This is a genomic window from Paenibacillus sp. FSL K6-2859, assembly GCF_038008265.1.
GTDB classification, from domain to species: Bacteria; Bacillota; Bacilli; order Paenibacillales; family Paenibacillaceae; genus Paenibacillus_AQ; species Paenibacillus_AQ nitricinens.
The window spans coordinates 5,589,252-5,646,922 of the sequence record NZ_JBBOYU010000001.1 but is presented as its reverse complement, the minus strand read 5'-3'; the positions used below and the strand labels follow the sequence as shown (position 1 = coordinate 5,646,922).

At 44.6% G+C, this 57,671-nt stretch carries 49 protein-coding genes (2 of these 49 cut by a window edge); 39 read left to right on the top strand and 10 right to left on the bottom strand.

From position 1 onward, the window contains the following. The 7 genes from MHB64_RS25185 to MHB64_RS25155 form a co-directional block, all read left to right on the top strand. Positions 1–27: the final stretch of a phosphotransferase gene (locus tag MHB64_RS25185; RefSeq protein ID WP_341136123.1), read on the top strand. Its footprint begins 903 nt before the window's first position; the window shows 27 of its 930 coding nt (coding positions 904–930); the start codon falls outside the window, past its left edge; it ends in the stop codon at positions 25–27. Positions 28–295: 268 nt separating this feature from the next. Continuing rightward, positions 296–1,957, top strand: coding sequence for an extracellular solute-binding protein (locus tag MHB64_RS25180; protein ID WP_341135611.1), 1,662 nt, complete (start codon positions 296–298; stop codon positions 1,955–1,957). A 90-nt stretch (positions 1,958–2,047) separates the two neighbouring features. Then, the gene (locus MHB64_RS25175; protein ID WP_179281692.1) at positions 2,048–2,953 is read left to right on the top strand and encodes an ABC transporter permease; all 906 of its coding nucleotides are present in this window, start codon (positions 2,048–2,050) and stop codon (positions 2,951–2,953) included. Positions 2,954–2,987: 34 nt separating this feature from the next. Next, entirely contained in the window at positions 2,988–3,872 is an 885-nt protein-coding gene (locus tag MHB64_RS25170; protein WP_094872759.1) for a carbohydrate ABC transporter permease, read from the top strand. 45 nt (positions 3,873–3,917) lie between these two features. Then, on the top strand, positions 3,918–5,651 hold the full coding sequence (locus MHB64_RS25165) for a sensor histidine kinase (RefSeq protein ID WP_341135610.1): 1,734 nt from the start codon (positions 3,918–3,920) through the stop codon (positions 5,649–5,651). Positions 5,652–5,664: 13 nt separating this feature from the next. Beyond that, a complete protein-coding gene (locus MHB64_RS25160) occupies positions 5,665–7,347 on the top strand; it encodes a response regulator (RefSeq protein ID WP_341135609.1) in 1,683 nt (560 codons plus the stop codon). Between the two features lie 92 nt (positions 7,348–7,439). After that, positions 7,440–8,717, top strand: a complete 1,278-nt coding sequence (locus MHB64_RS25155; protein ID WP_280787822.1) for a Gfo/Idh/MocA family protein — start codon at positions 7,440–7,442, stop codon at positions 8,715–8,717. 199 nt (positions 8,718–8,916) lie between these two features. On the opposite strand, the gene MHB64_RS25150 is transcribed toward MHB64_RS25155, so the two are convergent. Beyond that, positions 8,917–9,102 (bottom strand): hypothetical protein, encoded by a 186-nt coding sequence (locus tag MHB64_RS25150; protein ID WP_042130754.1) that lies wholly within the window; start codon positions 9,100–9,102, stop codon positions 8,917–8,919. A 524-nt stretch (positions 9,103–9,626) separates the two neighbouring features. On the opposite strand from MHB64_RS25150, the gene MHB64_RS25145 reads away from it, so the two are divergent. From MHB64_RS25145 to MHB64_RS25060, 18 genes are all read left to right on the top strand, one after another. After that, a complete protein-coding gene (locus tag MHB64_RS25145; RefSeq protein ID WP_341135608.1) occupies positions 9,627–10,538 on the top strand; it encodes a dihydrodipicolinate synthase family protein in 912 nt (303 codons plus the stop codon). Further along, positions 10,507–11,184, top strand: a complete 678-nt coding sequence (locus MHB64_RS25140) for an SGNH/GDSL hydrolase family protein (protein WP_341135607.1) — start codon at positions 10,507–10,509, stop codon at positions 11,182–11,184. The genes MHB64_RS25145 and MHB64_RS25140 overlap by 32 nt, the downstream gene beginning before the upstream one ends. Positions 11,185–11,197: 13 nt before the next feature. Then, positions 11,198–12,604, top strand: a complete 1,407-nt coding sequence (locus MHB64_RS25135) for an ABC transporter substrate-binding protein (RefSeq protein ID WP_094872747.1) — start codon at positions 11,198–11,200, stop codon at positions 12,602–12,604. Positions 12,605–12,689: 85 nt separating this feature from the next. Next, positions 12,690–13,565 carry a carbohydrate ABC transporter permease gene (locus MHB64_RS25130; protein WP_094872745.1) on the top strand — a complete coding sequence of 292 codons (876 nt, stop codon included), beginning with the start codon at positions 12,690–12,692 and terminating at the stop codon, positions 13,563–13,565. Positions 13,566–13,578: 13 nt separating this feature from the next. Then, on the top strand, positions 13,579–14,421 hold the full coding sequence (locus tag MHB64_RS25125) for a carbohydrate ABC transporter permease (RefSeq protein WP_081390001.1): 843 nt from the start codon (positions 13,579–13,581) through the stop codon (positions 14,419–14,421). A gap of 24 nt (positions 14,422–14,445) precedes the next feature. Further along, the gene (locus tag MHB64_RS25120; protein ID WP_341135606.1) at positions 14,446–15,135 is read left to right on the top strand and encodes an N-acetylmannosamine-6-phosphate 2-epimerase; all 690 of its coding nucleotides are present in this window, start codon (positions 14,446–14,448) and stop codon (positions 15,133–15,135) included. Positions 15,136–15,158: 23 nt separating this feature from the next. Continuing rightward, the gene (locus MHB64_RS25115) at positions 15,159–16,031 is read left to right on the top strand and encodes an ROK family protein (protein ID WP_094872741.1); all 873 of its coding nucleotides are present in this window, start codon (positions 15,159–15,161) and stop codon (positions 16,029–16,031) included. 23 nt (positions 16,032–16,054) lie between these two features. Then, positions 16,055–16,909 (top strand): MurR/RpiR family transcriptional regulator, encoded by an 855-nt coding sequence (locus tag MHB64_RS25110; RefSeq protein ID WP_094872738.1) that lies wholly within the window; start codon positions 16,055–16,057, stop codon positions 16,907–16,909. 215 nt (positions 16,910–17,124) lie between these two features. After that, entirely contained in the window at positions 17,125–17,598 is a 474-nt protein-coding gene (locus tag MHB64_RS25105; RefSeq protein WP_341135605.1) for a YhcH/YjgK/YiaL family protein, read from the top strand. A 574-nt stretch (positions 17,599–18,172) separates the two neighbouring features. Next, positions 18,173–19,285 carry an amidohydrolase/deacetylase family metallohydrolase gene (locus tag MHB64_RS25100; RefSeq protein WP_341135604.1) on the top strand — a complete coding sequence of 371 codons (1,113 nt, stop codon included), beginning with the start codon at positions 18,173–18,175 and terminating at the stop codon, positions 19,283–19,285. Beyond that, a complete protein-coding gene (locus MHB64_RS25095) occupies positions 19,251–20,354 on the top strand; it encodes a DgaE family pyridoxal phosphate-dependent ammonia lyase (protein WP_341135603.1) in 1,104 nt (367 codons plus the stop codon). The genes MHB64_RS25100 and MHB64_RS25095 overlap by 35 nt, the downstream gene beginning before the upstream one ends. Before the next feature lies 1 nt (position 20,355). After that, entirely contained in the window at positions 20,356–21,111 is a 756-nt protein-coding gene (gene dagF / locus MHB64_RS25090) for a 2-dehydro-3-deoxy-phosphogluconate aldolase (protein ID WP_341135602.1), read from the top strand. Then, entirely contained in the window at positions 21,104–22,120 is a 1,017-nt protein-coding gene (locus MHB64_RS25085) for a sugar kinase (protein ID WP_094878576.1), read from the top strand. The genes dagF and MHB64_RS25085 overlap by 8 nt, the downstream gene beginning before the upstream one ends. Before the next feature lie 8 nt (positions 22,121–22,128). Then, positions 22,129–22,842, top strand: a complete 714-nt coding sequence (locus tag MHB64_RS25080) for a GntR family transcriptional regulator (RefSeq protein WP_094878584.1) — start codon at positions 22,129–22,131, stop codon at positions 22,840–22,842. 247 nt (positions 22,843–23,089) lie between these two features. Further along, positions 23,090–24,082 carry an ABC transporter substrate-binding protein gene (locus MHB64_RS25075; protein WP_341135601.1) on the top strand — a complete coding sequence of 331 codons (993 nt, stop codon included), beginning with the start codon at positions 23,090–23,092 and terminating at the stop codon, positions 24,080–24,082. Beyond that, positions 24,063–24,839 carry an ABC transporter ATP-binding protein gene (locus MHB64_RS25070; RefSeq protein WP_094878578.1) on the top strand — a complete coding sequence of 259 codons (777 nt, stop codon included), beginning with the start codon at positions 24,063–24,065 and terminating at the stop codon, positions 24,837–24,839. Before MHB64_RS25075 ends, MHB64_RS25070 begins: the two co-directional genes overlap by 20 nt. Then, complete coding sequence (locus MHB64_RS25065; RefSeq protein WP_094874428.1) at positions 24,833–25,585, top strand: ABC transporter permease; 753 nt, start codon at positions 24,833–24,835, stop codon at positions 25,583–25,585. The genes MHB64_RS25070 and MHB64_RS25065 overlap by 7 nt, the downstream gene beginning before the upstream one ends. A gap of 178 nt (positions 25,586–25,763) precedes the next feature. Next, complete coding sequence (locus tag MHB64_RS25060; RefSeq protein ID WP_341135600.1) at positions 25,764–26,894, top strand: low temperature requirement protein A; 1,131 nt, start codon at positions 25,764–25,766, stop codon at positions 26,892–26,894. Between the two features lie 99 nt (positions 26,895–26,993). Here the strand turns inward: MHB64_RS25060 and MHB64_RS25055 are convergent, their stop codons facing one another. Beyond that, on the bottom strand, positions 26,994–27,941 hold the full coding sequence (locus tag MHB64_RS25055) for a serine hydrolase domain-containing protein (protein WP_341136122.1): 948 nt from the start codon (positions 27,939–27,941) through the stop codon (positions 26,994–26,996). Positions 27,942–28,112: 171 nt separating this feature from the next. Here MHB64_RS25055 and MHB64_RS25050 point away from each other — a divergent pair, with 171 nt between their 5' ends. Next, positions 28,113–30,479, top strand: a complete 2,367-nt coding sequence (locus MHB64_RS25050) for a YcdB/YcdC domain-containing protein (protein ID WP_341135599.1) — start codon at positions 28,113–28,115, stop codon at positions 30,477–30,479. 484 nt (positions 30,480–30,963) lie between these two features. Here the strand turns inward: MHB64_RS25050 and MHB64_RS25045 are convergent, their stop codons facing one another. From MHB64_RS25045 to MHB64_RS25030, 4 genes are all read right to left on the bottom strand, one after another. Next, a complete protein-coding gene (locus MHB64_RS25045; RefSeq protein WP_094874432.1) occupies positions 30,964–31,785 on the bottom strand; it encodes a TerC family protein in 822 nt (273 codons plus the stop codon). Between the two features lie 351 nt (positions 31,786–32,136). Further along, the gene (locus tag MHB64_RS25040; RefSeq protein ID WP_094878583.1) at positions 32,137–33,027 is read right to left on the bottom strand and encodes a carbohydrate ABC transporter permease; all 891 of its coding nucleotides are present in this window, start codon (positions 33,025–33,027) and stop codon (positions 32,137–32,139) included. 25 nt (positions 33,028–33,052) lie between these two features. After that, positions 33,053–33,937, bottom strand: coding sequence for a carbohydrate ABC transporter permease (locus MHB64_RS25035; protein ID WP_042130723.1), 885 nt, complete (start codon positions 33,935–33,937; stop codon positions 33,053–33,055). Positions 33,938–34,144: 207 nt separating this feature from the next. Next, positions 34,145–35,509 carry an ABC transporter substrate-binding protein gene (locus MHB64_RS25030; RefSeq protein WP_094874434.1) on the bottom strand — a complete coding sequence of 455 codons (1,365 nt, stop codon included), beginning with the start codon at positions 35,507–35,509 and terminating at the stop codon, positions 34,145–34,147. Positions 35,510–35,859: 350 nt separating this feature from the next. Between MHB64_RS25030 and MHB64_RS25025 the strand changes: the two genes are divergently transcribed. The 5 genes from MHB64_RS25025 to MHB64_RS25005 all read left to right on the top strand — a co-directional run bounded on the left by MHB64_RS25025 (position 35,860) and on the right by MHB64_RS25005 (position 43,075). Continuing rightward, the gene (locus MHB64_RS25025; protein WP_341135598.1) at positions 35,860–37,674 is read left to right on the top strand and encodes a sensor histidine kinase; all 1,815 of its coding nucleotides are present in this window, start codon (positions 35,860–35,862) and stop codon (positions 37,672–37,674) included. Further along, complete coding sequence (locus MHB64_RS25020) at positions 37,675–39,324, top strand: response regulator (protein ID WP_341135597.1); 1,650 nt, start codon at positions 37,675–37,677, stop codon at positions 39,322–39,324. 71 nt (positions 39,325–39,395) lie between these two features. Then, complete coding sequence (locus MHB64_RS25015) at positions 39,396–41,087, top strand: glycoside hydrolase family 13 protein (RefSeq protein WP_094874327.1); 1,692 nt, start codon at positions 39,396–39,398, stop codon at positions 41,085–41,087. Between the two features lie 149 nt (positions 41,088–41,236). Further along, positions 41,237–41,971 (top strand): class I SAM-dependent methyltransferase, encoded by a 735-nt coding sequence (locus MHB64_RS25010; RefSeq protein ID WP_341135596.1) that lies wholly within the window; start codon positions 41,237–41,239, stop codon positions 41,969–41,971. Then, complete coding sequence (locus MHB64_RS25005) at positions 41,972–43,075, top strand: MBL fold metallo-hydrolase (RefSeq protein ID WP_341135595.1); 1,104 nt, start codon at positions 41,972–41,974, stop codon at positions 43,073–43,075. A 739-nt stretch (positions 43,076–43,814) separates the two neighbouring features. Here the strand turns inward: MHB64_RS25005 and MHB64_RS25000 are convergent. Beyond that, on the bottom strand, positions 43,815–44,423 hold the full coding sequence (locus MHB64_RS25000) for a phosphatidylglycerophosphatase A family protein (protein WP_341135594.1): 609 nt from the start codon (positions 44,421–44,423) through the stop codon (positions 43,815–43,817). Between the two features lie 272 nt (positions 44,424–44,695). Here MHB64_RS25000 and MHB64_RS24995 point away from each other — a divergent pair, with 272 nt between their 5' ends. From MHB64_RS24995 to MHB64_RS24985, 3 genes are all read left to right on the top strand, one after another. Further along, complete coding sequence (locus tag MHB64_RS24995) at positions 44,696–45,817, top strand: GerMN domain-containing protein (protein ID WP_179281759.1); 1,122 nt, start codon at positions 44,696–44,698, stop codon at positions 45,815–45,817. Between the two features lie 164 nt (positions 45,818–45,981). Beyond that, on the top strand, positions 45,982–46,740 hold the full coding sequence (gene rph / locus MHB64_RS24990; RefSeq protein ID WP_341135593.1) for a ribonuclease PH: 759 nt from the start codon (positions 45,982–45,984) through the stop codon (positions 46,738–46,740). A gap of 1 nt (position 46,741) precedes the next feature. After that, complete coding sequence (locus tag MHB64_RS24985; RefSeq protein WP_341135592.1) at positions 46,742–47,398, top strand: XTP/dITP diphosphatase; 657 nt, start codon at positions 46,742–46,744, stop codon at positions 47,396–47,398. A 245-nt stretch (positions 47,399–47,643) separates the two neighbouring features. Here the strand turns inward: MHB64_RS24985 and MHB64_RS24980 are convergent, their stop codons facing one another. Both MHB64_RS24980 and MHB64_RS24975 read right to left on the bottom strand, forming a co-directional pair. Beyond that, positions 47,644–50,034: a glycosyl hydrolase family 18 protein gene (locus tag MHB64_RS24980; protein WP_280788261.1), complete on the bottom strand. Its 2,391-nt coding sequence runs from the start codon at positions 50,032–50,034 to the stop codon at positions 47,644–47,646. A gap of 77 nt (positions 50,035–50,111) precedes the next feature. Further along, on the bottom strand, positions 50,112–52,010 hold the full coding sequence (locus MHB64_RS24975; RefSeq protein WP_445671621.1) for a glycosyl hydrolase family 18 protein: 1,899 nt from the start codon (positions 52,008–52,010) through the stop codon (positions 50,112–50,114). 494 nt (positions 52,011–52,504) lie between these two features. Here MHB64_RS24975 and MHB64_RS24970 point away from each other — a divergent pair, with 494 nt between their 5' ends. From MHB64_RS24970 to MHB64_RS24955, 4 genes are all read left to right on the top strand, one after another. Continuing rightward, on the top strand, positions 52,505–53,047 hold the full coding sequence (locus MHB64_RS24970; protein WP_341135590.1) for an NfeD family protein: 543 nt from the start codon (positions 52,505–52,507) through the stop codon (positions 53,045–53,047). Continuing rightward, positions 53,047–53,982 (top strand): SPFH domain-containing protein, encoded by a 936-nt coding sequence (locus MHB64_RS24965; RefSeq protein WP_094874320.1) that lies wholly within the window; start codon positions 53,047–53,049, stop codon positions 53,980–53,982. Before MHB64_RS24970 ends, MHB64_RS24965 begins: the two co-directional genes overlap by 1 nt. A gap of 102 nt (positions 53,983–54,084) precedes the next feature. Continuing rightward, positions 54,085–54,537, top strand: a complete 453-nt coding sequence (locus MHB64_RS24960) for a cupin domain-containing protein (RefSeq protein ID WP_094874319.1) — start codon at positions 54,085–54,087, stop codon at positions 54,535–54,537. A gap of 157 nt (positions 54,538–54,694) precedes the next feature. Next, complete coding sequence (locus MHB64_RS24955) at positions 54,695–55,531, top strand: aldo/keto reductase (RefSeq protein WP_094874318.1); 837 nt, start codon at positions 54,695–54,697, stop codon at positions 55,529–55,531. 64 nt (positions 55,532–55,595) lie between these two features. Here MHB64_RS24955 and asnB read toward each other — a convergent pair whose 3' ends face one another. After that, entirely contained in the window at positions 55,596–57,440 is a 1,845-nt protein-coding gene (gene asnB, locus MHB64_RS24950; protein ID WP_094874317.1) for an asparagine synthase (glutamine-hydrolyzing), read from the bottom strand. 145 nt (positions 57,441–57,585) lie between these two features. Between asnB and MHB64_RS24945 the strand changes: the two genes are divergently transcribed. Further along, positions 57,586–57,671, top strand: the start of a protein-coding gene (locus tag MHB64_RS24945) for a hypothetical protein (RefSeq protein ID WP_076286059.1). It continues 271 nt past the right edge of the window; 86 of the gene's 357 nt are visible here — the first part of the coding sequence; its start codon is at positions 57,586–57,588; its stop codon lies beyond the right edge, outside the window.

Genomic DNA, 57,671 nt, shown 5'->3' with positions numbered 1-57,671 from the left:
CGCGCGCTTAGGTTTATTGAAAGCTGAGGGAATAACCATTAGCCTTTGGGAGCTGAATATTCGAGTTATTACACGATAATGTTTCAACAAAGCGAAGGGGGAGTCCACCTAACCTAGGGGAGACTCCCTCTCTCTTGTGCGTTCTTCGGACAAGCCTGACGGTAGTCAAGAGTTGTATACGAAAGTAAAGACTAGTATATAGATGGGGGTCCTTCCCTTTCCTATACTAGAACTAGGAAGAGAAGCTGCATGAAGCAGATGCACGACCTATTTTGAGACCATGTGGAGGGGTAATATGAAGAAAAAAAGTAGAATACTTCTGATCGTCGCATTGATCCTAAGTTTAACTATCACGGCATGCGGCAAAACCACAAATGAAGGGGAGAAGCAGCCAGAGAAGCAGTCAGATACACCTGTGGAACAAAAAAATGAAGTGATTGAAGTTTCAACAGTTTCGGCAAGCGATCAGTATCTCAAATTCGATGAGGGCGAGAGCTTTGAGAAGAACTCGGTCTATGATGCGTATGAGAAAGATATCGGCGTGAAGCTCACGAATAAATGGGTGTCCGCCGATGACGTTCAATTCAAGGAGAAAGTGAAGATGTCCATCGCCTCCAATGATCTTCCGGACTTCATGAAGGTTAATGCTACACAGCTGAAAGAGCTGACCGAAGCGGATATGATTATGGATATCACGGACGTATATGACAAGAATGCGACGGATGAGACGAAGAAATTCTTATCGATGGATGGCGGAATGCAACTGAAGACCGCCACTTTCGACGGTAAACTCATGGGGATTCCAAGTTCTTATAATCCGTACCAGTATCAGTTCCTCTATGTACGCACGGACTGGCTGAAGAAATTGAACCTGCCGGAACCAAAGACGATGGCGGATCTCATGACGATCGCCGAAGCGTTCAAAACAAAAGATCCAGGCGGCACTGGGAAACCGTATGGAATTGCAATTAGCAAAGATCCATTTAACCATTCCACAGGTGTTACAGGACTAATAGCATTCTTGAATAGTTACCATGCTTATGAAAATCTTTGGATGGAAGACGGAAATGGCAATTTGGTCAACAGTGACATTCAGCCTCAAGTGAAAGACGCACTTAAGGCGATGCAGGAAATGTTTAAGAAAGGATTGATTGATCCTGAGTTCTCTGTTAAAGATGTGGAGAAAGCGGCAGAGCTCCTCTACAACAACAACGCAGGTATCGTATACGGCCAGTCTTGGGTGCCGGCTCAGCTCGCTAAAGGCGCAGTAAAGGATGGTAAAGTCGTACAAGAGTGGGGCGTATTCCCGATTCCATCGGTGGATAGCGAACCTGCACTATCACAGATCGGTTTGGGTGTTGACGAATATTATGTTATCTCCAAGCAAGCGAAGCATCCGGAAGGCGTTATTAAATTGCTGAACCATTGGATTGTCGTGGATAATCATCCGACGCCAGAACAGAAAGTGTATGAGTATGGTAAAGACCTGAAGGAGAAAGGCAACAACTACTGGCTTCTAAGCCCGCTTCGTGTTGGTAAACAAAAGGATAATAATGGTGAAATATTGCCAAAAGCGATCGAGAACAAAGACGAGAGCATTTTGGAGACGAAAGATCAAAAAACTCGTTACGAGCGTGCCATGAAGTATGTTGACGGTACGGATATCAACATGTGGTGGGAATATCTGATTTCAGGTCCAAAAGGCGCATATTCACTTGTTCCTGAAATTCAGAACAATAAACAGTACCTACAGAACAAATTCTACGGCGCACCGACTCCAACCATGGCAGATCGACAAGAAATCCTGAAGAAGAAGCGGGATGAAGTATACTTCAAGATTATGATGAATCAAGTATCCGTGGATGAATTCGATAAATTCGTGGAAGAGTGGAAAAAGCTTGGCGGCGACGAAATGACCAAAGAAGTCAATGAATGGTACGCGACTAACAAACAATGATAGCAGGAGAATCGAGGGGTTGGACACAAACGACCTCTCTTTTCTTTAACCTAGTTTTTAATTTTTTAGTCCTATAGCGAGGTGGATGGCATGAATGTATTAACGCGTATGTGGAAAAGGGAGTGGCCGCTTCACTTGATGTTGGTTCCTGGGATCGTATTGGTCCTCATCTTCAGTTATATCCCGATGGCCGGCATTATGATGGCCTTTCAAAAATACGTACCGAATAAAGGGTTGTTCGGCTCCCCATTTATTGGTCTTAAAAACTTTCAGTTACTGATGGATTACCCCGATATCGGCCGGATATTCTTCAATACAGTATACATTGCGGTGATGAAAATTGTAGCAGGCATGGTCGTTCCGGTCACCATAGCGATACTGCTGAATGAGCTGCGGAAAGAATGGGTCAAACGGACCTTCCAGACGCTCGTGTACTTGCCGCATTTTCTATCATGGGTCTTGTTAAGCGGTATTCTAATCGATGTATTGTCTCCATCTTCCGGTATTCTCAATCAAGTGCTTGGCTTGTTTGGTATCGACCCTGTTTTTTTCCTGGGAGACAATAAATGGTTCCCTTATGTCATGGTCATATCGGATGTATGGAAAGAGTTCGGATTTGGTACGATTGTCTATCTGGCTGCGCTTACCAGTATTAATCCGTCACTATACGAGGCAGCGGAGATCGACGGCGCAGGACGCTTTAAGCAGACGTTACATGTGACGCTGCCGGGGATGCTTCCTATTATCGTCCTCATGTTCACGCTTAGTATCGGGAATGTACTGAATGCCGGATTTGATCAAATCTTCAATCTATACAGTCCTCCGGTCTATGAGAGCGCGGATATTATCGATACCTTCGTATATCGTATGGGGATTGAGCAAGCACAGTTCGGTTTCGCTACGGCCGTAGGACTACTGAAATCAGTCATCTCTTTCGTATTCGTATCTATGTCCTATATCTTAGCCTATCGTGTAGCGAATTACCGCATTTTCTAATGCAATCGTCGGTAATTCAGAAGGGAGACACATCGTGCGTACTAACAGATCATTCGGAAGGAAATTGTTTTTGATATGTAATTTCATTTTTCTGGGATCCGTATCTTTCTTATGCCTCATGCCTATTATTCATATTTTGGCGCTCTCGTTCAGCTCCGGGCAGGCAGCATCCGCCGGTAAAGTCATCCTGTGGCCAGTTGAATTCACAACGGCTGCTTATGCTAACGTATTTGGAAAACCTGAATATTTACGCGCATTCTGGGTATCGATTCAGCGGGTCCTTATGGGAACGACAATCAGCATGTTCCTGACGATTATCACGGCCTATCCATTATCCAAAGATTCTCGCCAATTTCGGCTGCGGACCTTCTATTCATGGTTCTTCGTATTCACGATTTTATTCAGTGGCGGGCTTATTCCAAACTATTTAACCGTGAAGAACCTTGGGATGCTCGATACAATCTGGGCTTTGGTGCTGCCAGGAGCGATTATGGTGTTCAACGTTATTCTGCTGCTGAATTTCTATCGCAGTCTGCCCAAAGAACTTGAGGAATCTTCGCTGCTCGATGGGGCGGGTCAATTTACTACCTTATGGAAAATATATGTGCCGCTATCGTTGCCGGCATTGGCAACGACAGGTCTTTTCACCATGGTGGGGCATTGGAATAGCTGGTTTGACGGTATGATTTATATGAATCATCCCGAGAATTATCCGCTGCAGACCTTCCTGCAGACGATCATTATCAAAATGGATTTCCGCTTTATTAAACCTGAGAGGGCAGAATTAATGCTCAAATTGTCCGATCGTACGAGCAGAGCCGCTCAAATTTTCGTAGCAGCATTTCCGATTCTAATCGTGTATCCGTTCTTGCAGCGGTTCTTCATTAAAGGAATTGTGATGGGGAGTGTCAAAGAATAAAATAGGGCACTCAAACTAAGACATTGCATTGCAGGAGAACAAACGATGAAAATCCGATTCTTGATTAAAGATTCCTCTATATTCCAGAAAATAATGGCTGCCTTTCTGGCAGCCTTGTTTCCGCTCATGGCGATTACCTGGTTGATTAATGAGAAGGGTTCGGACAATATTCGGAGTGAGATTTCCGAGTCTATTCTAAATACGACTCGCTTCTATCTGGATTCACTCGACAAGGAAGCAGACCGGATCAGCCGTTATTTGCCGAACTATGTGATGGACAAAGACTTGATGGAAATTGCAACTACAGGCAATTACATGAGTTATTACGATCGTGCGCAAAAAATATTAGATATCCAAAGACGGCTTGAATTGATGAAGAACTCAAGTCCATTTATACAAGAAGCAAGGGCGTATATCCCTCTTATCGACCGAACGATACTTAGCAATAAATTTGAAACTTCGACGAATATGCAGGAATATGCTTCTATGCAGCAAAACAAGAGATTATACGAAGAACCTTTCATTTACTGGAATGATCGATTATTTATTTCCATGCAATACCCCATTAATACCGTTAAAAATCCGATTTATATCGTAGCGGTTGAATTATCGACTACCAAAATCAGAGAAACGTTATCTCAAATCGGCAGCTCGCGTGGTGGACAGAGCGTATTACTCAATCTGGAACGTGGTTGGGAGATCGAGAGTGACATGGATCCTGAACTGTTGGAACAAATGAAATCCTTCGCTGCGGATAAGCGGGAATTGCAAAAAGACGAAGGATACGAAACGATTATGTATAATAGTAAGCGGTTTCTTACGGTATATAAATACTCCAGTCTCTGGAATTCCTATTCGATTATGTGCATTCCCGAGGAGAAGATCTTGGGTTCCCTTGAGATCTATCGAGCATTGTTCTGGTGGGCTTGCGTGCTAGCTGTAGGTATTGTCGTTTTCTTCTCCTACTTTCTATTACGATTTATCTATCGGCCATTAATGAAACTTGTGCATTCCTTTCGGCGCGTTCAGCAGAATAGGCTGGAACCGATCGTGATCGATCGCGGAGCTGATGAGTTCGGGTATTTGTACCACGCTTTTAATAATACGATCCGATCCTTGAAAACACTAATCGAGGAAAATTACGAGCAGCAAATCAGGAACCAGCGTTCCGAACTGAAACGATTGCAATCGCAAATTAATCCTCATTTTTTATATAATTGTTTTTTTGTATTGTGCCGGTTAATTAAATCCGAGAATCAGAAGGAAAAGGCTTATCAATTCTGCCTGTACATCGGACAATATTTTCAGTTCATTACTCGCGATGACGAGGATGATATTCCGCTGGAGCTGGAGGTCAATCATTCTCGCACGTATGTAGACATGCAAACCATATGTTACGGAGACCGTATTCAAGTCAAGTTCGAAGGTGATGTTCCCGATTTCTTCGTGCCGAGGCTGATTCTGCAGCCGATCATCGAAAATGCTTATAAGCATGCCTTGGGCAATATGATTCAGCAGGGTGAGCTATGGGTTCACTGTGAGCGGGTGGGTGATGTATTCTCCATCTATGTCGAAGATAACGGCCGAAGCATCTCCGATGCGGAGATCGAACAGCTTCAGAAGCGGCTGCGTCAATCCACCACTCGGATGGAGGAAACAACCGGAATCATAAATGTACATCGCAGAATACAGCTGCGGTACGGTGAGGAATATGGCATTACAGTGTCACGTTCTGCTCTTGGTGGACTTCAAGTAAGAATCAATCTGAGCGCGAACTAGAGGAGGAATCAGCATGTACCGACTGCTAATCGTCGATGACCTTCCCATTATTGTCGATGGTCTTCTGGAGCTATTCAATGAGACCGATCATTTACAACTCGAGGTTATGAAGGCATATTCAGGTGAAGAAGCACTGGAGGTACTGTCTCATCATCGTATTGATATCGTGATTTCCGACATTAAGATGCCTGGACTGGAAGGGATTGAGCTGCTTCGGGAAATCAAATCCCAGTGGCCGGCCTGCAAAGTTATTTTCTTAACAGGATACAATGATTTTCATTATGCTAAGAGCGCAATTACGTACGGTGGGTTCGATTATATTCTGAAGGTCGAAAGTGATGAGAAAATTATTCAGTCCGTAGAACGGGCGATTGAGAAAATTGAAGAAGAAAATAACCAAGAACAGATGATTGCTAGAGCGCAATCCAAAATGAGACTGGCATTGCCCTCTCTGCAAAAAGAGTATGTGTGGGAGCTCTTTCAAGGCAAGCATGTATCGGATAGCCAATTAAAGCAGGCGTTCAAAGAAATCGATATCCCGCTTGATGCGACATTGCCGGTTTACTTGCTCATAGGCAGGGTAGACGCATGGAAAGAAATGTTCACGACGCCGGATAAAGCGTTATTGACTTACGCCGTACAGAACATTTGCGATGAGTATTTGTCCACGCAGGTCAGATGCTATTCCGTTGTATTCGAGTTATCCAAAATCATCTGGATGATTCAACCGAAAATCCCGGATAGATCGTCTATCGAATACGGGGATCAGGATTGGATCAGAGCTCATCGGTATACGAGCGGTATTCTGGAGACTGTGCAGGGAAATTGCAAGAGATTGCTGAGTTTGTCGGTTTCTTTCCTTCTTGGAAGTGAAGCAACGACATGGGATAACATATCTGATCGGTTTCACTCGATCAAATACGGTCTGGTACAAGGACATGGATTATTTGATGAGGTCATATTGACCGATAAAGACATTCAAAGAGAAGTGAACGGTGATCTGATCGGGAACTACCGCGATGCCTTCTATCACGCCCGTGTTCAATTGCTGATGTCTTGTCTCGAGAATAATCATCGGGAACAATTCAACAAGCTGTATGCCGAACTAACGTCCATTTGGAATGATGAGGAGTCGCCGAATGAGCGGAAGATCGAACTGTATCATTCACTTTCAGCTATTTTTCTGTTCTATATCCATAAGAATCGGGAAATTCGGGATTATATCAATACGCTGATGGATCTGGATAAGTTATATCGCTATGGAGATTCCGCATCATGGTCGGAGCTGATTCAATACTTCTCGCAAATGGCGGATTGCTTCTTCGAATGGAATGCGCTGCGGGGTACGCAATTGCCGACAGAGGTCGTGAATAAAGTACATCGATATATTGAAGAACATATTTCCACGGATATCTCCTTAAATGCGCTGGCCGATTACGTTAGCTTGAATCCATCGTATTTATCCCGGCTTTATAAGCAAATCACTGGAATGGGGTTATCTAAATATGTGAACGACTATCGTAACCTGATCGCCAAAGATATGCTGCTCAACACATCGATGAAAGTGAATGAAATTGCTGCTGCCCTGGGGTACAACTCCGCGCTTGCGTTTATTCGCTTCTTCAAGAAGCAGAACGAAACGACGCCGCAAGATTTCCGTATGGCAAGGATCCATATACAGAATCAAGGTCAATAAATGTATATGAAATGTCAGTAACGATCTCTTTTGCCTCCGTTCCTACCGCCTTACAATGGAAGTACACTAGGTGCGCAAGAGGAGGAGTAGTCTTGAGAACATTAACAGCTGTATTACTTGGCGCTGGCAGTCGAGGAAGATATATTTATGGGCCCTACGCGGAGAAGTTCCCGAATGAATTAAAGATTGTTGCCGTAGCTGAGCCGGATGATGAACGTAGAAATCGATTTGCAGAGATTCATAGAATTGCCCCAGAGCATGTTTACGATTCTTGGGAGAAAGTATTCGATCAGGGTCAAATTGCGGACGTGATGATAATTGCTACGCTCGATCGGATGCATTATATACCAGCGATGAAAGCGATGGAGCTAGGCTATCATGTCATGCTAGAGAAGCCGATGTCTCCTTCCATGGAAGAATGCATCGAATTGGAGCAAGCTTCGCTTCGGTATAAGCGATTGCTCGTCGTAACCCATGTCCTGCGATATTCCCCGTTCTGGTCTGGGATCAAAAAATGCATTGAAGACGGTGAACTTGGAACGATAGGTACGATTCAATTAACCGAAAATGTGGGCTACCTGCATATGACACACAGCTATGTCCGCGGGAATTGGCGCAATTCGGAGGAGACGAGTCCCATGATCCTGGCCAAATCATGCCATGATCTGGATCTCATCTCCTGGCTTATGAATCAACCGTGTACAAGCGTGAGCTCGTACGGATCATTACTGCATTTCAGGGCGGAGAACGCTCCGGAAGGCTCCACGGATCGCTGTATCAACGGCTGTGAGGTTGAGAAGGAATGCGCCTTCTCGGCGATGAAAATATATATTCAGCCCCCGGGACATCCTTGGGCACGCTATATGACGAATGATTTGTCGCAAGAGGGGATCTTGAAGGCGCTGAAGGAAGGACCGTGGGGTCGCTGCGTGTATCACTGCGATAATAATGTTGTGGATCACCAGGTGGTCAACATGGAGTTCGAGAACGGAGCGAACGCATCGTTTATCATGTCAGGGCTGACACAGAGCGGCACGCGTCGGGTTCAAATTATGGGAACGCAAGGCGAGATCATTGGGGATATGGACAAAGGATCCTTCACGCTATACCGCTATGTATCGGGCGAGAAGGTTGAGATTGGCTGCAATGTGGAAGGTGATGGTCATGGAGGCGGCGATGACCGTATGGTAAGCTCATTCCTGCGGAATGTGCGTCAATTTGACAGCAATCCATCGCAAGGCTTGACCTCGGCGACGGCATCCCTGCAGAGTCATTTGATCGCATTCGCGTCGGAACATTCGAGATTGAATGCAGGTCAGGCTGTCAAGCTTTCGGACTTGCAGAAGAAAGAAGAATATAAGATAAAATGATACTAGGAAGATAAGCCTTAGATTTATCGGAAAATGAAGAAATAACCCCTTAGCCTTCCTCACCCTTAGGGTGGGGAAGGTTTTTCTTTACATAATCTCAAGGCATAATAAAAGACCGCTCTACTGGAATAACTTCCGGATGTGCGGCCTTAGGACAAGATTCTATTATAGGGTCAATCTGTATCTAAAGGTGGTGAGATTAATGGAATTTAACAGTCTTGATACGAGCTTCTTCTTCATAGGTGAGTGGTTTTGGGGATCTTGGAGTGTGCAAGTGGCGTTGCACAGAATATTCCATTTTTTGATAATCTTCATTACCTGAATTCATCGTTGGATTCCAATTTTCCGTTACCCAATTTTTAAGTTCCTTAAGACCTGCTAGCATTTCCTCCAGCCTCCTTTGGCGAAGAAACAATGTATTTTATATTGTTCTGGTTACGCTTTCATTATATCATGGAAATTAGTTTTTTAAAGCTGTGTCCACGTGAAAAACACAGTTTTTAAGTGAACATTGTGTGTTGATTAGGGTTTGTGCTTCCTATGGAGAAAATCGTCTCCTGGTAGGAGACATTTTCATTAGATTTAAAAGGATAATCAATTGCCCCTAAGCGTTGCGAACAATTTCTAGTAATTACTATTCCGGCGAATGATTTTAAGCTCGTAGATAGTGTTACTCTGATAATAAGAACAGCAGCTTATAGCGTACGATATTCTATTTTTAAATGGGAAATAAGGTCTTCTTTTATGGGCATTCACTTAAATGAAATTATTTTTCTAGTAATGATTGTTCTTATGGTGGAAATAAATTTTATTTTATAAAAAATAGAGAAAATAATTTACAGAATCAAATTTAAGTGATATCTTGAATATGTAGAAAAGAAACCGTTCACATCTTAAGGGGGATTAACAATGATTTTGGAAAAGTTTCACGGAATTATACCTGCCTTCTATGCTTGCTACGATGATCAAGGAAATATTTCGGAATCCCGGACGCATACCTTATGTGATTACTTATTTGAAAAAGGAGTTCAAGGTGTTTATGTGGGAGGAAGTTCTGGAGAATGTATCTACCAGAGTCTGGACGAACGCAAAGCGGCACTTAGCTATGTAGCTAGTAACCTGAAAGGTAAAATGACACTGATTGCTCATGTTGGAGCCCCTTCCACTAGAGATAGTATCGAATTAGCAAAACATGCGGCGAGCTTAGGATATGATGCACTATCCGCAATCCCACCTATCTATTTCAAATTACCTGATAGCGCAGTCTCTAAATATTGGAGCGATATTATGGACGCAACTCCGCTACCGTTCATTATCTACAACATTCCTCAGACTACAGGGTATACACTGACCCCGGCTTTATTCCAGAAGCTTCTTGCTAATGATAAGGTTATCGGTGTTAAGAATTCTTCTATGCCAACTATGGATATTGAAAGATTTAAAAGAGTGGGTGGAAAAGATGTAGTGGTCTTTAATGGACCGGATGAACAGTATGTAGCGGGAAGAATCATGGGAGCCGATGCAGGCATTGGTGGTACTTATGCGGTGATGCCGGAGTTGTTCTTGCAGGCTAATAAATTTGTACTCGCTGGGAAGTTTGAAGAAGCAGGACAACTTCAAAGTGATATTAACGATATCATCATCGCGCTTTGTTCCCTCAAGGGTTCTATGTATGCGGGAATTAAAGAGGTTCTGAGATTGAGAGGTGTAAACATTGGTAGTGTAAGAGCACCGCTTGAAGGGGTAGCCGCTGAAGATGCGGGTCCAATCGCAGACATTATGAAATTGATTGATCAAGCAATCGAAAAATATTGTGGTTAATGAAATGAAGAGAACGATCGTATGCTTTGGTGATTCCAATACTTGGGGCTACGACGCAGAGACGGACCAAAGGTTTAATGATGAAATACGTTGGACCGGACTTCTTCAATCAGAATTGTACAACACTTATCGTGTCATAGAAGAAGGGCTTCCCGGTAGAACCAGTGTTAGTGAGGATCCGTTATTTGAAGGGTTAGCCGGAATATCTTATCTCTATCCATGCCTCATGTCACATGCACCACTTCATTTGGTAGTAATCATGCTTGGGACGAATGATACGAAAGAAAGATTTGCATTAACTTCGTATAACATCGCACAAGGTATTGTTAGACTCGCTCATAAAGCTAGAGGGAGCGGGACAGGACCAGGAGGAAAAGCACCGGAAGTACTTGTGATCGCACCGCCCCCCATTGGGGCAGCGTATATCCATACTCCCATTGGTAAGCCAATGGGGAGTAATTGTAGCGAGAAATCCATAGAGATCTCTCAGCATCTAGGGAATTTTCTTAGAGGGACAGATATCCACTTTATGGATGCCAGCGAAGATGTATCGATGAATGAAATAGACTACATGCATCTTGATCGACAAGGGCATCGGAACATGGCTGATTTAGTGAAATATCATGTCAAACGGATATTAGAATAGGGGAGGATTTAAAATGAAGAAGAAACGTGTACTCTCAACAATGGTTGCATTAATGGTAATTATTTCATTGATTTCAGGATGCTCTGGTAACAATGCAGCAAGTTCTAATACATCCGATAATACTGCTAAATCTGGCAAGGAAAAAGTCGCGATTAAAGTATGGCTGACCCCTCAGTGGAAAGGTGTTGTGGATGCAACGGAACAAGGAGCTGACTATGATAGCTTCCTTAAGGCTGCAGCTGAGAAATTCAAGGCACAATATGATAAATATGATGCTGACATTCAGGTTGAAGTTATTGCCGGAGATCAGCGCGACCAACTCCTCAACGTTAACTTGAGCGGAGGAACTCCACCAAATGTCTTCTTTGAAAGCGTATTCCCAATGGGCGATTATGTTCATCGTGGAGCTTTGGAGCCTTTGACTGACATCATCGATGAGGGCGCAAAAAGTGATATCGCACAAAATTACTGGGATGCAGTAACGTTCGGAAAAGATGTGTACTTCTACCCATTCCAACACAATCCAGGCACTTTGGTCTACAACGCAGACATGTTTAAAGCGGCTGGTTTAGACAAGTTCGTAGGTGGAGAGTCCGAAATTAAGACTTGGAACTTGGATGAGTATCAACAAATCTTGGACGGTCTGAAAAATAATCTTCCGAAAGACAAATATTCTAATGCCTATCCAATGGCACTGTACGCTGTGAATAACCAAGGAGATACATGGAACCTTGCATACTTAAGAATGTTCGGCAACAAGTTCTTCGATGATCAAGGGAACATTGTTCTGAATGATGCGAATGGAGTTAAAGCTGCAACATGGCTGAAAAAATTATATGACGGCGGATATACAAATCCAGGCGCTGAATCTGTATCCTCCAATGATGCCAATGCCATGTTCCAGAATCAGCAGCTGGCGATCAGTTTCACCAATCCAATCTTGTTCAATGGAACAAAAGCAAATATGGAATCCGGCACGTCTGCTAAGTTTGATATGCGTCTTGCTAATATTCCGTCCGAAAGCGGAGATCCTCTATCCTTTACTTATGTAGTTGGTGCTAGTGTATTTAAGTCCAAAGATGCGAAGAAGACTGAAGTGGCTAAAGATTTCGTGAAGTTCTTTTCAAGTGATCCTGAACTAGTTAAATCCTCTAAGAATGGTATTCCTGTGAGAAGCTCGGTGGCTGAAGAACTTAAGTCGGAGAATCCTCTCTTTGCTGCTTATGATGCTAACTCAAAATATTTGTTTAACTTCACGGGCAACGTTCCAGGATATAGCCAATTAAGAGAAGTTTTGTACCCTGATCTACAGGCGCTTTACATGGGAGCAAAGACACCAGAACAGTTTGTGCAAGATTATCAGACCAATGGTAATAAAGTGATTGATACGAATAAAGCTAGCTCTGTCATTTTCCAATAATCTAAGAACAGGTAAACAATAAACGATTAACAGCCTTTAGAGTCTGAAGAGGCTCCAAGGGCTGTTAATTAGAAAGGTAAACGATATGAAACTACGTAGTAATTACCTAAAAGAGAATATTACAGGTTATCTGTTTATTTTACCTCAGATGATCGTATTCTTAGCCTTTCTTGTCTATCCGATCTTAGAAGGGATGCGCCTGAGCTTATACCAAATTAATTATGATAGTGAGAAGTTTGTGGGTTTGGCTAATTACACCACATTGTTTAATGATCCGGTATTCTTCAAGGCGATCTTCAATACGATTATATTCGTAGTCTTTATCGTCCTGCTTACAGTGGGCTTTGCCTTATTTGTAGCCTCGGCTGTATTTGATAAGAACGCTAAGTACGTTTCCTTTATAAGAGGGAGCTATTATATCCCGGTCATGGTATCCATGGTTGTTATGAGTATGGTATGGAGCTTCCTGCTGAATCCTGCTAACGGACTTATTTCTTTTATATATAAAGATATGGGACTTGGGACGATTAATCTTCTAGGAAATCCAAAGACAGTTTTGCCAGTGGTGATCTTTGTGACCTTCGCGACTAACGTGGGCCAAGCCATTATTCTGTATATTGCTTCGATGATTGGTGTATCTAAAGAACTTTTTGAAGCAGCAGAAATCGACGGTGCAAGCAGATGGCAAGTGATTACGAAGATCCTCATTCCTTCTGTAGGACCAACAACGACCTATATTACGATTATCAATATTATTGCTGTTCTAAAAATATTTGTAGTCATCCAGTTATTAACCGGCGGCGGACCGAACAATTCATCGGTAACCTTGATGTACTACCTCTATAATAATGCCTTTAAGTACAACCAACTCGGCGTAGCTTCTGCGGTAGGCGTTATCATGTTCGTGATTACATTGTTATTATCTGTGCCTCAGCTACGAAGCATGATTAAGGTGAAGTGAGGGGGAATACAACATGTCGAAAATAAGAAATAAGAAGAAGAGAGAGAAGTTTGATGTGATATCGAATGTGATCATTGTCCTCTTCGCGCTCCTTAATCTTTTTCCATTATATTGGTTATTCACAAGTTCTCTCAAGAACAGTTCAGATGTTGTGAAGATGCCTCCAGACTGGTGGCCTAAATCGATTACTTTCTCCAACTATGTGGATGTGTTTCAGAACCAACCGGCTTTGAGATGGACGTTTAATAGTATTTATGTTTCAGGCGTATCTACGATTATCGTTATTATTGTAGGCGCTATGGCTGCCTATGCGTTCTCAAAGATCAATTTTAAAGGTAAAGATATCATCTTCATTATTTTCATATCGAGCTTGATGATTCCTAAAGAAATTATGATCGTGCCTTTATTCCGGATTACACAGCAATTTGGAATGGTGAATTCGTATAACGGTATGATTTGGCCGAACGTTGCGGGTGCATTTGGAGTGTTCTTATTAAAAGGATTCTTCGATTTAACCCCTAACGCTTTAAGAGAAGCCGGGAGAATAGATGGTGCAAATGAATGGAGGATCTTCACTCGCATCATGGTGCCTATTATTAAACCTGGTATCGGAGCCTTATTTATTCTGAATTTTGTGCAAGTCTGGAATGATTATTTGTGGCAGCTGGTTATAGGCCAAGAGAACAAAATGAAAACATTAATGGTTGGTACTGCAACCTTAATGCAGGATCTGAATCCTAATTTCGCATATAAAATGGCCGGAGCCACCATTGCTGCAATTCCGATGTTGCTAGTGTTCATGTTATTTCAGCGGTTCTTCACCAATGGAATTACAGCAGGAGCAGTGAAAGAATAAATAAAAATGTGGAGTGGGTTACTGATGAATACTGAAAATAATGTACTTAAAAAGATAAGACATAAACTAGTCGTCTCCAGTCAAGCCTTACCCGAAGAACCGCTGCATAGTCCGTTTATAATGGGAAGAATGGCTTATGCAGCATACTTGGGCGGTGCTTCAGGCATTCGGGCAAATAGTGTAGCAGATATTCAAGAAATTAAGAAAACAGTGGATCTACCTATCATTGGAATCATCAAAAGGGTATATGAAGGTTCTGAAGTGTTTATTACACCAACCCTGAAGGAAGTAGATGAGCTTTACCGCGAAGGGGTAGATATTATTGCTATGGACGCGACAGACCGGACTCGGCCGGATGGATCAACTATCTCAGAACTATTTCCTCACATAAGAGAGACCTATAAAGATCAACTGTTTATGGCAGATTGCTCTACATTTGAAGAAGCTGCTAAAGCTGTTGAGCTGGGATTTGATCTTATAGGAACCACCTTAAGTGGATACACAGATTATACGAAAGACCGTTCACTCCCGGATTTTGAGCTAGTCAAACAAATCGTGACCAACTTCTCTGTGCCTGTGATAGCTGAAGGCGGTGTTTCCACTCCTGAAGAACTGAAGACAATGTTCGATCTGGGTGTTTATTCAGCAGTAGTCGGCTCAGCGATTACAAGACCAATGGAGATTACCAAAAGGTTTGTAGACGCTATTCAGTAGATTGCCGGAGAGGGTAGATAAGGATGAGAATTCTCGCTGTAGATATTGGCGGTACCAATACCAAGATGTGTATATGTGATCAACTTGGGAATGTTCATAACTTTAAGGAGTATGCAACAGAGAGCCTCTTGGGAGGGCCGCATGTAATCTCAAGATTACTTGATAAAATTGCAGAAAATGATGATTTTGATGCCATTGCTATAAGTACGGCCGGTCAAGTCAATGCTGAAGAAGGAATTATAGTCTATGCTAACGAAAATATACCTAGATATACAGGGATGAAGATTAAGGAAATTGTAACTAATCATTTTCATAAACCTGTTATGGTAGAGAACGATGTGAATTCAGCAGCATTAGGCGAGGCTCATTATGGTGCTGCCCACAACTTTAACAATTTCTTATGTTTGACGTTTGGCACGGGCATTGGTGGTGCCATAGTAATGAACCGCCAAATCTATAAAGGAGCAGATGGAGTGGCGGCCGAATTTGGTCATATCCTGACACATCCATTGTCAGATGCGGTGGAGGGACTGCCTTTTTATGAGAAGTATGCTTCAACCACTGCCTTGGTAAAGGCGGCTCAGCAGGCAGATCCTGAATGTATAGACGGAAAAGTCCTTTTTGATAAAATCAACAAAGGGGACGAAGCTCTAAAACAGATTTTGGATTCATGGGTAACTGAGGTGTCCGTGGGCTTAGCTTCAATTATTCATATTTTCAATCCATCCGCTATAATTATTGGAGGCGGCGTTATGGAGCAAGAAGATTTAGTTCAAAGGGTTGAGGAACGGACGAAATCTTTAATTATGGAGAGTTTCGCGGGTGTAAGAATTGTTAAGGCCTCACTTGGGAATAAGGCAGGCTTGCTAGGCGCTTCCTCTTTATTCGCACATTAAATCATTATAAAGGAGGGGCTTATTTGCGAACAATCAGTATTTTTTCTTCGATTCATTCCAAGTACAATAATTTGACGAATACGGAGAAGAAGGTAGCGGACTACGTCCTTGAGAACACGAGAAGTGTTGTCTATATGTCGATTACTGATCTTGCAGACGCGTGCGATGTAGGTGAATCAAGTATTTTTCGATTTTGTAAATCTTTAAGTTATAAAGGGTATCAAGAGTTCAAGATTGCACTTGCTCATAGTATCACTGTGGAGAATGAGATCCCGCAGCTTACGGATCAAATTCTAATGGATGACACTACGGAAGCCGTGGCTTCTAAAGTGCTGACCACAAATGTAAGTGCACTGAACGAGACCTATAATTTAATTGATATACAGAAGATCAATGAAGCTATTGATTATATGATAAATGCGGAACGAGTATCTTTTTTCGGTGTAGGCTCTTCATTAATCACGGCGATGGAAGCTAAAATTAAATTTATGCGCATCACAAACAAAACGGAGTGTTTGATGGATTCACATCTGCAGATGATGTCTGCGGCGCTAATGTCTAACCGAGATGTAGCTGTAATCATTTCTTACTCCGGTTCAACTAAAGATAGTATCGAGGTTGCAAGAAAAGCAAAGGAACGAGGCGCTAAGGTGGTATCCATTACGAGATTTGAGAAGTCACCTTTAACGTCGTATTCGGATCTTACCTTACTTTGTGGTGCTAATGAGGGTCCTCTGCAGGGCGGTTCATTATCTGCAAAGATCTCACAGCTCTATCTGCTGGATATTCTATATGTAGAATATTTCAAAAGAACAAGTGAGCAGTCCATTATCAATAAAGAAACAACAGCTGCGGCAGTTAGTGAGAAGCTACTGTAAGTGCGAGTTCAAAAAGTATGGTTTTCAGCACCGAGAAGATTGGATGAAGGTAGAAACTGAGGAGCGGAGCGTAGTGGAAGCTACGTGAGCACCGGAAGTTTCGCCTGAATTCAATATTCGATGTCGAGTAAGCTTCTTGGGCTACTTCGTGATCAAAAGCGGACTTTTTGAACAACCTCTGTAAGCGAATTGAGTGGTGAGGAGAATGAGACAATATGATCTTAGGTTCATTATCATCTTGGGAAGAGCATAGCAGATACGAGAATTCAGTCATTGTAGAGGCTATTGAGGAATTGAAAGTCATCTTACAACACGAACCGGATCTCGGGCGAATCGAGATCCGCGGTAACGAGATATACGTTTCGATTATGGCGCTTGAGGCGAAGTCGCTAGAGGAACAGGTTGCTGAGAAGCATGAGACCTATATTGATGTGCATTATTTGATCGAAGGGGAAGAAACGATCGGCTGGTCACCCTTGCAAGAAGAGACCGAGACTATTAAGCCTTACGATGCCGAAGCAGACTATGCACTTTATCCTCCGTCATCCGATGAAATTGTGTTAACTTTGAAGCCGGGGATGTTCGCTGTCTTTTTCCCGCATGATGTACACAGACCTGGGATGGGTCAACCGGGTAAGCAGATTAAGAAGGCTGTTATTAAGATACATGTAGGTTTATTAAATTCATAGGATCTGAGCAGATGACTTCTAAAATCATAAGGAGTCATCTTTTTTATTGCATGGGAAATTATACAATGAAAAAATTATAGATAACTTCGATGGAAAAACTAAGGGGGATTAAAGTTATTTCTCTACTTCAGGGTCAAAACGCTAGAACTATAGGGAATTACTCCCTGTAATTCTATAATATAAGGTCATGTCGATAGAATAGAGGGAATTGTTCCTCTTAATTCAGCTGAACTGGCTGTTTTTAATTGAAATTGGCAAGTATACAGGGAGAAATTCCGTATAACTTGTTCATACAACAGCTGTGACCTAATTTATAGGGAGGTTTTCCCTATAACACGTTCTACCTAAGCAAAATCCTTCACCAATACTAGAGTTCTTACTCGCCAAACCACTGGAAATTCCTGCGGAGAGTGCAATAAGTGCTCCGCAAGCTATAAATTCAAACTAACAAATGCCTATTAACCCGACAAGGTGAATTAGTTTTTATACATAAACATTATAACGTTATATTTACTTAATGCGCTTTTCGTGGTATTTTAAACATTATAATGTTATATGGAAAAAGGTGAGAACAATGGATGAAAGATACGTACTCCGTCATGTGAAACGAGTAAGCGGAGAAGAGATCGACATTGTAATCGAGAATGGCAAGATCGCGGAGATTACCCCGGCAGGTGAGGGGCGCGGGGGGCAGGAGTGGGAAGGTTCAGGCGCGTACGTATCCAGTGGCTGGATCGATATGCATGTGCATGCCTTTCGTGAATTTGATCCGTATGGTGACGAGATTGATGAGATCGGCGTCCGGCAAGGGGTGACCACTATAGTCGATGCGGGTAGCTGCGGGGCGGATCGGATAGGTGATCTGGCTCTGGATGCGTCTCAGGCTAAGACGAATGTGCTGGCTTTCTTGAATATCTCGCGGATCGGACTGCTAAGAATTGATGAATTGTCCAACTTGGAATGGATTGATAAGGAGAAGATCCTGCAAGCTGTCCGAACTTATGGGGAAATAATCGTGGGATTAAAGGCCAGAATCAGCAAGAGTGTTGTCGGCGCCAGCGGGATTGAACCACTGCATATTGCACGAAGCCTTTCAATGGAGACAGGGTTGCCGTTAATGGTACATATCGGCTCAGCACCGCCAGATATCAGAGAGGTTATGCCCCTTTTGCAGCGTAAGGATATCGTGACTCATTATCTCAACGGAAAAGAGAATAATTTGTTTGCAGCGGATGGTCAGCCGCTTCAGGTACTGACTGAAGCTATTGAACGGGGAGTTCATCTAGATGTAGGACATGGAACAGCTAGCTTCTCTTTTAAGGTAGCTGAGGCTGCAAAACGTAATGGTATTGGACTGAATACGATTAGCACGGACATCTATCGAGTGAATCGAAAGAAGGGACCTGTCTTTAGCATGTCTAATGTACTTTCCAAGTTTCTATGTTTGGGCTATGCTCTGGATGAGATTGTGGCAGCGGTTACTTCCAATGCGGCGGAGTGGCTGGGCAGGCCGGAGCTGGGCCGAATTCAGGTGGGAGATCCTGCAAACCTGACCCTCTTCATCCTGCAGCATAAGTCTGCAGTGCTTGTTGATTCTGAAGGAAAAGAAAGAATCACGGATAAAGTAATCCATGCAAAAGGAGTGGTTATAGGTGGGGAATTCATTAAATGCGAAATACGGGCTTAAACGTGTAATCAATGCAAGCGGCAGAATGAGCATCCTGGGGGTGTCCGCTCCGTCCGACACAGTGATGGAGGCGATGAAGCAAGGCGGACAGAGTTATGTGGAAATAGCGGATCTGGTGGATAAAGCCGGAGATTTCACGGCACGAATTCTCGGCGCTGAAGCAGCGCTTATCGTTAACTCAGCCTCCAGCGGGATTGCATTGTCCGTTGCGGCGCTAGTGACCCAAGGCAATCGGCGCCGCAGTGAACGTTTGCACCAAGAAGCCATTCCACGCAATGAAATCATCATTCTGAAGGGGCATAATGTACAGTACGGGGCTCCTGTGGAAACGATGGTCTATCTAGGCGGAGGTAAACTAATTGAGGTCGGTTATGCGAATGAAGGCCGGGCCGAGCATATAGAGGATGCCATTTCTGAGCAGACGGCTGCCATTCTGTACGTGAAGTCCCACCATGCAGTGCAGAAAAATATGTTATCCGTCGAAGAGGCATGGGAGATCGCCAAGCGTAAAGGGGTGCCGCTAATCGTTGATGCCGCAGCGGAAGAAGACCTCTGTAAATATGTAAAATACTCTGATCTGGCAATTTATAGTGGTTCTAAAGCCATTGAAGGGCCAACATCCGGTATTATCGCCGGCAAACGTAAATATGTAGAATGGGTTAAGGTCCAATTGTATGGAATAGGTCGCAGTATGAAGGTCGGTAAAGAAACTTCCTTTGGTCTGCTGCAAGCTTTACAGGAATACATGGTCAAGGAAGACAAGAGTGACAACGAGCAAGCATCATTACAGGGATTGATGGTGTTGAATGATCTTCCGGGAATTCGAGTAACCATTGTGCAGGATGAGGCGGGCCGTGCCATCTATCGCGGCCGAGTTCAGGTTGATCCGCAGCTGGCCGGTATTACGGCTAAGGAATTGGTAGGGGGGTTGCAGCGGGGCGAGATTGCGATCTATACCCGCGATTATGGAGTGAAGCAGGGATATTTCGATATTGACCCACGGCCGCTTCTTGGCGATGACCTGCTCGTGATTGTAGACAGCATTCATAAATTGATAGGGGGACAATAAGATGACATCGATTTCACAACGTTTTTATAAGGGCCGCGCCGCATTAAATGTACTCGCTAAAGATATCACTAATGCTAAAGAGATTTATGAAGCGGCGGAAGGGTATGTGCTGGTTGGTGTGCTCTCTAAGGATTATAAGTCGGTAGAAGAAGCCGTAACAGCGATGAAGCAATATGGTCAAGAAATTGAAGATGCGGTATCGATTGGCTTAGGTGCAGGGGATAATCGCCAAGCGGCAATTGTGGCCGAGATTGCTAAGCATTATCCGGGTAGTCATATTAACCAGGCGTTCCCTGTTGTCGGAGCTACACGCGCTAATCTGGGCGGGAAGGACAGCTGGATCAACAGCATGGTCGCTCCTTCTGGTCGTGCGGGTTATGTGAATATTTCAACAGGACTCTTCAGTGCTGCGGAGAGTGAAGCGGCAATTGTACCTGTAGCATCTGCAATTGCGCTTGTTCGGGATATGGGTGGTAATGCACTGAAGTACTTTCCAATGCAGGGATTAAGCCGTGAAGAGGAATACCGCTCTGTCGCGAAGGCTTGTGCTGAGGCAGGATTTGCACTCGAACCAACCGGCGGAATTGATATGGATAATTTCGAGGCTATTCTGGAGATTGCTCTTGAAGCAGGGGTACCACAAGTGATTCCGCATGTCTATTCATCCATTATTGATAAAGAATCGGGAAAAACCCGGATCCAGGATGTACGTGATTTGCTTGGAATTATGAAGAGGCTGACAGATAAATATGCCTAAACGAATCGGGGCATTCGGAGAAGTGATGATGCGTCTGCAGGTGCCGGGAGTTCAGCTGCTATCACAGGGAAACGCCTTAAACTATTCATTCTCCGGCACCGGGGTTAATGTCAGCTCGGCACTGGCACGCTTCGGGCATGAAGGTTATTTGATTTCCCGTTTGCCGACTACCTCCTTGGGAGAGGCCGCCGCCGCGTATTTGCGGAAGCTGGGTATTTCATCTAACCTCGTTATACGAGGAGGAGAATATCTGGGCTTGTATTTCTTGGAGAATGGATTTGGTGCACGTCCAAGCAAGGTGACTTATAGTAATCGTCTGGAGAGTAGCTTCAATACGGCTCCTGAGGAAACTTATAATTATGAAGAAATTGCGCGAAGTCTGGATGTGATTCATTTCTGCGGCATTACGCTGGCTATGAACGATAGTGTACGTCATCATATGAAATCCTTGGCTAGAGCTGTCAAGCAGCAGGGTGGGACTGTGATCTTTGATTGCAACTATCGTCCGTCATTATGGGGACCGGAAGGGTATTCGCTAGCGAAGCCGCATTACGGGGAGATGCTGCAGCTGGCTGATATCGTAATGATGAATGAGAAGGATGCGATATTTATCCTGGGGATGAGCACTGCCCAAGCTGAACGTGAAGAGCAATTGCTCGAACTTATTCCGGCAGTTGCGAAGCAGTACGATATCTCGGTGATCGCAGGCACCCATCGCAGTATTCATGGCGACAACTCACATTCACTGCGTGGGTATCTTTATAAGAACCAGAGCTTCTTCTTTTCGGATACGCTGAGATTTCTCGTCTATGATAGAATAGGGGCTGGAGATGCCTATACGAGCGGAATTGTGCATGGAGAGCTAACTGGCTTTACCTCAGAGCAGACGGTGCGATTTGCCGCTGCCGCTAGTATGCTAGCCCATACTGTCGAGGGAGACACTCCCATGGCTTCAGAAGCGGATATACTTCGAGCTATGACTCTATCCGTAGGCGATGTAGAAAGGTAGTGAACTTCTTGAGTTTGTCCCGAAAAGATAAGCCCTTATATATACAAATTGCAAATATTATAAAGGATCGGATTCTACACGGAGTCTATCCTATTGGATTGAATATTCCTTCTGAGCCTCAGCTAGAGCAGGAATTCAATGTCAGCAAGATCACGGTGCGCGGTGCCATTCAGGAGCTTGTCCAAGAAGGATTTCTGGAGAAGGGGAGCGGCAAGGGGACGAAGGTGATCCGTAATACCTCATCATCCAAGCTGTCCAAGTGGAAAAAATTCACGGAAATTCTAGTGGATGAAGGGCACCAAATTCGGAAGCAATGGATGAAGGCGGAGCGAGTATATAATGAAGTCGGAAGCGAACCTTACCGCTTATTCGGCGAACATTGTATACGCTTGGAACGCATATACAGTCTAAATGATATTCCATACGTTCATTACACGCATTATTTAGTAAATGGTATGGATGATTTGGATCTACTAGACTTAAATGCCCAGTCCTTGTATGAACTACTTGAAGAGCGGAGCGTTTCCTTAGAGAAACTGCGTGATGAATTTTCCGTTGCCGTTCCTCCGCCTGATGTCGAGGAGATATTGCTCCTTGATAAGAAGCGTCCCTTGCTGAAGCGAACCCGTTATTCTTATGACGAGCTGGGCAAGGTAACGGAGTATAGTATCGGCTTTTACAATACAGAGCTGCAGAATTATGTAGTGAACTATGAGGTGTAATTAGCGAAAATCCGGAGCAATTTGCAGGGGAGATTCCTTGCAGGATGGTTCGGATTTTTTTGCATCTAAGTATGTGATAAATATAACTATTTAAATTTATGAATATACAAGCTGTGATGACTGATGTAAAATTACAATACCTGAAGCGTCCTGGAACAGCTTAAGGGCTTTTTGCATGCTCTTTTGCAGATTGCAAAGAATAGGGGCATGTCTACTATAGAAAGATTAATGGAGGTAGGAGAGTTTTATGAAGAAAAAAGCACTAAAAAGAATGTTGATGTTGTCGATGATGGTCGTTGTCGTCGCTGTACTTGCAGTAGGTTGTGGTTCAAAGAATAACACGAATACAGCATCGACAGAGGGAAACGCAGCAGAGACCTCAAAAGAAGCTGTTACTTTGTCGCTTGGCTTACTGCCCTCGATTGATGCGATTCCTTTTGTAATTGCTCATGAGCAAGGTTTTGATAAGAAACATGGAGTGAACCTGGACATCCAAACGTTCAAGAGTGCAAAAGACCGTGATGTCGCCTTTCAAGCAGGCAAGTTAGAGGGGATCAGTGCTGATTTGGTTGCGATTTCTATCTATAATGAAGCCGGGCTGGATGTGAAGATCACTAGCATAACTTTTGGTGAATTCGATTTATTGACTGGGAATGATGCGATCCAAGATGTGAAGGATCTGAAAGGCAAAACCGTGATTTTGTCCAAAAACACTTCCACACAATATACTGTGGCGATGATGCTGAAACAAGCGGGTTTGACAGAAAATGATATCACGGTAACTGAGGTTCCACAAATCCCTACCCGGTTAGAATTGCTTAAGAACAATAAGGCTGATGCGGCTATTTTGCCTGAACCATTTGTAACAATGGGTAAAGCTTCAGGCTTGCGCGTGCTTAGCTCCACACATACAGCAGGAGTGAATCCATTTGTATTGGCTTTCCCACAAACTGCTATTGATGCTAAGGCAGATGCGATCCGCAATATGTATGCTGCTTATGACGAGGCGGTAGCGTATATGAAATCTCATGATCAATCCGAATATATCGATCTTGTGATCAAAGAAGTTGGTTATCCAGAAACGTTGAAAGATGAGATCAAGGTGCCTGATTATCTCCCTGCCAATCAAGTGGATGTGAAAGAAGTAGAAGCCGCATTTGCATGGGCACGGGAAAAAGGTTTGCTTAGCAAAAATATCTCGGCTGAAGATGTGATTTCTGATGTCCAATTCAAGAAATAAAGGACTCGTCATTAAGGACCTTAAAGTAGAGTATAAGACAGGTCAACTGGCCTTAGGGAAGATGGACCTATCTTTACCGGAGCATGGGATTTACACGATCATCGGACCCTCTGGCAGCGGAAAATCCACTTTATTACGGGCGATTGCGGGCTTGCTGCCAAGCTATATGGGGCAAATTCTTTTTAATGAAAAATCCGTGCATGATAAAGAAACTCTGATCGGCCTGGTACCGCAAAACTATGGGCTTCTTCCATGGAAGACTGTACATGATAATATTCAAATCGCGATGAAAATCTCGCATACTGCGAGCACATCCAAGCAAGAACGGGAGAATCAGATTAAGCAGTGGCTTTCGTCGATGGGAATCTCTGATTTAACTGATCGTTATCCTCTATCACTCAGTGGAGGACAGCAGCAAAGAGTGGCAATCGCCAGAGCATTCGCCATTTTGCCTACTATTTTACTGCTGGACGAGCCTTTCTCCGCACTGGATGCGATTACGCGGGAAACGCTACAGATTCTCTTTTTGGATAACTGGTTAGCGCATCCGGCGACTACCTTATTTGTTACCCATGATGTGGAAGAGGCTATTCTGCTGGGGCAGAAAATTATTGTTATGCCATCTAATAAAGATGAAGCTCCGGAAATGATCGATAATCAATTGGTATTTCAAATGAAGCATGAAGTTAAGCGGGACAGTGTAGATTTCTTTGAACAGACTAAGCGAATCAGAAAGGTAATGCAGGAGATATGGTGAGAAAAAATCGGATTCATCACATAATAAGACTGTTGTTTGTGTTCTTTTGTATGAATGTGGTGTGGTATATTGCCTATTTGCTTATGAATCATTCGATTTTGCCGAGTCCATTCGCTGTATATAACGCTATGTTTCACTTAGGTGGTCAGGAGATTGCTTTAAATGTAGGATATAGCTTGTTCAGAATTTTTGCAGGTGTAGTGCTGGCGTTAATCATTGGACTGCTCATTGGTCTTCTGATGGGACGTTCACTGACTTGGAATAAGCTGCTTGACCCTGTCGTTTATTTAACCTATCCTGTCCCAAAAATCGCTCTGCTTCCCGTTGTGATGCTATTCTTCGGGCTTGGTGAAACGTCAAAAATCTTAATGATCATGATGATTCTCTTGTTCCAGATTATTATCTCCGTAAGGGATGGTGTGAAGGCTATTCCTGAGAATACCTATGATGTCTTAACGAGTATAGGGGCAAGTACGGTGCAGAAGTTCTGGCATGTGACACTGCCGGGTGCACTGTCGGTCATTCTGAGTACGATTCGTATTTCGCTTGGAACAGCGATATCTGTACTCTTTTTCACGGAGATTTACGGAACTGAGCATGGCATGGGCTTTTTCATTATGGATGCTTGGTTAAGACTGGATTATCCGGAGATGTATGCGGGTATTATGCTGTTCAGCTTGGTAGGGTTTGTCCTCTTCTTACTTGTTGATTTTCTTGATTACAAGTTTATGAAGTGGCGGAATTAAATATAGTTGGAGATATATCTATAGCTTTCCTTTGTCGAGTTTAGGCAAGGGGGAGCTTTTTTTGCGTGATTTTTGAGTGGAAATAAAGGGGCTTCAAATTAGTATATCAATTCGGTTAAGATGGATAAGTACTCGATAAACTGTATTATATACACATCCAAACTAAGGGAGTAAAACGATGAATAAACGCACATCGGGATTTGAACAGAGCACAGCATCCTTTGCTGAGAAGAAAGTGACCTGGCTGGAACTATTTTATGATCTGCTTTTTGTAGCTGCGGTTTCAAAAGCGAGTCATGTCTTGTTGCATGTAGAGGCGGGTACAATTCCACTTGAATATTTATCTAAATTTATCTTAATATTCATTCCGATCTGGTGGGCCTGGGTGGGGCAATCGCTTTTTGTGAATCGGTTTGGACAAGACATCTTTTCACACCGGATATTTCTGATTCTACAATTATTTTTTGTATTAATAATGACGGCTAGCTTATCGGTTAACTTTGATCAATACTATATGCCATTTCTAATAGGTTATGTTGGCTTAAGAGCTATGACTGCCATTCAATATCTTACGGTAAATAAGAATGAAGCAGCTGATAGAAAGGGTACTGCCCGCTATTTGGGAAGTCGGTTTTGGATTGGATTAGTGATCTCTGCATTATCCCTTTTCTTTGACTCTTGGATACGTTATGTAGTTTTGTATGCGGGAATTACTGTAGATATCTTGCTTCCCTTAATCGGCCGGAGATACTTGGTGAAAAGCCCGATAAACACTCATCATTTATTAGAACGTTTCTCGTTGTTTACCCTCATTCTACTTGGCGAATCAGTGGTCAGTATACTTGCAGTCTTACAGTCTAGCCACTGGACGTGGCAATCTATTTTATTTGCATTATTAACTTTTCTATTAATTATAGCTATGTGGTGGCAATACTTTGATAATGTTGAGAAGAAAGTGGACAAGAGCATAGAGACTGCCGGACAGACCATCATTTATGGCCATTTGTTTATTTATATTTCCTTGAGTATGATCGCTGCTTCGATCCAACTGTTATTTCTCGAACAACTAGATTATACATTTATGGTATGTTTTATTTTTGGGTCGGTGTTGCTCTACTTCTTCTCTACTTCGTTGGTCTTCCATAAATACAGACGTTTACAGCAAAGATTAGGGATGTTCCATTTAGCGTTATTATTAGGTTTACTTGGAGTTTTTTTCGCAGTAGATTTGTTGTTCCTTATACCTAATTACCTGATCATTGGTGAAATGATGTTATTTTTTGTTGTATATGCAAAATTAACGACGTAAGCTTGTTGTGCCGAAGCTGAATAAGAAAACAAGAAGGAAGCCGATCCGTGTGATCGGCTTCCTTCTTGTATGATGGGAGTGGACGGTATTCCCTTGTTTTTATCGCCCAAGAAGCGTTGGCACGATAAATCGGCCGAACACATTAGCTGGTGAGCCTTTCATGTATTTATCCGCAGTAATGACTGCAACCAGCTCATAGGATGGTACCACAATAATGTGCTGGCCCATGAAGCCAAGCGCAAAATAATAAGGGATCTCATTCGGCTGCTGCTCTGTACCTGCATTGAATGAGGATACCCACCAGTGCCAGCCATAGAAGCCCTTCTGTGGTAGCGTAGCTGCAACATAAGGGTGAGTGGACTTCTGAACGGTATCCGAATGAATGAGCTGCTGATCCCTCCAGCGCCCTTCTTGCAAATAAAGGAGACCGAATTTGAGCATATCCTCAGGCATCATATAAAGGCCAAATCCACCAGTATGTATGCCTTGCGGATCACTGTCCCAGCGATAGCTTTCGATACCAAGCGGCTGAAATAGCTGATCTTCAGCAAATGCTGCAACGTCTTGTCCAGAACATTCCCGCAGGATAGCGGATAAGAGCTGAGAGCATCCAGAGTTATAGTTCATCTCAGTGCCTGGCGTATGAGATAGCGGCTGGGCGAGCACAAACTTTATCCAGTCTGCGTTTCTGGTCATATTCGGAAAGGAATTCTGCCCCCCAAATTCTGTCCAGTTAAAGCCTGCTGTCATTGTTAATAAGTGATGGATAGTGATTTCTCTTTTTCGTTGATCTTGATCCTCTTTTAATGGAGGGAAGAATACAGAAATAGGTGTATCAGGTGGTGGAACGATTTGTTTATCTATGGCAATGCTGACAAGGGCGGCGAGCACGCTTTTAGTGCATGAGTTAATTTTGCCTAGCTCTGTAGCGATTTCAGGCTCGCGATAATGCTCCAATATCGTTTCTCCATGTTGAACGATTAGACAACTGCGAATTTCTAGGCCAGTAATGCCGTCTATAAGCGGCTGAAGGTTCCAGTCAGTAATGTGAGTGGCCCCCTTTCATAGATGAGTTTGAGCTGTAGCTGCCTACCATTATAGCTTATAGAGCGCACATTACATAAACCATGTAATTTCCTGTCGTTAATTAAATATGGAAAATATAAGTAATTATCTGTATAATGTTATGAATCACGTGTTAGAGGAGGATGAATTCTTTTGAAAAGCAATAACACTCACTTTGTTCATCAGACAGCTAAAACGGTATTGATTACTTCTGTCGCCATCGCATTATTGTTACCTCCAAGCTTGGCCGCAGCCGATTCTACATCTGTTAGTAGCAACACTACGGTAACACAAGTTAGCGCACAAACACCGGTGACTACAACGAACTCCGAGGCAGATCTTACAAAAGTGAAATTCACACAGGAGCAAGCGGTTGCGAAGCTAAGAGAGCTATTCCCAGCCCTAAAGGATGCAACGGTAAACAATGTTCAACTGGGATCTAACCAAAGCTACCCCCCTCCAGCAAATCAAATGATGTGGAATATTCAGTGGCAGATACAAGAGGGGAATATGGGATATGGCTTTAGCAGTGAGGTAGATGCCATTAATGGAGATATCATCAGTACGTATATTTCATACCCTCGTGAGAATAACGAATCCTATTATCCACCGAAAGTATCCCAGACTCAGGCACTGGAGATCGCCAAGGCTTTTGTGGCTAAGGCAGCCGCATCGGTTAAGAGCAGTGATCTGCAATTAAATGAGGATGCCGGTTATAATTATTTTTCGAACTCTTTATTCGGTCCTGTTCAATACAGCTATTACTTCAGTGTCATGAAGAATGGTCTGCCTTCTGGATCGGATAACATTAACATAGCTGTGGACGGCAACGGTAATGTAATTCAATTCTCTAAGTCTTCTCAAGGGCTTGAGTACCCTTCTGCACAGCCCAAGATTACCTTGGAGCAAGCACAGAAGCAATTTGCGGAACAGTTTGATGTAGGCCTTTTTTACATTCCTATTTATAAGAACGGAAAACCTAACAACTGGATTTTAGGCTGGCGCCCAGTGGATCAGTCTCTATATCCTATCGATGCATTGACCGGCAAGAGAATAGATTATGAAGGAAAAGAATCCGTATCCACCCCAGTCGTGTATTCAGATGTAGCAAAAGGTAAGGATGTCTTTCAAGCAAGAACATCAACTACAGAGCTTACTGCAAAAGAAGCGGAACAGCTTGTAAAGAAGGTTGCTTATATTCCAGCAGATCGTAAATTGATCTCACAAAGCTTGAGAAGTGACTTCCAGCAAACAGATCGGAAGATCTGGCAGTTATCCTGGGGTAGTAGTGGAAATGAACGTTTCATTGGTGCTGGCTTTCCAGAACAATCCTCTGCTGAGATTGATGCAAAGACTGGTGAAATATTACAGTATCAGATTCAAACTTATGGTGCTACTCAGGATAAGAAGAAGGAAGAGCCGGCTCCTGCTGGAGGGAAGAAGCTTAGTGAGGCTGAAGCTAAGACTAAAGTACTTAGTATAATTAATAGCCTGTATCCTCAGGCGAGCCAGAAACTAAAGCTTGTAGAAGATGGAGATAACTCAAGCGTGACTTCAGACGGATCAGGATTTAGATATCAGTTTATTAGATATCATCAAGGGATTCCTGTGAGTGACAGTAACCTTACGGTTAGCTTGGATCTTTACGGCAGACTGATTTCTTACATGGGGAATCGGATAGACGGTATCGATGATATCACATTATCGCCTGAGGCTACCATTTCCAAGAAGGAAGCGCTCGAAAGTTATAAACCTAAATATCAGACTAAGCTAAGATACACTCAGGTTGGTGGATACTATAGTTATAATAGCAATGCGGTGCCAAAGGTGAAACTGGTATATGATACAGCCTTTGATGAATCTAATGGAATGTATCAGGTTTTAGATGCAGCCACTGGAAAATGGGTAGCAGTCTTTGATTACCTCGGTCAGCAAGATGCTCAAATATCTGCAACGGATATCAAAGGTCATGCAGCAGAACAACCATTATCAGAATTAGTAAAATATCATGTGATTACTCCGGATGCCGATGGTAAAGTAAACCCGGATCAAGAAATAACCGTTGGCGATTGGTTAACTTACCTTGCCAAGGCTTCTAATCCGAATTTCAGCAATTATAATAGTAATAATGAACGAAAAACTGTGGCAGGTGTGAAGCCTGAGAATTCATATTATGATGTTGTTACTTATGCAGCAGATCGTAAGTGGATCAACAAGGATCAAAGCCTGCAAATTGATAGTAAGTTAACTCGGGAACAGCTGGCTGTTCAGTTAGCTAATTTTTTGAAATACAACAAACTCACAGCCTATCTTGATAAAGATGTAACGGTAAGTCAGTTCAGTGATAGTGCATCTATAAACAATAAGGGAGCAGTGGCTCTTGTTGTGAAATTGGGACTGTTAAAGGATGACAATGGCAAGTTCAATCCGCAGCAGACGGTAACGAAGGCGCAGGCCGCTACGGTGATCATGAAGCTAGTGGAGCTGCAAGGAAAGACGGATCAGCTGATTGGTCAATAAGGGTTAAAAAGACTGGCCATGGAGCGATTCTCCGATTATTGGAGAATCGCTCCATGGTTTTTTTAGTTTGAGGTGGCTGGCTGAGGACATGGCTACTTGATAGAACGTAGCTTTCGGTAACCCCTCTCCTTTAACGCCGAATCTTGCTGGAGTAAGCGAGATAACTGCATTATGTGCAGCTAATTCTTATGTAAGAAGAGAATTGTGTATTTAACTGCATTCTCTGCAACTAAGAACTGGAGAATCTACCTCTCGGGGAGAAAATCAAAAAAATAGTTGTACCAAATACAATTATATCCAATGGCGGAGGGTTTCGAAGAATTATAGATGTACAAAATGCAGTTAAACGCTTCTACACTTCTCTTTCGTCGGTTGCACTCCACAAGAATATCGGGAGCAAAATAGGAGTTAAAAGAAAATAACCCGAAAGACTAACACCTAAAGGGTGTATCTTTCGGGTTATTTATTTGTGATTCAAATAGGATTAATGAAGTTGTTTATCTACTTCTTTAATTGGATTCTCGTTAGCGTTCTCTTCAACCTTGCTACTCATAAACCAACCAATTGCAGCGATGAGTACGAGCACAACATAGAAGGTGAGCTTCCACCAAGTACTATGTGCGAAATCTTCGGAAAGAACACCAAGTGAAGGGTGTGCCAATGTAATGACTGCCAGCTTAACTCCGACCCAACCTACGATGAAGAAGGCTGCAATTTCAAGACCTGGACGGGTGTGGAGCAATTTAACGAAGAAGGTAGCTGCGAAACGCATGATGACCAGTCCGATAAATCCACCGGCAAAGATGACGAGGAATTGACCGCCGTCAAGTCCACCGATTTTTGGAAGGCCACTTGCAGGAAGAGCAACCGCCAGGGCAACTGCTGCAAGAATGGAATCGACCGCGAAGGCGATGTCAGCAACTTCTACTTTAAATACAGTAAACCAGAAGCTGGATTTCTTTTTGTTGACTGCAGCTCCAGTACCGCTTTCAGCTGCTTCATCCGTAACAGGCTTCTTGAACAATAGTTTTCGGAAGATATGGTTCCCTGCGATAAACAATAAATAAATCGCGCCGATGGCTTGTACTTGCCAGATATCAACCAGGTAAGAGATGACAAATAGTGAACCGAAACGGAACACGAAGGCTCCGGCTAATCCGTAAAATAGTGCTTTCTTTCTTTCCTCATCAGGAAGGTGCTTTACCATAATTGCCAATACTAATGCGTTATCTGCGGCTAGTAGTCCTTCTAGTGCTACAAGAACGAGTAATACCCAGCCATATTCTAATATTAATCCCCAATCCATTACTGTTGTCCTCCCTTTTCTAATGCAAATATCTACTAAAAGATACTTACTATACCATTTTAACCAATTTTATATAAAAAAGACCTTTACCAAACAGATTAGCCTTTGGAATAAAGGTCTAACCTGATTGGTAAAGGTCTCGCTAACAATGTTGAATTGCCAATAAAGCCGGAGAATATCCTCATATTCTCGTATTGACGACTTTATTTAACAGCTACTCCCCTTTACGGGATATATTAAATTTTTAATTTAATTCGTTGTGTTTTTGCCTAAGGAGATCATATACGAGTTGAAAGTTAATGTCAATAAAATCTTGGAGGAATAAAGCTAGAGTTCTCCACACTTTTTGTGTTAGCCCTTAACCGCCCCAGCCGTAATTCCCTTAGTCATCTGTTCTGTAAAGAGCAGATAGATCAGGATGGTTGGGATCGCAATGATCGTCATAACAGCGAACTGAGCACCGTAGTTGGACGAGTATTCTCCAGCGAATTTCATAATGGAGAATGGAATGGTTTTGAGATCCTCCGAGGTGAGGAAGGTGTTCGCCATAATAAATTCATTCCAAGTGCTGATGAAATTGAGTACACAGATGGTAGCTAGTGCGGGTTTCGTAATAGGGAAGATGATGCGGAAGATCACACCGTAAATGCCGCAGCCATCGATAACCGCCGACTCTTCAATCGCACGAGGGATGGTCTCTAGAAATCCAGTCATGATGAGCACACTCATGGGGATAACAATAGCCGAATAAGGCAGAATCAGTGTGTACATATTGTTCAGCATTCCGAGCTTGTTAAACAGGATAAAGTTCGGCAGCAGTGTCGCGTGAATGGGAATGATCATACCCATCATGATAAGTGACAGCACGATACCGCTTAGCTTCCATTTCATACGGGTGAACGCATACCCCATCATCAATGACACTAATGCGGACAGCATAACGGTAATTACTGTAATGATAAGACTGTTGGCAAAATACCGTGGTACACGCCCGTAGGTAAAAGCGTTTCTATAATTCTCCCATTGCGGGGGAGATGGCCATTTCAGAAAAGAGCTTCCGAAGAAATCACCACTTTTTAGCAGGGAGTAATCGATCAGCCAGATGAGCGGAAATAACTGAATCAAAGCAATGAGACAAAGAAACACCATCATTAGGATTTTGCCAGTAGTAGGTTTACTGCGCTTCTGTTTATGAAGCTTCAGATTGGGGGACGAAGCGGCAGGTGCTAATGAATTATTCATATGATTTCCTCCGGTTACAGGGATTCTAAAACTCTCCGATATCTTTCTTCAGAACCTTGTTGAGTATTACGGTCAGTACAAGGCAGAACACAATAAATAGGATGGATATGGCATTACCGTAGCCGTATAGCGACGATGAGAAGGCGGTTTTGTAAAGGTAGTTCCCTAAGAATTGCGTGCTGTTCGCCGGGCCGCCGTTGGTCATTAAGAACACGGTTTCCATTTGCTTAAGACAGGTTGTTACCGCGATGATAATGGCAACTCGCATCATAGGCGATAGAAGCGGTATGATAATGCGTGTGTAGAGGGTATAGTTGTTTGCGCCATCGATTTTTGCGGCTTCGCTTAGATCACTTGGAATGCCTTGCAGACCTGAATAATATAGCAGCAGCGCGTATCCAAAACCTTGCCACATAACAACAATGATGATGCACCAGATTGCTGTCTTCGGATCTCCAAGCCAATCATGTGTGAGTGAATCCAGCCCGACACCACTTAGCAACTTGTTGAGCAATCCGTAATTGGGGTGAAAAATCCCGCTCCACAGCTTGGCTGTAACCACAACAGAAATTACTGCGGGGATAAAAAAGATCGTCCGGAATATTTTTTCGTATTTACCGGAATTGGTCAGGAATATCCCTATGAGAATGGCAAAGGGATGCTGCAAGAATACAGTGGCAGCGGTGAGCAACAGGGCATTGCCCAGCGAAGTCCAAAATACTTTGTCATGGAATAGGATTTCGCGATAGTTATCAAAGCCGATAAAATTGTACTTGCCGATCCCACCCCAGTCCGTAGAGCCGTAATAAGCACTCATGAAGATAGGGATGCAAATCATAAAAGCAAACAGGAATAGCCCGGGTGCGATGAGCAGGAATATCGCTTTTTTGTCGCTTAACACTCTGTGCATGGAAATCTCCGTCCTTTGAAAGAGTAATCTATCTACTACCATCGTAACGGGTAGCTAGCCCATGGAACATGCCGTATATTTCAGATGATTGTACACATTTTTTCGAAAACAAACCCCCGGCCTCTGGGGAGAGTCGGGGGTTGTACGCTACTATTTATGATGTTAATTTAGAAGCGCCGTAATCCATGTACTTACTAGTATTAGAGCTTATTTACCAGCCAATTTATCGGACGCAGCGTCAAGCGCTTTGGCGAATTCAGCTGTATTCATAGCGCCGGAGAGCAGGCTTTGGTGAGCCTCCATTACCTTTTGCTTGAACTCGTCGTTACCAATATCCTGTAGCGGGGTTCCGCTAGAAGAGGTCATCGAGCTGAAGACATCCACTAGTTCTTTTTGGAGCTGAGTTTCATTACCAGTTAAGAATTCATCGAATTTTTGCGCAGGTGTACCCGCGCCAGCTTGCCATAACATTTTGGACCAGTTCTCAGGTGCGAAGAAATACTTCAAGAAATCAACAGCAGCTTCAGGATGCTTGGAGTTTTTACTTACTGCATATCCACCACCGTACCAAGCAGCATCATCCGTGGATTTACCTTTATCTGAACCAGGGAAAGCGAATGCGCCTACATTATTGCGGAATTCTTCAGAGAAGTTCACATCTGTAGCCAGGCCAGACTCCCAAGCGCCCATAAAGAACATAGCGGCTTGTCCTTGTCCGAACAAGTTACGCGCTGCGCCGTAATCGGCGGTCAGCCAGCCATCGGCAAAACCTTTAGCATTTGCGAAATCTTGCATTTCAGTTGCAGCTGCAACAAGGCTAGGATCATTAAAGGATATTTTACGGGCAACAGCTTCATCCATCTTATTAAAATCACCATTTTGTCGTTGAGCAACAAACTCATACCAGATTGGCAGTGTCCATGCATCCATACCATTCATAGCGATAGGGTTAATCTTGTTAGCACGCAATGTTTTAACAGCTGCGAGCAGGTCAGCGGTAGTCTTCGGAACCTCGATGCCGTTGTCAGCAAAGATTTTCTTGTTATAGAACATGACCATATAGTCGGCACTACGTGGCAATCCGTACAGTTTGCCATCTTTGCTGAAGCCGTCCATGGAACCGGAAACAAACTGATCACCTTCGAAGTCAGCGCTGTTCAGTTCAAGCAGTAAGTCATTATCGAGCAGAGGACTCAGGAAAGAAGGCTGGCCCCAAGCTTGAATGATATCAGGCATCTGATTACTGGAAGCATATACTTTAATTTTTGATTTATAAGGTTCATCTTGAAGCGCTTCCACTTCTATCTTGACGTTAGGGTGCTCTTTCATATAAGCGTCGATAATGTCTTGCTCCACCTTGCCTGAACCGTTTGCCCGATCCGCAAGTGCGGTGAAGAACTTCAGTGTAATTTTTTCGGCTGGTGCGTTCGTTGTTGCCTCGGCAGTAGCTTCGGCTTTGTCATTTGCAGGAGCATTTGTAGCTTTCGCGTTGTTATTTCCGCCACCACAGCCTGCAAGCAGAGCTGGAAGCATTAGACTCATAAGCATTAGCTTGATTCCTTTACTTTTCATCAAAAACCCACCTTTTTAGAATGATGTATTTTGAAGAAACGATTGTTATCCATCCAGGAAGACGACAACGTCGTTTCTTCTTGAAATATAAGAAAGTATAAGTTTCACGCTATACATTATCCTTATATTTCTCGCATAAACGCTTACCGTCTATAAGAGACGTCCGAAGGCGTTTTTGCTTGCATCCTCATCTTAAGAGTTTCTGGCAAATAGAAACATGGTTCATATTTAAGAATGATGTAGGCATTTTTTAGCGAATGTAAAAAGCCGGTTCAGGGTGTAATAATTTCAGTTATACTTGGTTTACACATCATTTTCTATATGTAAGAACTTATAACAAGGTGGTTCTCATGAATCAAAACTTTCGCTTAGTCAGCCGTTATCGCCATCTTCCGCTCCAATTCAAGCTGTTGTTATGGTTCGTCCCCCTGCTTCTGGTGACCATATTCGCTATGGGCTGGAACTCGTATCAGATCTCTTCACAGCAGGTTGTGGAGAAAATGAAACAGTCACAGGATCATCTTACCAAAAAAACAGCAGAGCAGATCGATGAGATGGTGCGAGGCATGATATCTTTTTCGAATACACTCTTTCTGGATGAAAGTGTGCAGCGGCTCTTAGCATCGTCTGAAGCACAAAAGGAACGTAATTCTGTATTTAAGACCGTTACCAATCTTATGGTTGCAGGCAATTCTATACAATCTCTAATTCTGTATTCTTTAGACGATAACAACGGAGCAGAGCCTTTTGCTGCGAATCAGGCAGGATTGACGACAGGGATGAAGTTCTCGGATTTTATCAAAACCTCGTATTATAAAGAAGCTATTCAAGCAGCAGGCAGCCCAACCTTTGGACTATCCAGGCCGACTGACGGCATTTTTGTAGGGGATCATTATCATAAGATTGTGCTTTCCAGAATCATCAAGAATATTTACACATTAAAGCCGGCAGGACTCGCTGTGATCGGTGTGGATGCAGGGAAGATTGGTAGCCAATATCTCGACAATGCTGAAGATGATGTAGATATGTTCGTGATTGACCGGGACGGGCTGATTATTACGGCTTCGAATCCGGGCTGGATTGGCAAAAGAGATCTGGAACTTCCGTATTTTGCGGACAGCGATCCTAAGCTGACTGTGAAAAAAAGGCTGGAATCTACAGCGGATCATAAACAGTGGATTGTGTCACATCTGCAATCGGAGACGACAGGCTGGTATGTGGTGGTGGCTCATTCCAAGCGGCAGCTTGTTAAAGAGCTCGGTCAGATTTTACAGGTCACGATGACGATCGCTGTTCTGTGTTTAGTAGTTAGTCTAATGGTTACTTGGCTGGCAGCTGCCGCTATCACGAAACCACTGAAGAAGCTTTCCCGTTCGATGCGCAGACTGCAGACAGGTGATTTTACGCAGCGGGTATTTTTTGAAGGAAATGACGAGATCGGCTTACTCGGGCATGGTTATAATCTTATGGTACAGCGGATTAAATCGCTCATCAACGATGTATACGCGTCAAGAATGAAGCAGCAGGAGGCAGAGTTGAAAACGCTTCAAGCTCAAATCAGGCCTCACTTTTTATATAACACGTTAAATACAATCTGTTGGGAAGCGGAGAAGAAGGGAGATAAAGAAATTGCCGATATGGTGTATTCTCTATCTCAAGTGTTCCGACTGAGCTTAAATGATGGACGTGATACGTTTACTTTGGAACAGGAAGTGGAGCTGGTGTCCAATTACTTGTTCCTGCAGAAAAATCGCTTTAAGGAGCGTTTTGAATTCGAAATTTCTTTGGATGAGAGTATCAAGGACTTCACAGTACCGAAGCTGCTGATGCAGCCACTAGCCGAGAACGCAGTGATTCACGGGATTGAGCCGCTGTCTGGAAGTGGACTAATATCCGTTCGCGCTTACCGTATAGAGAAGACTATTGTGCTTGAGGTACAGGATAATGGTGTAGGGATCACGGCAGATAGACTTCTAGAGCTACATCAACGTTTAGCGAAGGGGAATTCTTTACCTGAGGAAGACAATGTAGGACGCACAGGATTTGCGCTCATGAATGTGAAGGAACGACTGGCCTTATTTTTTGCAGGAGCCTCTTTACAACTAGAGAGTGTAGAAGGAGCAGGCACACGTATTATTATTCATATCACTGTGGAGGGTCCATAAATGATGAAGCTGCTGATTGCTGAAGACGAAGATACGATCCGTGAGGGCATTGTAAATATGATTGATTGGAAGTCTCATCAAATTGAGGTCATGGGCGAGGCGGGGAATGGAAGTGAAGCACTGGCTCTTATGGAGAATGAACAGCCCGATCTTTTGTTAACGGATATTCGTATGCCACAAATGGGTGGTCTCGAGCTGATTGAAGTCGCACGGCGCAGAGGTTACGGATTCCGGTCCATTATTTTATCGGGATATAACGAGTTCTCTTATGCGAAGCAAGCAATCGCCCTAGGTGTTGTTGATTATGTGCTGAAGCCCTGCCGTCCTGAGGAGATTCTGAAGACGGTATTGAAGGCCAAGGAACTTATTGAAAGACAACGAAATCAGGAGGATGAACAGCTTAAAAGAGATCGGTCCTGGCATAAAAATGCACCGCTTGTTAAAAGTCAGGTTCTATCCCAGTGGATTTACCATCCACCGGTTCCGCTAGAACGGCGACAAGAGCTGATCGGAGAGTTATCTATGGCGATTGGTTCAGAAGGGCCGCAGATTGGTCTTGTCAGATTCGATTTTGACTCGCCTTCCACTGGAGGTACGGGACAGGATTTCGTACTTATTCGTTACGCAGCGTTAAATATTATCAGTGAGACATTGTCACCGATCTATAGAGGAAAGATTGAGACTTTTCATGACGGCAATAATTTGCTCTGGATTGGCAGCGGCATAGCCGGAACGGATCCTCGCAAGCCTTACCGAGCGCCCCTTCAGTTGAAGGAGCAGATTGAGCAGCTGCAAAGTAATCTGGAGAAATACCTCAAACTGTCGATCAGTATTGCCGTTGGCTCCTGTCGCTTGAATATTTCCGAAGCTCATCTGTCGTATAAAGAAGCTCTTCAGGCGATGGAATCGCGATTTTTAAACGGAAAAGGCGGGGTCTATTTCTATACAGAAGGAACGGGCGTTGTAGGTGGGGGTCCACAGGAAATCGGGATATTAGATGATCCTGAATTACATGTGCTGGAGGATGAGATGCTTGTGGCGGTTGGTGCTGGGAGCAATGAGCTGGCACTCGATCTGCTGGAGAAATGGCTGGATCGTTTTCGCGGCAACCCGGGATGTCTCAAGCAAGAGGTGAATATCCGGGCAACTGCTTTTGTAGTTCGATTAAAGAGACTTGCGCAAGAGAAACAAGTTGCTGGCTTCGAATGGAAGCAGCATTTGGTCAATTGGATGGAGCAGGCTCCACAGATAGAGACGTTGGAAGAATTGTCTACGATTTTGAATAAGGTTATGCAGAACGTGGTGGAGGCCTTTTCCAAACATCGTCCGCTGCATCGCACAGTAGTCACTGCCATGGAGATCATCCGCAATAAATATAATACCAATCTGACACTAGAGTATGTCGCGAAGGAAGCCTATGTTTCTAATACTTATTTAAGTTCGCTATTCCGTCAGGAGCTTGGTGTGAATTTTCTCGATTACTTGCATCAATACCGGGTAGAAGAAGCGAAAAAGCTGCTCCGCCAAAATCTAAAGATGTACGCCGTTGCAAAGTTGGTAGGGTACGGTGAAGAGCGTCACTTCAGTGCTACGTTTAAAAAATGGACTGGACTTACACCTTCACAATATCAAAAGGGATTAGGGAAGTAGGGGGAATTTGTTATCTACTAGGCTCTGTGTGGTTAAACTCTACATATAGCTAAATAGGAGGTAACGGAGTTATGAACCCCAAATGGTGGAAAGAAAGCGTCGTGTATCAGATTTATCCGATCAGTTTCATGGATAGTAACGGAGATGGAATCGGAGATTTACAAGGCATTATATCCAGACTGGATTATTTACAGGACCTAGGTGTAGATGTGATCTGGGTCTGTCCTATTTATAAATCACCTAATCATGATAACGGGTATGACATCAGTGATTACTGTGACATTATGAAGGAATTCGGTACGATGGATGATTTTGATAGGTTGCTCAGGGAGTTACACGCACGTGGAATGAAGTTGATGATGGATTTGGTGCTGAACCACACGTCACATGAGCATCCTTGGTTTGTAGAATCCAGGTCGTCGAAGGACAATCCTAAACGGGACTACTATATTTGGAGAAAAGGTAAAAATGGCGGTCCTCCGAACAACTGGGAATCTTATTTCAGTGGCTCGGTATGGGAGCTTGATCCGGGGACGGATGAATATTATCTTCATCTCTACTCCAAATACCAGCCCGATCTGAACTGGGAAAATCCTGTAGTCATTGATAAGCTGCATGAGATGGTGGAGTGGTGGCTGAAGAAGGGCGTGGACGGATTTCGTTTTGATGCAATTGCACATATCGTGAAGACGAAAGGGTATCCAGATGCAGACAACCCGAACGGAACACCTACTGTAAGAGCCTATGGTATGTTCTCCAATCTGGAGGATGTACATACCTTGCTACAGAATCTATACGATAAGGTGTTATATTTCTACGATATTATGACAGTAGGAGAGACCTCGGGTCTCGGACCAGAGCAGGCGCTGGATTATGTAGGGGACGGACGTCGGGAGCTGAATATGACTTTTCAGTTTGAACATATGTTTCTGGATGCCGCTTCGCCGGGTAGCGGAAAATGGGATGTGGTGCCCTGGAGTCTGCTTGAGCTGAAAAAAATCATGAGCAACTGGCAGACGGTTCTGCATGACAGAGGCTGGAATGCAAACTATTTATGTAACCATGATCAGCCGCGCTCGGTGTCACGGTTCGGGAACGATCTTTTTTACCGGATTCCTTCGGCTAAGATGCTGGCGACCTTTATTCATATGCTGGAAGGCACCCCTTACATTTATCAAGGAGAAGAAATCGGCATGACGAATGTATGTTTTGATTCCATTGATGAATACCGGGATGTGGAGACCCTTAATTATTATGAAGAAAAGCGAAAAAACGGTGTTCCAGAAGAGCAGATTATGTCTGCGATTCATCATAAAAGCCGAGACAATGCCCGTACCCCCATGCAATGGGACGATGGACATGCAGGTGGTTTTACAACGGGTGAACCTTGGCTTAAAGTGAATTCCAACCATATGGAGATTAATGCCGGCAATGCAGTTAAAGATCCGGATTCCATTTATAACTACTATAAACAGCTGATTGCGTTAAGAAAAAAATATAAGGTGATCGTCTACGGATCGTATGAGCTACTGCTTGCAGAACACACGGAGATTTATGCGTATACCCGAACTTTAGAGGATCAGCGATTGTTGGTTATTTTGAATTTTTTTGATGGATCGCCTGAATTTGAATGGCCGGCAGAGTTTAAGCCAGAGAACATGGAGCTGTTAATTTCTAATTATACCGTGGAGAAAAACGAGGATATTCAAGATCTCAAGCTTCGTCCTTATGAAGCAAGAGTCTATTTGCAGCAGCTTCAGTAAAGGAAGTTTCAATAAGAGTTGTCATTAAAGGCCAAGTGGTTATGATGATGACTCTTCTTTGAGTTTGTCAGCAAAAGACTGTACAATGGCGTTACATTGGCATAGATGAAGTGGAGTTGTGAGATGACGTCAGTAGGAGGAGGGACAACATGACTGAATGGTATGAAAACAGCTTCGGAGAAGATTATCTGATCGTATATAAACACCGGGATTTCTGTGGCGCACGTAAAGAAGTGGATCAGATGATCGCCTGGCTGAGGCTGCCTCCAGGATCAAAAGTGCTGGATTTATGTTGTGGAATGGGACGTCATTCTCTGGCACTTGCGGAGGAAGGATACGAGGTTACCGGCGTAGATTTGTCGGAGGTTTTGCTGCGTGAGGCTCGATCTCAAGTCGGGGCGGAGAAGGTAACCTGGCTTCGTTCCGATATGCGTGATTTACCACTGGATGGAGGGTTCGATGCTGTAGTTAATCTGTTCACTTCTTTTGGTTATTTTGAAAAAGATGAGGAGCAAGTAAAGGTTCTGCGTGAAATTTATCGTTTGCTGAAGCCGGGTGGCAAGTTCGTGATTGATTTTTTGAATCCTGCGTATGTGATTCGTCATCTGGTGCCGCATTCTAAACGTGAGGATGGAGACAATTTGATCGAGGAGTCACGCAGGATCGAGGATGGGTATGTGAAGAAGGACATCATTTTAACCACTAAAAATGACCCTACACCTCGTCAATATCATGAGCGTGTGAAGCTATATTCACTGGAGGAGTTCAAGGAAATGATCGAGGCAGCAGGCTTACAGCTCGAAGCTGTACATGGCAGCTATGAAGATGAGGTTTATGATGCAGAAAGGTCCACGCGGATGATCTTTGGTGGAGTACGTCCGTAGATGGTATCCGGAAAAAGATTCAAAGGTGGTGAACGCTCCATGTCTAAGGCGGAGATTACTTCATGGGATCAGAACATTCTCCAGATCTCGGTGCCCATGGACTCGCCTCTTCGTCAAGTGAACAGCTACATCCTTCCTGATGAAGAGGGCAGAGTCACAATTATTGATCCCGGTCCGCGTAGCCCGGATACAGAGAATTGCTGGCTCGGCATCCTGCAGGAGCTGAACTTATCGTGGAATGAAGTGCGGGATATCGTCGTCACGCATCACCATCCCGACCATTACGGATTAGCCGGCTGGCTGCAGTCGCAGAGTGGCTGTAAGGTGTGGATGACGGAGCGCGCCCATGCGGAGGCAAGGTTGATGTGGGGGGGCTTTGGTGATGATGCGGGGAAAGACGCGAAGAATGCAGGGAACGGTGCGGGACATGACTTGGATATAAATGAGATTTTGCCGGTTTATTTCACCCGGCATGGGATGACAGATCAGTGGTCAAATGGAATTAAAGCGCACTTGGAAAGCTTTAATTCCCAAGTGGAGCCACAGCCTGTCGTGTCTTATTTCAATGTGGCGGAGACCTTCAAGATGGGCGGCCGTGAATGGCTGCTCATTGTTACCGGCGGACATGCGCCTGGGCATGTTAGCCTGTATCATGCTGGCAGCGGGCTTATGATCTGCGGAGACGCTGTGCTGCCGCAGATCTCGCCCAATGTATGCCTGCTGCCAGGCAGCGATCCACAGCCGCTGCAGACGTTCCTTCAGGGGCTACGTGAACTGGGCAGCTACCGGGTAAGCATGGCGTTCCCGGGGCATCGCGAGCCCTTCGCTGGCTTCGCGCACCGGGTAGACAGCCTTCTCGCTCATCATGAGGAGCGGCTGGATACAGCGGCGGCTCTGCTTGCCAACGGTCCGCTTAGCGGATTCGCGGTATGCGAAATTTTGTTTCGCAGCCGGGTAACCACCGTTCACCAGATGCGCTTCGCGATGAGTGAGACATTGGCGCATTTGGCGGAGCTGGTGCGCCGGGGACGGGCAGTCATGCTGGAGGCAGACGGCGGCTTCTTGTTCGCCGCAGCTGAAAGTGCTGGAGAGCATATCAGTTAGAGTATCTTGCAAGCAAGATCGAATTGTACTGGAAAGTATAACTTGTTCAAGAGCAGTCCTGATTGTGGGGACTGCTCTTTTTTGTATTTGAGTAACCTTGTCCCTCCGTCCCTCTTATCATCCTTCGATCACTTCCATATTCATGCGTTAGCGTATGTATTCGGACTCAGATGACGCTATTCGTGGATTTTAGGGTATTTGAGGTTAGTATTGGACCGGAAAGGCGTTATTACTTGTGCAGAATAGTCTTTTGGGTCATTTTTGAGCGAATAGCGTTTCTGGAATCCGAAAGTATTTAAATTAAGGGTGATTTGTGAGTATAACGTCTCCTGAGTCCGACAACGTGGCGAAACGCTTCAAAAGTCGTGCAACTAAATGATATATGTGGTGCAGCTAAATGCTGGTAGTAATTATAGGGAATTTCACCCTGTAATTTTGGGTTTAAGGATTCTAGAGCTGTTTATAGGGAATTTCTCCTTATAATTCTACTGATTTGGCTATAAATTGAGATTTTCATAGAGATTATAGGGAAGAATTCCGTATAATCTCTGGATTTGAGCCAAAATCGTTGGCTATAGGGAGGATTTCCCTATAGCCAACGAGCCCTGTAGAACCTCCACAGCAGAACCCCCACCGTAGAACCCCTCGCCCGCTACTCACAAAAAAGCGATTGTTTCAGAGTTTCATTTGATATTTCATTTGATATATCTGGAACTCCTCATTTTGATGCATCCGAAACTCACTCTGGCGATTCATCATATTCCGCAAGTTTCCTAGCGCCCTCTTCGCGGTCCTCCGGTGTATGAGGCAAATCCAACTCAATTTCGCGTTCCGCTTGCTTGCGGTGTGCGATTCGGCTACTGGCTGCTGCCGCCACGGCTCCGACGATGTCGTCGAGGTAGGTGTGGATCTGTCCGGTGCTTTTGTCATTTAACCTTTGAAGAACACCTGGCTTCAGCTTGTCCACATAGCCATAGTTGGTAAATCCGATACTGCCGTATACGTTCACGATAGAGAAGGCAAGAATCTCATCTACGCCGTATAATCCCTCATCATTTTCGATCATATCCTGAAGTGGGGAGAACAGCTTGCCCTCTTCTGCCATTACATCTAATTGAATGCCTGTGAGTACTGCATTTTGTACTTCGCGTTTACTAAGCACCATCTCTACATTATGGATACATTCATCCATCGTTAAATTCGGATAGTATTTCTGTTGCAGGAACATAACGAGTTCCGCGATTTCTTCCAGGGTTACTCCACGCTTGTTCAGCCAGAATTTGGTCGCATCTGCGACGGCCTTGCTGTTCAGACTGTACGGTATTTTTTCGATTTTTTCATCAGCCATGTTCAGTCACCTCGTTGTTTAGTAAGTCATTTCATTACAGCAAACGTTAGTATGATGTTAAGGACTGTTGTTACCTCAGATTGTACGTTTACCGGAAGTATTTGTCCAGAGAGGGAAGTTTCAGTGACCTGAAATCCAGCTCCTACTTGAGATGTAGAAGTAGTCCAAAGGCTTTTCCAACAATTTAGGATAAGCTGTTGTTATTTTTTGGACAAAGGTCTCGTATACATAGCAGTACAAAGCCTATCTAACCTTGAAAGGGGTAATAAATGATGAAACCTATGCAACAAATCCGCGGAATCTCCGCAGTCTTCCTGATCGCAGTTCCACTGACACTGTCTGGCTGTGGATTGTTTGGTTCAGAATCGGCATCGATTGACGCTCCGCCACCAGAGGTGGAAGCGCAAATGTTACAGACTAGTGGAGATACTACTTTGGATTCAGGTGTATTCGGTCCGGTGACACAGGATGATACACAGACCACGGTTAAAGGCAACACCAAAACTTCACAGAGCAATGCTTCCGGAGATCGGACAACCGTATTTTTGGAAGATGGTAATGGATTACTCGCTCCGGTATCCCTCAGCTTGCCAAAGAGCAAAGATTCCAGCGCAATTAAAAACTCGTTAATGGCATTAGTGAGCAAGGGGAAATATGCCTCATCAGTGCCTGAAGGATTCCAAGGCGTTCTTCCAGCTGGAACGGAAGTAAAAGATGTTACGATAGACAAGTCGAATTCAGCTGTTGTCGAATTTAATTCAGAATTCAATAATTATGATCCTTTAGAGGAACGTAAAATCCTCGAAGCTATCACTTGGACGCTGACCGGTCAAGATGACATTAAAAGCGTACAGCTCTGGGTAGATGGTAAAAAGCTCACAGAGATGCCGCTTCAAGGAACTCCGCTGGATCGTCCATTAACCCGCACAATGGGCATTAATTTGCCGAAGCAAGGTCCTCTTCTGATGAACTCCAGTGCGGTTACTGTTTATTTTTCCACAACATCTCCTGACGGTATCCAATATTATGTTCCTGTAACCCGTTTTGTACCCGCTGGACAAGAACAGCTGACTGCTGCTTTGAACGAATTGATCGCAGGTCCTGAATCCGGAAATGGGCTGGAAATGGTCATGACGGAGGGAACGATACTTGATTCCGTTGACGCTGGGCAGAACGGTGTAGTTACCGTATCTTTGACGGATGATATGTTCACAGATGGTAAAGGTGTACCCGCTGAAATGCTGGAATCGGTCGTACTGACGGTTGCTCAAAATTCAGATGATTCTCTTGTGCAAATTCGCTTAAACGGCAAGGAATCGATTACTGATACAGATAATGTGGACTACAGCAAACCTGTTTCCGCACCAGAATATTTGAATGAGATCCCGTTATAGAATGACTCTGTAAGGTTTAAAAGATGCTTTTGTGCCTCCTCTTTGGTAGAATAAAAGTTGCTCAAAAAAACGTTACGTCCCAAGCAGTATACGACTCGCTATTTATAACGGGGAGACGGGACTCACGCTAAACTATTAGCTATACGATGTAGGAGGCAGAAAAGATGAGATCAAACGGGCGAAACGACGACCAATTACGGCCGCTGACAATAACAACCCAAACGAATAAATATGCTGAGGGCTCCGTGATCATAGAAATGGGAGATACCAAAGTCATTTGTACGGCTACAGTAGAGGAAAAAGTACCTCCGTTTCTTAAAGGACAAGGAAAAGGCTGGGTAACCGCAGAATATTCGATGCTTCCTCGGGCCACTCAATCCCGTAATCAGCGTGAAGCTGCACGCGGTAAGCTTACCGGGCGCACCATGGAGATCCAACGGCTGATCGGACGAGCGCTTCGTTCTATAGTGAATTTACAAGCGTTAGGCGAGCGTAGTATTACATTGGACTGTGATGTGATTCAGGCGGATGGTGGTACGCGGACCGCTTCGATTACAGGTGCTTTTGTTGCCATGGCATTTGCGATTAACAAAATTGCAGTTCAGCATAAGTTGCCTGTGTTTCCTATAACAGATTTCTTGGGGGCAATCAGTGTCGGTGTTGTAGGGGATAAAACGCTGCTGGATTTAAATTATGAAGAAGATTCCAAAGCAAAAGTAGATATGAATGTAGTGATGACTGGCGGCGGTGCCTTTGTTGAACTTCAGGGGACTGGCGAAGAAAGACCGTTCACTCGTCAAGAGCTGGATCTTTTACTGGGTCTAGGTGAGAAGGGAATCTATGAACTGATTGCTGCGCAGAAAGAAGCACTGGGAGCGATTGCTCTCAAAATCCCATCCGGCCAGCCGGGCCAAGAGGTGTAGCATGAAGTCTGACGGCGGTATTCTTATTGTTGCGACGAAGAATAAGGGGAAAGTACGTGAATTCGAGCATGCTTTTGCCCCGCTAGGGCTGACAGTGAAAAGTATGTACGACTATCCGGATCTGCCCGATGTGGTAGAAGACGGAGCCACTTTTGCCGAGAACGCCTTTAAAAAATCCAAAGCCGTAGGTGATGCCCTTGGAATCCCGGTCCTCGCCGATGATTCGGGTCTTTGCGTAGACGCCTTGGATGGTCAGCCGGGTGTGTACTCTGCACGTTATGCTGGTGAAGATGCTACGGATGGTGCGAATAATCTGAAGCTGCTTAGCGAGCTGGAGCGATTGAAGCAGGGGGAAGACACTGACCAGCCTTTGCTGAGCACAGCTAGGTTCGTCTGCACTTTGTCGCTGTATGATCCGGTTTCCAAGCAGGAGCTAACCGCAGAAGGTGCAGTCGAGGGCTGGATTACCTCAGAACCTTCCGGTGCTGGCGGATTTGGTTATGACCCGCTCTTCTATCTCTCGGAGCATGAAAAAACTATGGCAGAGCTTACGCTAGAAGAGAAGCAGCATATCAGCCATCGAGGAGTTGCACTGCGAATGCTAACAGCGAAGCTGGAGAAGAAGCTGGCAGCTGAAGGCGAACTACCACAGGAATAGAGCCTTTTTATACAAAACAGGGTATCCAAAAGCCATTGGCTGCTGGATACCCTGTTTTTTTGCAATCACCTCCGAAACTAAGCACCGAACTTCGTATGGTTGTTATATTTGCAAGTTTGTCACCATTACCGACACAGCTGATCTTAAAAGTGGCTTTATACAAATAACGTCATGTGAATCCGTAAGACATAGGGTTGGAAATTATTCGGCACTATAATAAATGTGGAGCTTTTTCATTGGCTGGATTATAACAGCTTCCAAAGAGCAGGTGTGGAACCTGGCTCCCACCCTTGAAGGGAAGTGTGAGGCTGCAAGCATGAATATGTTTTTCCATTATAGGTGACAACGTCACCTACTTTGTAAGCAACCCCTGTTATCCAGATTGAGCCTCCCGAAGTAGGTGCAACGGTAGGTAGTGGAGTTGGTGTTGCGATTGCTGTAGGTGTTGGGACAACAGTAGACGTTGGTGCCACTGTAGGTGCCAACGTCGGCGTCACTGTTGGAGCTACAGTTACCGTAGGTGTAGACGTTGCGGTTTCGCATGTGCTGATGAATTTCCAGACGCCATTAGCACCGCTAAGATCGGGACGATCTCCTTGCGTCCACCACTTGGCTTCATATAGTGAACCGTTGTAGGATACACGCTGTCCCCCAGTGTACACGCCTGTCGCACTCCAAGTTGCTGCCGAACATTGTCCCGGCGTAGGTGTTGGAGTTACGGTTGCGCTTGGCGTTGAAGTAGGTGCTATGGTTGCAGTCGGCGTTGCAGACGGTGTCGTGGTTGGAGTAGGTGTTGGTGTTGCAGACGGTGTAGGAGTTGGTGTTGGCGTAACGCCTCCATACAGTTTGTCGTATTCCTGCTGGGACGAGCTTCCGTTCAGTGTAATGCGTTGCGGACCGCCCGAGAAGTTCAGCTTCATCATGCCTGGAATTTCCAGTGCAGCTCCGTTTGCAATCGTTTGGGAAGCCGTCCCTGTAATACGGTAGCGGTTAAAGTCCCAAGCCGTAGAGATTTGTTCTACAGTACCTGCTCCCCACGCAGAGGTCAAGGTTGTTGTTGTCGGTAGATCGAATTCCAGCTTCCAGCCACCAGAGATATCCGTACCTGTGTTATTCGTTATTTTCAAGGAGTAGGTATAATTCGGATGATCGTAAGTGCCACTGAAGTTAAGGCTAAAGTTCTGAGGCGCAGGAAGTTGTGGCTTCGGTGTTCCACCTGGCAGAGAGGCTGTCTTAAGCTGGTCATAGGCAAAATCGGTCAAAGCGTTGCCGTACGTATAGGTGCCATCACTCTTTTCAGAATAGTCGCCAGTCAATTCCCAGAACATCATCCCTCCCAATCCTTTTTGCTTGATATAATCCAGTTTGTAGCCGAGAGATTCCTTATCTTCATACGTAAGAAATACCTTTTTGTCTGCGTTATACATATATGGGGTTTTGGTAACAGGATCGAAATAGCGCTTGTTCGCTGGGTCCTTGAGCAGATTCAGCACATGCCAGATTGGATTTGCGCCAGCCGGCTGCTCTGGTGCAGGGTCATTCCAGATTCCGTATATGCCATCGGCTCCACCTCCGGTTGTAGGTGCTGTACCGTAAAGACCGGTGTTGTTGATGCCTCCATTTACATTCTTCCAGCCACGTGAGTAATAAGGAACTCCGATAACGATTTTTTCCGGTGGAAGCGTACCCAAATAGTATCGAACGGCCCAGTCGGTATTCAGAACCGGAGTGCCCAGCGCAGCGGTTTCTGTATCGCGAGAATCTGGGTACAGGGCGGAATGCGGTCCTACATATCCATTCCACGCACCGTGGAAATCATATGTCATGAGGTTCGCCCAGTCCAAATACTGGTTAGCTTCCCCTAACTTCATCCCGCCTAGAATCCAGGAGGAAGCGGTTGCGGCGATGGTTAGGTCATATTTCTGATTATCCTGTGCACCTGCCTGATCCAGCTTTTCGCGAAGCTTTTTCATCAGGAGAACATAGTTGTTGTAGTTCACTGTACGCAGCGGCTCAGCTACACCAAAGTCATTCGGGTTACCTGATTGGCCAGTGCCGGATGGGTACTCCCAATCAATGTCTACACCGTTGAACTGGTACGTACGTAGAAAATCCACGACACTGTTCGCAAACGTCTCGCGACCTGCTTCTGAATTGGCCATGTTGAAAAAACCACCAGAACCCGACCAGCCACCAACCGAAATCAGGGTGCGGACATCAGGATAAAGCTGCTTATACTTTATAAGTTGGTTAAAATGTCCTTTAAACGGCAAATTCGTTAGCTGGTTGGGATAATCTTTTTCGATCGCTGCTGTACGGTCCATCAAATCAATCTTGTTCGTTTGAGGGTTTACCTTCGCGAATGCATAGTTAATATGAGTGATTTTATCCCACGGTATTTTGTCGACAGTATAAAATCCTTTGTTCTCCTGATCTCCCCACTCCGGGAAATAAGCAACAATCTTACGCGGATGATCTGCAGCGGGAGCAGGAGCAGCTGGCGTTGTTCCTGCTGCTAAGGCCACTTGCGACGATCCTCCTGCACTTGTGTAAAGCGGGAGCAGAATGATGGCGCTCATTAAGGCTGCAATGTAACGTGCGGATTTACTTCGCCTATTTCGTGTACTTATCTTCATTTAACATTCCTCCATAGGGGATAATATGATTTCACGGGTAGATAGGAACGATGATTCCCTACGCGCAAATCGGAATCTTAATTTAGTTTCCAAAGAGCGGGTGTGGTCGCCGGTTCCCAGCCTTGAAGAGAAGTATGGGGCTGAAGGCAGGTATACGTTTTGGCATTGTAGCTAACGACATCACCCGTTTTGTAGGCGATTCCTGCTGCCCAGCTGGAACTTCCAGGAGTCGGTGCTACAGTAGGCGCTGGTGTCGGAGTTGTCGTCGGTGCTACAGTTGGTGTCGGTGTTACTGTTGCGGTTGGTGTGGCAGTTGCTGTTGGCGCAACAGTTGGCGTCGGTGCTACTGTTGCCGACGGAGCCGGCGTTGCTGTTCCGCACAAGCTGATAAATTTCCAGACTCCGGAAGCACCGCTAAGGTCGGGACGATCGCCTTGGGTCCACCATTTGGCTTCATAGACTGAACCGTTATAAGAAACTTGCTGACCGCCCGTATATACGGCTGTCTGGCTCCATGCCGCTGCACATTGTCCCGGAGTAGCTGTTGGCGATGGAGTTAACGTTGATGTCGGTGTTGGTGTTGGTGTAGGCGTTACTGTTGGAGTTGGAGTTGGTTGCACAACTCCACCGCCAAGATCGGCGTTTAGTTTGTTGGTCAGTGTTTTGTTCCGGTCCCCACTTGTTTCCCAGAACATGGCGCCTGCAAGACCTTTTGATTTGAGATAACTGATCTTATGGCCAAAGGATTCTACATCGTCATAGCTGATAAAAGTTTGATTCGTTGGATTATAGAGATAAGGCACTTTTGATGTGTCATTCCAGTAACGGGTATAGCCGTTTTTGTTAATATAATTAGCTTCGAGGTCGTAGAAATCGTAGCTGCCCTTCTCCCATGTACCTGTGGACGAAACTCCAGAGGACAATTGGTATTGGCCATTTCCTGTTGCCGGAGCGCCACCCCATCCTCGACCATAGAATCCCATACCGAGAACTAACTTGTTTGCGGGTACGCCATGATCTAAATAGCTGGTTACTGCTTTATCGATGTTGAAATTTTGCGGTTCGGTCAGACCTGAGGCAGAAGCGGCAGGGTCATAATACAAAGGAGCATTGTGACCTGTAGTCTTATTCCAGCTTCCGTTAAAGTCATAGGTCATAATATTGATCCAATCTACAATGGAAGCAATACCTGCAAGATTATTGTTATTGACATACGTCGGGCCTGCCCCGGAAGCAATGGTCAGCAGGTAGGTTTTACCGTCGGTCTGACCGGCAGCATTTAGCTTTTCACGGATTTTTTGTAGAAGAAGGATATAGTTCTCCTTGTCTTCGGGACGGTAGCTATTCCCTGCGAGCCCACCGCTAACTGGGTACTCCCAGTCGAGATCGACACCGTCCATTTTATATTTACGAATGAAGTCTACCGCAGAGTTGGCAAAAACCTCACGGGTCACAGCGGTGGCCGCCACATCCGAGAAACGGTTCGACCAAGTCCAGCCTCCAACGGAGATCATTGTCTTCAGGTTGGGGTTCTTTTCTTTCAGCTTCCACAGCTGCTTCAGGTTACCTTTGATGGGGTCATCCCATTTGTCATCTCCAAAACTCTTACCGGTGTCAATCCACGGGTCACCCAGTACGATCGTGCCGTTCGGAACGTTAATAGTCTGTGCTTGCTCATTTTGACAGCTCCAGGTTACTGGATTCGGGCCAGTTGGGTCGGGGTTGCCGTGAATGCCATTCCAACAAATATCTGCGAAGGCGTAGTTAATGACATTCATTTTGGTAGGATCAATATCGGATACATTGTAAGCCCGCCCATAAGCGGCCCAAGATGCGTAATAACCAACCAGTTTATAATCCTGTGCAGCGTTGGCCGTTTTAGCACTACTACCCAGGGTTGAAAAAAGTGTCAGAACAAGCGCGGCGATCATCGCGATCGCAAAGGTTTTGCGTGAACTTTTTTTCATGAATATCATTGATTTTCTACCTCCGAGGTTTAATGTGTAGTTCGAAAACTTTTCGGCAAGAAATCCCGATGTTCACCTCCCGTAGTTTGAAATGGACCTGTACCTTCACCTGTGCGTATCTCTCATTCTACCGACATCCAATTCATAGATTTAGCAGCCCCAAATAGCCGTCCTCATGAAGCCTCACAAGGTAAGTAAGCGCTTTCTAAACTGCTGTTCTAAGAATTCCTTTTCTAATAAACTTGTAGATATAACAATGCTGGTAGAGGGTAGGATGGGTAGAAGAGTTGGGTTGGAGTTGAATAATTAGGATGAATTTCATATATATGGGTGGAGGCATTTCTTATTTTCAAGCATAGAGCGCGATTAAGCTAGGGATAAAATTCGGGAATGTAGGGGGAGATTTTTCTTATTGAAGGATACATATTTGATCGAGGTTTGATAGATTGGGCGCATGTCCTATTTTTCAGGAAACGTATGCAGAACACATAACCTTTGATGTCATGAATATAAATGATATACATGCCTGCAATATTTTTACGGAAATTACGCAACGCATCGCAGTTTCTTTTCGTTATAGTAGTATTATACGGAAGGTGGTGGGTTCACCGATGGTTGTGTGGGTGTTATGGCTGATCGCAGCCGGTGTCCTGTTTGTAGTAGAGATGATGACGCTTACTTTTTATCTGTTGTGGCTCAGTATAGGTGCATTAGCTGCTGGTTTGGTCTCGTTGATTGCTCCCGATGCTATTTTGTTTCAGGTGGTTCTCGGATCACTGGTCGCACTTGGTCTTACTATATTCTCGAAACCACTGGTTTCTAAATTTCGCAGCTCACGTGGGTTCAAGGATACCGGTACAGAAATCGTCGGCAGGCAAGGTGTCGTCGTTGAGCCTATTGAGCAAGGACAGTATGGGCAAGTCAAGGTAGGTGGAGATACATGGAGCGCAAGCTCGGTTCAGTCTCTGGGCAAGGATGAGGTTGTAAGAGTAGTGAAGAGAGGCACGACGATTATTGAAGTAGAACGATGGGGGGACATGAACTAATGGAATGGGCAATTATCGGAATTATTATTGTGGTGGTCGTAGTATTTGTGGCATTAACAGTCAAAATCGTACCACAACAGCGGGTAGGTGTAGTGGAACGTCTCGGTAAATTTAATCGTCTGCTGACTCCGGGACTGAACATTCTGATTCCTGTAATTGATCAGGTGCGTACGTACCATGATTTAAGAATCCAGCAAGCGAATGTACCTCCACAAACGGTAATCACGAAGGATAACGTGCAGGTGCAGATTGATACAATTATTTTCTATCAGGTGGTTGGACCAGAGGAAGCAACCTATGGCATTTCTGATTATGTATATGGGGTAAGAAACATTTCGACGGCAACAATGCGGCAAATCATCGGTAAGCTTGAATTAGATGAGACCTTATCTGGGCGGGAAAAGATTTCGACCGATATTCGGTTGGCTCTTGATGAAGCTACAGAGAAATGGGGCGTACGGATTGAGCGTGTGGAAGTCATTGATATCAAGCCACCGCTGGATATTCAGGAAGCAATGGATAAGCAGATGAAAGCGGAACGGAGCAAGCGGGCGATTGTCTTGGAAGCGGAAGCTGCTAAGCAGGATATGATCCTGCGTGCTGAAGGGGATAAGCAGAGTAAGATTCTAAAAGCAGAAGGTGACAAGGAAGCACGTATCCGCCAAGCAGAGGGTTCACGGCAAGCACAGGAGCTGGAAGCTCATGGTGAGGCGAAAGCCATTCAAGCGGTGGCCGAAGCTGAAAAAACACGCATAGAGCTGATTCGCTCAGCAGGTCTGGATGAGCAGGTGCTAGCTTATCGCTCCTTCGAGGCGCTGGCTGAAATCGCTAAAGGTCCTGCGAATAAAGTGTTCCTGCCAACAAGCGCTGTTGAAACGCTGGGAAGTCTTGGGGCGATTGCTGAGGTATTCAAAGCGAGCAAGGATAGTAAATAGATTTTACAATTCGCGCTTCTTCCGTTAAAGTAAAAAGCAAAAACAACCTTATGCATACGAAGCTATTGTTGCTCATGCAAACTTTGAAGGAGAGAAGCTACCGTGACAAAAGAAATCTCACCGCTAGTTGAACTGCTCGGACTACAGCCCCACGTAGAGGGTGGTTGGTACAAAAGACTTTGGAATTCAGAATTTGAAATTTCCCAGGAAGTGCTAGGCGATAGCTATTCTGGATCACGTCATTCGGCATCTTCCATTTATTTTTTGCTTCACGAAGGCGAGCAATCTGATTGGCATACGGTATTGTCCGATGAAGTTTGGTTGTGGCATTCCGGTAGTCCAATCGTGCTTAGTCTGGGAGGTACTGGAGATAAGCCTGAGGATGTGCAGGAAGTTATTTTGGGTCTCGATATTGCTGCAGGCCAGCAGCCACAAGTGGTTGTTCCAGCGGGAGTATGGCAGGCCGCGCGTACGTTAGGTGAAGAACCGACGTTGGTCTCCTGTATCGTTTCTCCAGAATTCCATTTTGATGATTTCAAACTAATTGAGAAATAAAGAAGAGCGGAGGCTTTATATATGCCTCCGTTTTTTTATGAGGATTTTGGGAATGATGAAGCATTCTGCTATACTTTTGTGATAGCGCTTGCTTCTGAAGCGTGAATTTAGGTTAAGTAAGATTAATGAAATAACAATAAGCTTGGAGGGTTAAGCAATGAGTGAATTGAATGCACCGTTCTCGGGAGGTCCGACTTTAAATGATGGAGTGACTATGCCGTGGCTGGGCCTTGGCGTGTATCAGACTAAAGATGGGGAAGAGGTTATTCACGCGGTCAAGACCGCAGTGGAGCTTGGATATCGCAGTATTGATACGGCTGCTGGTTACAATAACGAAGAAGGTGTAGGTCAGGCTATTCGTGAATGTGGAGTGGCCCGTGATGAACTGTTTATTACGACGAAAGTGCGCAACCCTGATCAAGGCTATGAATCAACTCTGAAAGCGTTCGAAGTTAGCCGGCGCAAGCTGGGGCTGGACTATATAGACTTGTATCTCATACATTGGCCGGTGGCAGGAAAGTATCGGGAGACTTGGAAAGCTCTGATTCATCTGCAAAAAGAGGGCCTCATCAAATCTATTGGCGTGAGCAATTTTCAGATTCATCATCTGAAGGATATCATCGAGGACACTGGCGTGGTTCCAGTGGTGAATCAGGTGGAATTTCATCCGCTGTTGACTCAGCGCGAGCTGCTGAAGTATGCCAATGAGCAAGGGATCCAGCTTGAAGCTTGGAGTCCGCTAATGCAAGGGAACCTGGATCTTCCCCTTCTTAAAGAACTGGCTGGAAAGTATGATAAGACCCCTGCTCAAATTGTACTTCGTTGGGATTTGCAGCAAGGCGTCATTACGATTCCGAAGTCAGTACATGCGGATCGAATCAAGGAAAATGCAGGATTCTTTGACTTCACGTTAAGTGATGAGGATGTTAAAGCCATCGAAGATTTGAACAGAAACCATCGTTTCGGTCCCGATCCGGACAATTTTAATTTCTAAAAAATTACGAATACAAGCCAAACAGCAAGCCGCCGATACGGGGACTTGCTGTTTGGCTTGTCGCTTATTGGATGGAGACGTTATATTTACGCAGCCAGAGATCTACTTGGGCGAGGTAAGCAAAAAGCTGAGGACCGGACATGAGCTGGCCGAACCAAGGCAGATTGGTAGAGGATTCTGGGGAAGCGGCGATCTCACGGATTTTGGCAGCATCAATTAATGGGAGTATAGGTGAAGTAGAGTCATCTAGAATATTCAATACTTGTGTTCGTACTGCGTTTAAATAGGCTGGATTGTGTGTTTTCGGATAAGGACTTTTTTTACGATATAGCACATCATCTGGAAGAATTCCCTCAAGCGCTTTGCGTAAAATCCCTTTTTCACGACCGTTTAGGTTCTTGATTTCCCAAGGAATATTAAAGACATATTGAACGAGGCGATGATCACAATAAGGAACACGTACCTCTAGTCCGGCGCCCATACTCATTCGGTCCTTACGGTCGAGCAAAGTAGGCATGAAGCGGGTGATGTTTAAATAGGACATTACGCGCATTTGTGCTTGTTTACCTGTCTCCCCATCCAATGTTGGGACTTCGGCTACTGCATCACTGTATCTGTCACCCAAATATTCCAGCGGCCGAATCCATTCATTAACTTCAGGGGATAATAGACTGGCACGCATTTTAGGAGCAACAGACCAAGGGAAAGTGCCTGAGGAGAGCATTTCCTCCCGATGGAACCAAGGATAACCGCCAAAAATCTCATCGGCAGCTTCGCCGGAAATGGCTACAGTAGCATTCTTTTTAATCTCACGGCAAAATAAATACAAAGAAGAGTCCACATCGGTCATCCCAGGTAAATCGCGTGTGTACAGTGCATTATCAAGTGCTTCTACAAGCTCTGGTGTATCAAACGAGATATAGCGATGGTTCGTATTTAATTCATCGACCATTCGCTTAATCCATGGACCATCTGCTCCGGGCTGAAAAGTATGGCTCTTGAAGTGCTTGTCGTTATCGACATAATCGACGGAATACGTATCCACTCGTCCTTGACCGTTTCGGTTGTAGTAGTCCACTGCAAGTGCTGTTAACGCACTGGAGTCCAGCCCTCCTGACAAGAGGGAGCAGACAGGAACATCTGAGACCAGTTGGCGTTCGAGCGTATCCTGCAGCAGTTCACGCACCTTAGTAGCTGTTTCTGCTTCATTATCAGTGTGTTTTACGCTTTCCAGCTTCCAATAAGCATAACTACGCAGACCTTCACGGCTATAGATCATGGCATGCCCAGGACGAAGTTCCTGCATATCCTTATAAACACCGTGTCCTGGTGTACGGGCTGGACCGATAATAAAGATTTCCGCAAGTCCTTCTGGACCTACGACTGGCTGTACCTTGGGGTGCTGCAGCAGCGCCTTAGGCTCTGAGCCAAAAACTAAGACATCATCCACTTTACTATAGAACAGGGGCTTCACGCCTAAACGGTCACGTGCAAAAAAGACCTGATCCCGAAGACCGTCCCACACTGCAAAGGCAAAGATCCCATTGAGCTTCTCTACACAATCCGGTCCCCATTCGATATAGGCATGAAGCAGAACCTCAGTGTCACATTGGGTACGGAATTGATGACCCCGCTGCTTAAGTTCTTGTTTGAGCTCGGGTGCATTATATAATTCGCCGTTGTACACAATCGCGTATACTTGTTCCTCATGGCGGGTGATCATAGGCTGCGCGCCGTTCTCTGGATCGATAACGCTAAGTCTGCGGTGACCGAATGCACAGGGGCCTGAAATCCAAGTTCCAGCTGCATCCGGTCCGCGGTCTGCTAAAGTTTCAGTCATTTTGACCAGCAACTGCGAGTGCTGCGTGAGATCTCCGCGCCACTGGATAAATCCGGTTATTCCGCACATGATGGTTCATCCTCTCTTTTTGTGCGATTGTTGTCCTTACTTTTTTGCCAAGTAATACAGATATATGCCGAAGGAAGGCATAAAATGTATGTCCTTATCCGAACACTAGGGAAGAGAGGAATTTGCCAGGAGGGAAGGATGACAGGTGTATTATATTAAAGATGCCAAAATTCGCAGAATGATGGAGTATGACGGTGCGCCTTGTGCAGAAGTAGGTGTATTGCCAGGTGC

Coding starts and splice junctions, on each gene's coding strand:
- MHB64_RS25180 (WP_341135611.1), top strand. CDS start 296: ATGAAGAAAAAAAGTAGAATACTTCTGATCGTCGCATTGATCCTAAGT.
- MHB64_RS25100 (WP_341135604.1), top strand. CDS start 18,173: ATGGATGAAAGATACGTACTCCGTCATGTGAAACGAGTAAGCGGAGAA.
- MHB64_RS25085 (WP_094878576.1), top strand. CDS start 21,104: ATGCCTAAACGAATCGGGGCATTCGGAGAAGTGATGATGCGTCTGCAG.
- MHB64_RS24975 (WP_445671621.1), bottom strand. CDS start 52,010: ATGATATTCATGAAAAAAAGTTCACGCAAAACCTTTGCGATCGCGATG.
- MHB64_RS24995 (WP_179281759.1), top strand. CDS start 44,696: ATGAAACCTATGCAACAAATCCGCGGAATCTCCGCAGTCTTCCTGATC.
- MHB64_RS25165 (WP_341135610.1), top strand. CDS start 3,918: ATGAAAATCCGATTCTTGATTAAAGATTCCTCTATATTCCAGAAAATA.
- MHB64_RS25035 (WP_042130723.1), bottom strand. CDS start 33,937: ATGCACAGAGTGTTAAGCGACAAAAAAGCGATATTCCTGCTCATCGCA.
- MHB64_RS24970 (WP_341135590.1), top strand. CDS start 52,505: ATGAATATAAATGATATACATGCCTGCAATATTTTTACGGAAATTACG.
- MHB64_RS25015 (WP_094874327.1), top strand. CDS start 39,396: ATGAACCCCAAATGGTGGAAAGAAAGCGTCGTGTATCAGATTTATCCG.
- MHB64_RS24985 (WP_341135592.1), top strand. CDS start 46,742: ATGAAGTCTGACGGCGGTATTCTTATTGTTGCGACGAAGAATAAGGGG.
- MHB64_RS25160 (WP_341135609.1), top strand. CDS start 5,665: ATGTACCGACTGCTAATCGTCGATGACCTTCCCATTATTGTCGATGGT.
- MHB64_RS25060 (WP_341135600.1), top strand. CDS start 25,764: ATGAATAAACGCACATCGGGATTTGAACAGAGCACAGCATCCTTTGCT.
- MHB64_RS25065 (WP_094874428.1), top strand. CDS start 24,833: ATGGTGAGAAAAAATCGGATTCATCACATAATAAGACTGTTGTTTGTG.
- MHB64_RS25020 (WP_341135597.1), top strand. CDS start 37,675: ATGATGAAGCTGCTGATTGCTGAAGACGAAGATACGATCCGTGAGGGC.
- MHB64_RS25145 (WP_341135608.1), top strand. CDS start 9,627: ATGATTTTGGAAAAGTTTCACGGAATTATACCTGCCTTCTATGCTTGC.
- MHB64_RS25130 (WP_094872745.1), top strand. CDS start 12,690: ATGAAACTACGTAGTAATTACCTAAAAGAGAATATTACAGGTTATCTG.
- MHB64_RS25125 (WP_081390001.1), top strand. CDS start 13,579: ATGTCGAAAATAAGAAATAAGAAGAAGAGAGAGAAGTTTGATGTGATA.
- MHB64_RS25000 (WP_341135594.1), bottom strand. CDS start 44,423: ATGGCTGATGAAAAAATCGAAAAAATACCGTACAGTCTGAACAGCAAG.
- MHB64_RS24980 (WP_280788261.1), bottom strand. CDS start 50,034: ATGAAGATAAGTACACGAAATAGGCGAAGTAAATCCGCACGTTACATT.
- MHB64_RS25175 (WP_179281692.1), top strand. CDS start 2,048: ATGAATGTATTAACGCGTATGTGGAAAAGGGAGTGGCCGCTTCACTTG.
- MHB64_RS25025 (WP_341135598.1), top strand. CDS start 35,860: ATGAATCAAAACTTTCGCTTAGTCAGCCGTTATCGCCATCTTCCGCTC.
- MHB64_RS25120 (WP_341135606.1), top strand. CDS start 14,446: ATGAATACTGAAAATAATGTACTTAAAAAGATAAGACATAAACTAGTC.
- MHB64_RS25040 (WP_094878583.1), bottom strand. CDS start 33,027: ATGAATAATTCATTAGCACCTGCCGCTTCGTCCCCCAATCTGAAGCTT.
- MHB64_RS25150 (WP_042130754.1), bottom strand. CDS start 9,102: ATGCTAGCAGGTCTTAAGGAACTTAAAAATTGGGTAACGGAAAATTGG.
- MHB64_RS25135 (WP_094872747.1), top strand. CDS start 11,198: ATGAAGAAGAAACGTGTACTCTCAACAATGGTTGCATTAATGGTAATT.
- dagF (WP_341135602.1), top strand. CDS start 20,356: ATGACATCGATTTCACAACGTTTTTATAAGGGCCGCGCCGCATTAAAT.
- MHB64_RS24965 (WP_094874320.1), top strand. CDS start 53,047: ATGGAATGGGCAATTATCGGAATTATTATTGTGGTGGTCGTAGTATTT.
- MHB64_RS25010 (WP_341135596.1), top strand. CDS start 41,237: ATGACTGAATGGTATGAAAACAGCTTCGGAGAAGATTATCTGATCGTA.
- MHB64_RS25045 (WP_094874432.1), bottom strand. CDS start 31,785: ATGGATTGGGGATTAATATTAGAATATGGCTGGGTATTACTCGTTCTT.
- MHB64_RS24955 (WP_094874318.1), top strand. CDS start 54,695: ATGAGTGAATTGAATGCACCGTTCTCGGGAGGTCCGACTTTAAATGAT.
- MHB64_RS25005 (WP_341135595.1), top strand. CDS start 41,972: ATGGTATCCGGAAAAAGATTCAAAGGTGGTGAACGCTCCATGTCTAAG.
- MHB64_RS25105 (WP_341135605.1), top strand. CDS start 17,125: ATGATCTTAGGTTCATTATCATCTTGGGAAGAGCATAGCAGATACGAG.
- MHB64_RS25030 (WP_094874434.1), bottom strand. CDS start 35,509: ATGAAAAGTAAAGGAATCAAGCTAATGCTTATGAGTCTAATGCTTCCA.
- MHB64_RS25075 (WP_341135601.1), top strand. CDS start 23,090: ATGAAGAAAAAAGCACTAAAAAGAATGTTGATGTTGTCGATGATGGTC.
- asnB (WP_094874317.1), bottom strand. CDS start 57,440: ATGTGCGGAATAACCGGATTTATCCAGTGGCGCGGAGATCTCACGCAG.
- MHB64_RS25115 (WP_094872741.1), top strand. CDS start 15,159: ATGAGAATTCTCGCTGTAGATATTGGCGGTACCAATACCAAGATGTGT.
- rph (WP_341135593.1), top strand. CDS start 45,982: ATGAGATCAAACGGGCGAAACGACGACCAATTACGGCCGCTGACAATA.
- MHB64_RS25070 (WP_094878578.1), top strand. CDS start 24,063: ATGTCCAATTCAAGAAATAAAGGACTCGTCATTAAGGACCTTAAAGTA.